Origin of the sequence: Xanthomonas sp. MUS 060 (genome assembly GCF_000963215.1) — a bacterium.
GTDB lineage: Bacteria > Pseudomonadota > Gammaproteobacteria > Xanthomonadales > Xanthomonadaceae > Xanthomonas_A.
This window is the reverse complement of sequence record NZ_JZIM01000001.1, coordinates 285,065-342,084: the sequence shown is the minus strand read 5'-3', so window position 1 is coordinate 342,084 and position 57,020 is coordinate 285,065. Positions and strand designations below refer to the sequence as shown.

52 protein-coding genes and 4 pseudogenes (1 of these 56 cut by a window edge) are annotated in these 57,020 nt (G+C 63.0%); 9 read left to right on the top strand and 47 right to left on the bottom strand.

The window, feature by feature from the left end; genetic code table 11:
- Positions 1 to 634: 634 nt before the first annotated feature.
- Together XANALMUS060_RS20445 and XANALMUS060_RS01575 are read right to left on the bottom strand one after the other, a co-directional pair.
- The gene (locus XANALMUS060_RS20445; RefSeq protein ID WP_161795340.1) at positions 635 to 784 is read right to left on the bottom strand and encodes a hypothetical protein; all 150 of its coding nucleotides are present in this window, start codon (positions 782 to 784) and stop codon (positions 635 to 637) included.
- Positions 762 to 1,607: a TrmH family RNA methyltransferase gene (locus tag XANALMUS060_RS01575; RefSeq protein ID WP_045728107.1), complete on the bottom strand. Its 846-nt coding sequence runs from the start codon at positions 1,605 to 1,607 to the stop codon at positions 762 to 764. The genes XANALMUS060_RS20445 and XANALMUS060_RS01575 overlap by 23 nt, the downstream gene beginning before the upstream one ends.
- Positions 1,608 to 2,181: 574 nt before the next feature.
- Here XANALMUS060_RS01575 and XANALMUS060_RS01570 point away from each other — a divergent pair.
- From XANALMUS060_RS01570 to XANALMUS060_RS01560, 3 genes are all read left to right on the top strand, one after another.
- Positions 2,182 to 3,222 (top strand): hypothetical protein, encoded by a 1,041-nt coding sequence (locus tag XANALMUS060_RS01570; RefSeq protein ID WP_045737082.1) that lies wholly within the window; start codon positions 2,182 to 2,184, stop codon positions 3,220 to 3,222.
- A gap of 256 nt (positions 3,223 to 3,478) precedes the next feature.
- Positions 3,479 to 4,222, top strand: coding sequence for a polysaccharide deacetylase family protein (locus XANALMUS060_RS01565; RefSeq protein WP_045736848.1), 744 nt, complete (start codon positions 3,479 to 3,481; stop codon positions 4,220 to 4,222).
- Positions 4,219 to 5,319 carry a glycosyltransferase family 4 protein gene (locus XANALMUS060_RS01560; RefSeq protein WP_045736847.1) on the top strand — a complete coding sequence of 367 codons (1,101 nt, stop codon included), beginning with the start codon at positions 4,219 to 4,221 and terminating at the stop codon, positions 5,317 to 5,319. Before XANALMUS060_RS01565 ends, XANALMUS060_RS01560 begins: the two co-directional genes overlap by 4 nt.
- Before the next feature lie 574 nt (positions 5,320 to 5,893).
- Here XANALMUS060_RS01560 and XANALMUS060_RS01555 read toward each other — a convergent pair.
- The 4 genes from XANALMUS060_RS01555 to XANALMUS060_RS01540 form a co-directional block, all read right to left on the bottom strand.
- Positions 5,894 to 6,172, bottom strand: coding sequence for a hypothetical protein (locus XANALMUS060_RS01555; protein WP_045736846.1), 279 nt, complete (start codon positions 6,170 to 6,172; stop codon positions 5,894 to 5,896).
- 281 nt (positions 6,173 to 6,453) lie between these two features.
- Positions 6,454 to 8,364 carry a sulfate adenylyltransferase subunit CysN gene (gene cysN, locus XANALMUS060_RS01550; protein ID WP_045737081.1) on the bottom strand — a complete coding sequence of 637 codons (1,911 nt, stop codon included), beginning with the start codon at positions 8,362 to 8,364 and terminating at the stop codon, positions 6,454 to 6,456.
- Positions 8,365 to 8,369: 5 nt separating this feature from the next.
- Positions 8,370 to 9,389, bottom strand: coding sequence for a sulfate adenylyltransferase subunit CysD (gene cysD / locus XANALMUS060_RS01545; RefSeq protein WP_255352337.1), 1,020 nt, complete (start codon positions 9,387 to 9,389; stop codon positions 8,370 to 8,372).
- Between the two features lie 156 nt (positions 9,390 to 9,545).
- Positions 9,546 to 10,016 (bottom strand): hypothetical protein, encoded by a 471-nt coding sequence (locus XANALMUS060_RS01540; RefSeq protein WP_235430297.1) that lies wholly within the window; start codon positions 10,014 to 10,016, stop codon positions 9,546 to 9,548.
- Positions 10,017 to 10,171: 155 nt separating this feature from the next.
- Between XANALMUS060_RS01540 and XANALMUS060_RS01535 the strand changes: the two genes are divergently transcribed.
- Entirely contained in the window at positions 10,172 to 10,729 is a 558-nt protein-coding gene (locus tag XANALMUS060_RS01535) for an O-acetyl-ADP-ribose deacetylase (protein WP_045736844.1), read from the top strand.
- 174 nt (positions 10,730 to 10,903) lie between these two features.
- Here the strand turns inward: XANALMUS060_RS01535 and XANALMUS060_RS01530 are convergent, their stop codons facing one another.
- The 5 genes from XANALMUS060_RS01530 to XANALMUS060_RS20920 all read right to left on the bottom strand — a co-directional run bounded on the left by XANALMUS060_RS01530 (position 10,904) and on the right by XANALMUS060_RS20920 (position 15,883).
- The gene (locus XANALMUS060_RS01530; RefSeq protein WP_045728114.1) at positions 10,904 to 11,908 is read right to left on the bottom strand and encodes a class I fructose-bisphosphate aldolase; all 1,005 of its coding nucleotides are present in this window, start codon (positions 11,906 to 11,908) and stop codon (positions 10,904 to 10,906) included.
- A 259-nt stretch (positions 11,909 to 12,167) separates the two neighbouring features.
- Positions 12,168 to 12,476, bottom strand: a complete 309-nt coding sequence (locus XANALMUS060_RS20440; protein ID WP_161795367.1) for a hypothetical protein — start codon at positions 12,474 to 12,476, stop codon at positions 12,168 to 12,170.
- 70 nt (positions 12,477 to 12,546) lie between these two features.
- The gene (locus XANALMUS060_RS01520; protein WP_045737079.1) at positions 12,547 to 13,167 is read right to left on the bottom strand and encodes a hypothetical protein; all 621 of its coding nucleotides are present in this window, start codon (positions 13,165 to 13,167) and stop codon (positions 12,547 to 12,549) included.
- Positions 13,168 to 13,856: 689 nt separating this feature from the next.
- Positions 13,857 to 15,323 carry a pyruvate kinase gene (pyk, locus tag XANALMUS060_RS01515; RefSeq protein WP_045728116.1) on the bottom strand — a complete coding sequence of 489 codons (1,467 nt, stop codon included), beginning with the start codon at positions 15,321 to 15,323 and terminating at the stop codon, positions 13,857 to 13,859.
- A gap of 410 nt (positions 15,324 to 15,733) precedes the next feature.
- On the bottom strand, positions 15,734 to 15,883 hold the full coding sequence (locus tag XANALMUS060_RS20920) for a hypothetical protein (RefSeq protein ID WP_162484716.1): 150 nt from the start codon (positions 15,881 to 15,883) through the stop codon (positions 15,734 to 15,736).
- Between XANALMUS060_RS20920 and XANALMUS060_RS19470 the strand changes: the two are divergent.
- Positions 15,870 to 15,997: pseudogene (locus XANALMUS060_RS19470) on the top strand (IS5/IS1182 family transposase); the annotation flags it as partial. The gene XANALMUS060_RS20920 and the pseudogene XANALMUS060_RS19470 sit on opposite strands and share 14 nt — an antisense overlap.
- 250 nt (positions 15,998 to 16,247) lie before the next feature.
- Here the strand turns inward: XANALMUS060_RS19470 and nagA are convergent.
- The 8 genes and pseudogenes from nagA to XANALMUS060_RS01470 all read right to left on the bottom strand — a co-directional run bounded on the left by nagA (position 16,248) and on the right by XANALMUS060_RS01470 (position 24,729).
- Positions 16,248 to 17,393, bottom strand: coding sequence for an N-acetylglucosamine-6-phosphate deacetylase (gene nagA, locus XANALMUS060_RS01505; protein ID WP_045736842.1), 1,146 nt, complete (start codon positions 17,391 to 17,393; stop codon positions 16,248 to 16,250).
- Entirely contained in the window at positions 17,393 to 18,421 is a 1,029-nt protein-coding gene (locus tag XANALMUS060_RS01500) for an SIS domain-containing protein (protein WP_045736841.1), read from the bottom strand. The genes nagA and XANALMUS060_RS01500 overlap by 1 nt, the downstream gene beginning before the upstream one ends.
- An 8-nt stretch (positions 18,422 to 18,429) precedes the next feature.
- Entirely contained in the window at positions 18,430 to 19,497 is a 1,068-nt protein-coding gene (locus tag XANALMUS060_RS01495) for a LacI family DNA-binding transcriptional regulator (protein ID WP_045737078.1), read from the bottom strand.
- A gap of 42 nt (positions 19,498 to 19,539) precedes the next feature.
- The gene (locus XANALMUS060_RS01490; RefSeq protein ID WP_045736840.1) at positions 19,540 to 20,820 is read right to left on the bottom strand and encodes a sugar MFS transporter; all 1,281 of its coding nucleotides are present in this window, start codon (positions 20,818 to 20,820) and stop codon (positions 19,540 to 19,542) included.
- Between the two features lie 35 nt (positions 20,821 to 20,855).
- A complete protein-coding gene (locus tag XANALMUS060_RS01485) occupies positions 20,856 to 21,611 on the bottom strand; it encodes a GntR family transcriptional regulator (protein WP_045737077.1) in 756 nt (251 codons plus the stop codon).
- A 551-nt stretch (positions 21,612 to 22,162) separates the two neighbouring features.
- Positions 22,163 to 22,783: pseudogene (locus tag XANALMUS060_RS01480) on the bottom strand (expansin EXLX1 family cellulose-binding protein); the annotation flags it as partial.
- Between the two features lie 363 nt (positions 22,784 to 23,146).
- The gene (locus XANALMUS060_RS01475; RefSeq protein ID WP_200893989.1) at positions 23,147 to 23,557 is read right to left on the bottom strand and encodes a VanZ family protein; all 411 of its coding nucleotides are present in this window, start codon (positions 23,555 to 23,557) and stop codon (positions 23,147 to 23,149) included.
- Positions 23,545 to 24,729, bottom strand: a complete 1,185-nt coding sequence (locus XANALMUS060_RS01470; protein ID WP_045737076.1) for an SAM-dependent methyltransferase — start codon at positions 24,727 to 24,729, stop codon at positions 23,545 to 23,547. Before XANALMUS060_RS01470 ends, XANALMUS060_RS01475 begins: the two co-directional genes overlap by 13 nt.
- A gap of 54 nt (positions 24,730 to 24,783) precedes the next feature.
- Between XANALMUS060_RS01470 and XANALMUS060_RS01465 the strand changes: the two genes are divergently transcribed.
- The gene (locus XANALMUS060_RS01465; RefSeq protein WP_045736837.1) at positions 24,784 to 25,518 is read left to right on the top strand and encodes a pteridine reductase; all 735 of its coding nucleotides are present in this window, start codon (positions 24,784 to 24,786) and stop codon (positions 25,516 to 25,518) included.
- 206 nt (positions 25,519 to 25,724) lie between these two features.
- Here XANALMUS060_RS01465 and folK read toward each other — a convergent pair whose 3' ends face one another.
- The 6 genes from folK to XANALMUS060_RS01435 all read right to left on the bottom strand — a co-directional run bounded on the left by folK (position 25,725) and on the right by XANALMUS060_RS01435 (position 31,558).
- Positions 25,725 to 26,246: a 2-amino-4-hydroxy-6-hydroxymethyldihydropteridine diphosphokinase gene (folK, locus tag XANALMUS060_RS01460; protein WP_045737075.1), complete on the bottom strand. Its 522-nt coding sequence runs from the start codon at positions 26,244 to 26,246 to the stop codon at positions 25,725 to 25,727.
- 511 nt (positions 26,247 to 26,757) lie between these two features.
- A complete protein-coding gene (locus tag XANALMUS060_RS01455) occupies positions 26,758 to 28,272 on the bottom strand; it encodes a hybrid sensor histidine kinase/response regulator (protein WP_045736836.1) in 1,515 nt (504 codons plus the stop codon).
- 6 nt (positions 28,273 to 28,278) lie between these two features.
- Complete coding sequence (locus tag XANALMUS060_RS01450) at positions 28,279 to 28,719, bottom strand: response regulator (protein WP_045736835.1); 441 nt, start codon at positions 28,717 to 28,719, stop codon at positions 28,279 to 28,281.
- Positions 28,716 to 30,527 (bottom strand): ATP-binding protein, encoded by a 1,812-nt coding sequence (locus tag XANALMUS060_RS01445; protein WP_045737074.1) that lies wholly within the window; start codon positions 30,525 to 30,527, stop codon positions 28,716 to 28,718. Before XANALMUS060_RS01445 ends, XANALMUS060_RS01450 begins: the two co-directional genes overlap by 4 nt.
- 217 nt (positions 30,528 to 30,744) lie before the next feature.
- Positions 30,745 to 31,071: a hypothetical protein gene (locus tag XANALMUS060_RS01440; RefSeq protein WP_045736834.1), complete on the bottom strand. Its 327-nt coding sequence runs from the start codon at positions 31,069 to 31,071 to the stop codon at positions 30,745 to 30,747.
- 160 nt (positions 31,072 to 31,231) lie between these two features.
- Complete coding sequence (locus tag XANALMUS060_RS01435) at positions 31,232 to 31,558, bottom strand: hypothetical protein (RefSeq protein WP_045736834.1); 327 nt, start codon at positions 31,556 to 31,558, stop codon at positions 31,232 to 31,234.
- 705 nt (positions 31,559 to 32,263) lie between these two features.
- On the opposite strand from XANALMUS060_RS01435, the gene XANALMUS060_RS01430 reads away from it, so the two are divergent.
- Positions 32,264 to 33,307 carry an oxidoreductase gene (locus XANALMUS060_RS01430; RefSeq protein WP_045736833.1) on the top strand — a complete coding sequence of 348 codons (1,044 nt, stop codon included), beginning with the start codon at positions 32,264 to 32,266 and terminating at the stop codon, positions 33,305 to 33,307.
- Positions 33,308 to 33,354: 47 nt separating this feature from the next.
- On the opposite strand, the gene gnd is transcribed toward XANALMUS060_RS01430, so the two are convergent.
- Positions 33,355 to 34,263, bottom strand: a complete 909-nt coding sequence (gene gnd, locus XANALMUS060_RS01425; protein ID WP_045736832.1) for a phosphogluconate dehydrogenase (NAD(+)-dependent, decarboxylating) — start codon at positions 34,261 to 34,263, stop codon at positions 33,355 to 33,357.
- A gap of 128 nt (positions 34,264 to 34,391) precedes the next feature.
- A complete protein-coding gene (locus XANALMUS060_RS01420; protein WP_235430296.1) occupies positions 34,392 to 35,690 on the bottom strand; it encodes a hypothetical protein in 1,299 nt (432 codons plus the stop codon).
- Between the two features lie 185 nt (positions 35,691 to 35,875).
- On the opposite strand from XANALMUS060_RS01420, the gene XANALMUS060_RS01415 reads away from it, so the two are divergent.
- Positions 35,876 to 36,763 carry a TIGR01777 family oxidoreductase gene (locus XANALMUS060_RS01415; RefSeq protein ID WP_045736830.1) on the top strand — a complete coding sequence of 296 codons (888 nt, stop codon included), beginning with the start codon at positions 35,876 to 35,878 and terminating at the stop codon, positions 36,761 to 36,763.
- Positions 36,764 to 36,872: 109 nt separating this feature from the next.
- Here the strand turns inward: XANALMUS060_RS01415 and XANALMUS060_RS21710 are convergent.
- The 5 genes and pseudogenes from XANALMUS060_RS21710 to XANALMUS060_RS01390 all read right to left on the bottom strand — a co-directional run.
- Positions 36,873 to 37,049, bottom strand: a pseudogene (locus tag XANALMUS060_RS21710) (glycine zipper 2TM domain-containing protein); the annotation flags it as partial.
- Between the two features lie 55 nt (positions 37,050 to 37,104).
- Positions 37,105 to 37,473, bottom strand: a complete 369-nt coding sequence (locus XANALMUS060_RS01405) for a glycine zipper 2TM domain-containing protein (protein ID WP_045728229.1) — start codon at positions 37,471 to 37,473, stop codon at positions 37,105 to 37,107.
- Between the two features lie 148 nt (positions 37,474 to 37,621).
- Positions 37,622 to 38,338, bottom strand: a complete 717-nt coding sequence (locus XANALMUS060_RS01400) for a DUF2242 domain-containing protein (RefSeq protein WP_045737072.1) — start codon at positions 38,336 to 38,338, stop codon at positions 37,622 to 37,624.
- A 231-nt stretch (positions 38,339 to 38,569) separates the two neighbouring features.
- Entirely contained in the window at positions 38,570 to 39,994 is a 1,425-nt protein-coding gene (locus XANALMUS060_RS01395; protein WP_045736829.1) for a nicotinate phosphoribosyltransferase, read from the bottom strand.
- 61 nt (positions 39,995 to 40,055) lie between these two features.
- Complete coding sequence (locus XANALMUS060_RS01390) at positions 40,056 to 41,114, bottom strand: bifunctional nicotinamide-nucleotide adenylyltransferase/Nudix hydroxylase (protein WP_045736828.1); 1,059 nt, start codon at positions 41,112 to 41,114, stop codon at positions 40,056 to 40,058.
- 229 nt (positions 41,115 to 41,343) lie between these two features.
- Between XANALMUS060_RS01390 and XANALMUS060_RS01385 the strand changes: the two genes are divergently transcribed.
- A complete protein-coding gene (locus XANALMUS060_RS01385; protein ID WP_152640356.1) occupies positions 41,344 to 42,219 on the top strand; it encodes an endonuclease/exonuclease/phosphatase family protein in 876 nt (291 codons plus the stop codon).
- Positions 42,220 to 42,353: 134 nt separating this feature from the next.
- On the opposite strand, the gene XANALMUS060_RS01380 is transcribed toward XANALMUS060_RS01385, so the two are convergent.
- The 15 genes and pseudogenes from XANALMUS060_RS01380 to mrdA all read right to left on the bottom strand — a co-directional run.
- Positions 42,354 to 44,531 (bottom strand): carboxy terminal-processing peptidase, encoded by a 2,178-nt coding sequence (locus XANALMUS060_RS01380; RefSeq protein WP_045736826.1) that lies wholly within the window; start codon positions 44,529 to 44,531, stop codon positions 42,354 to 42,356.
- A 244-nt stretch (positions 44,532 to 44,775) separates the two neighbouring features.
- On the bottom strand, positions 44,776 to 45,786 hold the full coding sequence (gene lipA, locus XANALMUS060_RS01375) for a lipoyl synthase (RefSeq protein WP_045736825.1): 1,011 nt from the start codon (positions 45,784 to 45,786) through the stop codon (positions 44,776 to 44,778).
- Positions 45,787 to 45,800: 14 nt separating this feature from the next.
- Positions 45,801 to 46,493: a lipoyl(octanoyl) transferase LipB gene (gene lipB / locus XANALMUS060_RS01370; RefSeq protein ID WP_045736824.1), complete on the bottom strand. Its 693-nt coding sequence runs from the start codon at positions 46,491 to 46,493 to the stop codon at positions 45,801 to 45,803.
- Positions 46,481 to 46,756, bottom strand: coding sequence for a DUF493 family protein (locus tag XANALMUS060_RS21100; RefSeq protein ID WP_045737070.1), 276 nt, complete (start codon positions 46,754 to 46,756; stop codon positions 46,481 to 46,483). The genes lipB (XANALMUS060_RS01370) and XANALMUS060_RS21100 overlap by 13 nt, the downstream gene beginning before the upstream one ends.
- A gap of 174 nt (positions 46,757 to 46,930) precedes the next feature.
- Positions 46,931 to 47,476 (bottom strand): annotated as a pseudogene (locus tag XANALMUS060_RS21095) (lipoyl synthase); the annotation flags it as partial.
- Between the two features lie 14 nt (positions 47,477 to 47,490).
- The gene (gene lipB / locus XANALMUS060_RS01360; RefSeq protein WP_045736824.1) at positions 47,491 to 48,183 is read right to left on the bottom strand and encodes a lipoyl(octanoyl) transferase LipB; all 693 of its coding nucleotides are present in this window, start codon (positions 48,181 to 48,183) and stop codon (positions 47,491 to 47,493) included.
- Positions 48,171 to 48,446, bottom strand: coding sequence for a DUF493 family protein (locus XANALMUS060_RS01355; RefSeq protein ID WP_045737070.1), 276 nt, complete (start codon positions 48,444 to 48,446; stop codon positions 48,171 to 48,173). Before XANALMUS060_RS01355 ends, lipB (XANALMUS060_RS01360) begins: the two co-directional genes overlap by 13 nt.
- A gap of 276 nt (positions 48,447 to 48,722) precedes the next feature.
- Positions 48,723 to 49,931: a D-alanyl-D-alanine carboxypeptidase family protein gene (locus tag XANALMUS060_RS01350; RefSeq protein WP_045736823.1), complete on the bottom strand. Its 1,209-nt coding sequence runs from the start codon at positions 49,929 to 49,931 to the stop codon at positions 48,723 to 48,725.
- Positions 49,932 to 50,096: 165 nt separating this feature from the next.
- On the bottom strand, positions 50,097 to 51,524 hold the full coding sequence (locus tag XANALMUS060_RS01345; RefSeq protein WP_045736822.1) for a septal ring lytic transglycosylase RlpA family protein: 1,428 nt from the start codon (positions 51,522 to 51,524) through the stop codon (positions 50,097 to 50,099).
- Positions 51,521 to 52,651 carry a lytic murein transglycosylase B gene (mltB, locus tag XANALMUS060_RS01340; RefSeq protein WP_045736821.1) on the bottom strand — a complete coding sequence of 377 codons (1,131 nt, stop codon included), beginning with the start codon at positions 52,649 to 52,651 and terminating at the stop codon, positions 51,521 to 51,523. The genes XANALMUS060_RS01345 and mltB overlap by 4 nt, the downstream gene beginning before the upstream one ends.
- A gap of 178 nt (positions 52,652 to 52,829) precedes the next feature.
- A complete protein-coding gene (locus tag XANALMUS060_RS21090; RefSeq protein WP_045736820.1) occupies positions 52,830 to 53,012 on the bottom strand; it encodes a hypothetical protein in 183 nt (60 codons plus the stop codon).
- Entirely contained in the window at positions 53,009 to 53,266 is a 258-nt protein-coding gene (locus XANALMUS060_RS21085; protein ID WP_235430295.1) for a hypothetical protein, read from the bottom strand. Before XANALMUS060_RS21085 ends, XANALMUS060_RS21090 begins: the two co-directional genes overlap by 4 nt.
- 224 nt (positions 53,267 to 53,490) lie before the next feature.
- Positions 53,491 to 54,825, bottom strand: coding sequence for an AcvB/VirJ family lysyl-phosphatidylglycerol hydrolase (locus XANALMUS060_RS01325; RefSeq protein WP_082064840.1), 1,335 nt, complete (start codon positions 54,823 to 54,825; stop codon positions 53,491 to 53,493).
- Between the two features lie 327 nt (positions 54,826 to 55,152).
- A complete protein-coding gene (rodA, locus tag XANALMUS060_RS01320; RefSeq protein WP_045736818.1) occupies positions 55,153 to 56,259 on the bottom strand; it encodes a rod shape-determining protein RodA in 1,107 nt (368 codons plus the stop codon).
- Positions 56,256 to 57,020, bottom strand: the end of a protein-coding gene (gene mrdA / locus XANALMUS060_RS01315) for a penicillin-binding protein 2 (RefSeq protein ID WP_045736817.1). Its footprint extends 1,296 nt past the window's final position; only the last 765 of its 2,061 coding nucleotides appear in the window; its start codon lies beyond the right edge, outside the window — the gene reads right to left on this strand; it ends in the stop codon at positions 56,256 to 56,258. The genes rodA and mrdA overlap by 4 nt, the downstream gene beginning before the upstream one ends.

Below are 57,020 nucleotides of genomic sequence, written 5' to 3'. Positions count from 1 at the left end.
TGCTTCAGATTTCAGGAGCAATGGAGCACCTGACGCACACGTCTCGCAATGGTCACAACCAAAATACACAATGCCATGCAGGGTGAGTAGATAAACTCGAACCCCACACCTAGCAACGTAGAGGCATCGTGCCAAGTACCACTGCGGAACGCAGTGGATGGGACGGTTAGTAGGAGATGTATCCCTCCCAAGCGGAGGACTTCAGGCTCTTCTTGGAGGAGAGTAGGTTTTTGATGGAAAAAAGCAGCTTCATGGAGATATCCTCGGTTTGAATGAAGAATTACCTTTACGGCGGCGTGATTGCATCGTTGATTTATATCCGCTGTAAAAATACAGCGGATATGTCAATCAGTACCAGTGCGGCCAAGAGTAGGACTTCAGGCTCTTCTTGGAAGAAATCAGACCTTTGATGGTAAGCATTAGCTTCATAAGCGATATCCTCGTAGCAATAATGGATGACCCTTTCGGGCAAGCGATTACATCGTTTACAACCATATTGACACTGCGCGGGAATCCACTATGTGGCGAAGCCCGCGCTTGAAGCCTACCCCGCCATCGCAGGATGCGCAAACACGAAATCATGCACCTGCGCACAAAATTGCATCGCCATATGCAATCTATTCATGCAATACGCTCAGCGCATGATGAGATGCCGCGCGCGACCGCTGCGGCGAGGAAGTTGAAAAACATCAGATGACGTCAACACCCGCATCGACAACATCGCGACAACATCACAGTCCGCATGTTGCGTGCAGCGCAGCTCAATCGCCTTGTCGTCGATCATTCGGCAACGGGTGACGGCAGCGCCATGCCCCCAGCAACACGGCGGTCGCCGCAGCGACATTGAGACTTTCCACCGCGCCGCTGCCGGGAATCGACAGACGCAGGTCGCAGGCCTGCGCGAAATCGCGATCCATACCATCACGCTCGGCGCCCATCACGTAGATAAGGCGTTGCGGTAACGCGGTGGCGAACAACGCGTCGCCGCCCTCGACCAGCGTCGCCGCCAAAGCAAAATCGGCGTTGCGCAGTTGCGCCGATGCCTGAGTGGGCGCAGGCAAGCGCACCAGCGGCACCGCCTCGGCACCACCCTCGGCGACCCGCGCGGCGGCACCGGACAAGGCCAACATCGCCCCTTCCGGCAACAGAATCGCGGCCGCGCCGAAGTGTGCAGCCGAACGCAGGATGGCACCGAAGTTGTGCGGGTTGCCGACCCCATCCAGCCACAGCGCCAACACTGGACCTGGCGCCAGCGTCTGCAACCAATCTTCCAGGCGCAACGGCGCTTCGCGCAGCACATCGGCAACCACGCCTTCATGGTGCGCACTGGCGGCGAGCTTATTCAGATCGGCCTCGTCCACTACCCGGTAACCGACGCGATGCGCCACGCACCATTTGAGCAACGGCTGCAAGGCGGGAATCCGCGCCTGAGCCAAATACAACTTGCGGATCGCCTCGGGCCGCCGCGCATACACCGCGCGCACGGCATTCAGCCCGTACAAACGCAACTCGTCGCGATGGGCATCGGCCACAGGCTCGGACGCACTGCGCTGCCTCGGTGCAGGTGTCCGCGTGCCACGCGGACGATCACCCCAAGGCGAGCTCATCGGTCAGCACCCGCACGCAACAGCACTCCGACAAAGCAGAGACAACGCCTAAGTAAGCGCATGGCAGCTTCCTGAAAGCACACGGGTCACGCGTCGGATCGACGCCATTGAGTGATTTTCGCGCATCCAGGGCCAGCGGGTCGCATCGGCACGTTCTCGAATCTGGACACTGCGGAAATGGTTGCATCGACCTACGCATTTGTCCACAAATTAGACCAAAAAATAAAAAAAGATCCACAGTCGTGACCGTGATGCAACTCCAACCTTCGCCAACGATACCGAATTCACTAATTTATCTGCTGAATTTTGACAAGAACGCCACATCGGCACAACGCCACATCGGCACAATTCATCTTCCCCCGCCCCCCCCCATCGACTAGACAGGCATTTATCGAACCGATCTACACCGCTCAGCACACTCGTTTTCTCGCACGGCAATTCCGCATCGACGATCCAGCTTGCGCGTGTCGACGCGTCAGCCTAGACCACGAATGCGTGAACTACCGGGAACGCACTTGCAGGCATTCAATACAAGGCGATTACAATGACACTCAACACACATTCCACACACTCCGTGGCAGGACGCCATCGTCGTCATCCCAGCCTCGCACTGACGCTTTTACTCGCGCTGCTAGGCCTCAGCAGCGCTAACGCGCTGGCTCAGGATGTGCCCGACGCACGCCTGATACGGGTAGGCGACATGCAAGCCAAGCACAAACCCGCCGGCGTCCCCGACGATTACGTGCAGACCCCGTTCGGCTACTTTCCACCTGCCTGCGTCCACCACGTCGGCAGCGACGAACGGATCCTGAAGGACGGTAGCGTGCAACACGCCAATGGCGTGCAGGAACACGTCCAGGCATGCACCCAGGACAACTTCACAGCCAAGGGCATCCGGGTACATCCGGACGGTCGTGGCGTGGATGGCCTGCAGGTTCGCGGCGGCACCGCACTGACCGCCTCCAAATCGCGCGGCTCGGTACCGCCACCGATCACCCACGACTGGGTCCAGTGGGCCATTGACGTGACCAGCACCAAGATGGGCCGCATCGTCGCGCGTTGGAAAGTACCGCAGAACCCGACCAACGCCGCCAACCAGACGGTGTATTTCTTCCCCGGTCTGCAAAGCGACGATCCGACCATCCTGCAACCGGTGCTGGGCTACCGCGGCTACAACGACTCCTGGGATCTCAGCAGTTGGAACTGCTGCCAAAAAGGCACCGTGTGGTCCAGCGATTACATCCCGGCCAATGCCGGCGATCAAATCGTGGGCGATACCTATGCCACCTGTAACAAACACATTCCCTGCTCGAACTGGAACGTCGACACACGCAACCTGACCAGCGGCCAGAGCGTGCGGCTCAGCACCAATTACGACATCGATTCGGACACGCACCTGGTGGTGGGCGGCGCGCTGGAAGTGTATTCGGTGGACAGTTGCGACCAGTATCCACCGGACGGCAGCATCACCTTCAATAAAATCGCGGTGTACGACTACAAGCTACGCCATGTGCGGTCGCCAGACTGGACTTCCAATAGCGACAGCTCCAGTCTCGACGTGCAATGCAACTACGATGTGGAAACCACCGCCACCTCGGCCACGATCTCTTACTGAGATCGCGTCTACCCCGCGCCGCCGCTGCCTGGCGGCGGCGCGGCAGCGGAACCACCCACACCCGTCGGACTGCGGCGCTACGGGGCATGCGGACTCTGCCCTGATGTCGGCGAGCGCCCCCATCACCACGCACGCCCGACCCAGTCCGGCAACAACGCGCGCCATGCTCCATGCATCTGCGGCAACAGACCAGCATGCGCGAGCTGCGCTAAGATTCCCTATTGCCCATCGCGCCCCTGTCACCGAGCCGTTCCCGATGCTTTCCCAGACCACCGCCACGGCCCGCATTCCGATTTTCATGTACCACAACATCGCCGAAGCGCCGCGCCACCTGCGGGTTTACCGCAGCCTGTACGTGACACCCGCGCGCTTCGCCCGGCAGATGCGCCTGCTGCAACGGCTGGGCTACCGTGGTGTCTCCATGTCCGATGCCATGCCTTATCTGCGTGGCGAGCGCCAAGGCAAGATCGCCGTCATCACCCTGGACGATGGCTATCTCGACAACCTGCACGCGGCGCTACCGGTGCTGCAACGGCTGGGCTTCACCGCCACCGTGTACATGGTCAGCGGCTGCATCGGCCGGTACAACGTCTGGGACGCGCAGAAACTCGGCATCGAAAAGCCACTGATGAACCTGGACGAACTGCGCCGCTGGCGCGCTGGCGGCATGGAGATCGGCGCGCACACCCGCTCGCACCCACACCTGACCAGCTGCAACGATCCCATGCTGCGCGAGGAGATCGGCGGCTGCAAACGCGAGCTGGAAGATCTGCTCGGCGAAGCCGTGCCGCAATTCTGTTATCCCTATGGCGACGTGGACGAGCGCGTCGCCGAAGCCGTGCGTACCGCCGGCTATACCGCCGCGACCAGCACCCGCCGCGGCCGCGCCGTGGCCGGTTCCGATCCATGGCGCTACCCGCGCATCCAGGTCGCACGCCACCATCTACTGCCGCACTTCGCGCTGCGTGCCCTGACCGCCTACGAGGATCGCCGCGCATGAAATTCCTGTTCGTCGGCACCAACGCGGAGGCCACTGGCGCGGCCACGCATTTCGTGGCCCTGGCGCAGGCGCTGGACAGCGTCGGCCACGATGTGGAAGTGATCGCCTGCGCGGGTGGACTGATCGCCGAGGAACTGCAGCGCAGCGGCATCACCGTGCATCTGGGGCATTTCCGCAACGTGCTGGACCCGGCCGGCTACGCACCGCTGCTGCGCGCGGCCCAGCGCAGCAAACCGGATTGGCTGGTCGGCAACTTCGGCAAGGAATACTGGCCGCTGCTGCTGGCTGGGCGCACTCTCGGCATCCGCGTGGCGCTGTTCCGCCATCGCACACCGGCGATGAGCGCGCTGTCCGGCTACGCGATCCCGCGTCTGGCCGCACGCTTCTTCGCGGTATCGCACTACGCACGGCAGGCGTATCTACAGCGTGGCGTACCGGAGGCGCTGGTGCAGGTGCTGTACAACCCGGTGAACATGGAGCGGCTGCGTCCGGATCCAGCGCGGGGCCAGGCCATCCGCCGCGCGCAGCAACTGCCGGAGGATGCAATCGTGCTCGGCTACAGCGGACGCATGCACGCCGGCAAGGGCATCTTCCCGCTCTTGCAGGCCGCGTCGGCGGCGATGGCACTGGAACCACGGCTGCATTGCCTGTGGCTTGGCGATGGACCGGACGCGGCGCAGTTGCAGGCGCAGGCCGCCACTCAGGACAATGGCGCGCGCCATCGCTTCGTCGGCTGGGTCAACGACACCACGCCCTACTACAACGCGATGTCGATGCTGGCGTTTCCGTCGCTGGCACCGGAAACCTTCGGCCGGGTCTCGGTGGAAGCGCAAGCCAGCGAAGTGCCGGTGCTGGCCAGCGACGTCGGCGGGGTGGCCGAAACACTGGATGCGGGCATCAGCGGCGAACTGCTGCCGCCCGGCGACGTGGACGCTTGGCGCGATGCCATCGTGCGTCTATGCGATACGGCGCGGCGCCAACGCATGGGTCAGGCCGGACGTGCGTTCGTCCAGCGCCACTTCGGCGGCGCGGTGATCGCCGCGCAATTCGTCCAGTTGCTGGAACAGCCGCGCTGCGCTCCGCCACCGCGAGCATAGACACAAACGGGCGTAGTTGCGGTGATGCAAATGCCAGCGATTGGAACGCGCGCCGTCTCGTTTGCGATGGTCTACAGGTCGCTCGCACGAGGCGACGATTCTCGCTCATCCAGCACCATCGCCGACATCTCCGCGCTCGAATCGGGGCAGCACAAAATGGTTGCATCGACCCGCGCATGCATCTACAAATAAATCCAAGAAAGAAAGCAGCCAACAAGATTCAACTGTACCGCACTTCCAATGTTTAACGGCCATGCCGGATTCGCAAATGCATTTGCTGAATTTTTACAAGAATGCCACATCAAAGCGGCCCACCGTCGCCACTCCTACAGCCAGCATGCAGGTCACTATTGAGCCAACCTAGATCACTCAATACCCTCATTTCGCACACGGGAATTCCGCATCCGCGACCCAGCTTGCGCGTGTCGACAGCAATCCAGCACCCGAATACCGGGCCTGCCAAGGACACGCTCGCATTCACTCACGACAAAGCGATTCCAATGAATCTCAACGCAGATCATCCAACATCCGTGGTCCGCCGCTGTCGCCACCATATCGACAGCGCATTGATTTTTTACTTGTACTGCTCGGCATTGGCAGCGCCACCAGCACCGCCCTGGCCCAGGAGCATGCACCAGACACACGCCTGATGCGTGTTGCCGACATGCAAGCCAAGCACAAACCCGCCGGCGTCACCGACGACGACGTGCAGACCCCATTCGGCTACTTCCCACCCGCCCGCGTCCACCACATCAGCAAAGACGAGCGCATCCTCGAAGACGGCAGCATGCAACACGCCAATGGCATGCGCGAACAGACAAAGCGTGCACTCTCCGCCATGGAAATCCAACAACTACAGTCCCGATCTCGACGTGCAATGCAACTACGATGTTGAGACACCCCCCACTTCGGCCAATATCTACGACTGAGTTGAGCCATCCGTCGCGCCGCAGCTGCATGGCGGCGCGCCTTTTATGACGATGGCAAGGCGCAAGTGCAAGCTGGCATTAGCCGATCACTCGCGTGCGTGGCCGACACACACCCGACTTGCGCGAAGCAACAGGCTGGATTAAGCCCGCGTTATCGCCTGGTCGAACACCGGAACGCATGGGCCATCATCCCGCACCTGCGCCCTCAATCGTGCGCCTCCAGCCAAGCGAGCACCTGCGCCGCGAGCGCGGGCACATCTTCGCCATCGGCGCGCAAGTGCAGATCCGGCTGCGTCGGCGGTTCATAGGGGGAATCGATCCCTGTGAAGTTGGGAATCTTGCCGGCGCGTGCCTTGGCGTACAGCCCTTTGACGTCCCGCGCCTCGGCCACCTGTAACGGCACATCGACGAATACTTCGACGAACTCGCCAGGCGCAAAACCTGCCCGCGCCATCTCGCGCTCAGCGCGAAACGGCGAGATGAAACTGACCAACACGATCAGCCCGGCGTCGACCATCAGCCGCGCCACCTCGGCGACGCGACGGATATTCTCCACACGATCCTCGTCAGTGAAACCCAAATCGCGATTGAGCCGATGGCGCACATTGTCGCCATCGAGCAGAAACGTATGCCGGCCCTGCGCATGCAAGCGTTTTTCGACCAGATTGGCGATCGTGGATTTGCCGGCACCGGACAGGCCGGTGAACCACAGCACGCGCGGCGTCTGCCCCTTGATCCGCGCACGCGCCGACTTGTCCACGTCCAGATGCTGCCAGTGCAGGTTGCCGGCGCGGCGCAGCGCGAAGTCCAGAGTGCCTGCGGCGACGGTGGCATTGCTGTGCCGATCAATAAGGATGAAACCGCCGAGCGTACGATTGCGCTTATACGGGGCGAACGCGACCGGTTGATCCAGCGCCAGATTGCAGTAGCCGACCTCGTTGAGTTCCAAACGCTTGGCGGCGAGCCGTTCCTGCGTGTTCACATCGATCCGGTATTTGATCTCGCTGACACTGGCCGACACCGTGCGCGTGCCGATCTTCAGCCAGTACGGGCGACCGGGCAGCAATGCGGCATCGTCCATCCACAGCACATGCGCGGCGAACTGATCGGCCACCTCCGGCGGATCCGCCGCCGCGGCAATGACGTCGCCACGGCTGATGTCGATCTCCTCGACCAGGGTCAGCGTGACCGCCTGCCCGGCCACTGCGCACGCCACCTCAGCCGCACCGATCAACACCTGCGCAACATGGGAACGACGCCCCGACGGCACCACGACCACCGCATCGCCCGGCTTCACCTCGCCCGCTGCCAAGGTGCCGGCGAAGCCACGGAACTGGTCGTGTGGACGGTTGACCCACTGCACCGGCAGGCGTAACGCGCAATCGGGCTGTTGCGTTTCCAGCTCCAGGCTTTGCAAATGTTCCAGCAACGCCGGGCCGGCATACCACGGCATGCGTGCCGAACGCTGCAACAGATTGTCGCCCTCCAGTGCGGACAGCGGAATGCACTGGACTTGATCGATGCCCAGTTGCGCGGCCAACGCCCGGTATTCCACGGCGATGGCCTCGAAAGTCTCGCGCGCGAAATCGACCAGATCCATTTTATTGACCGCCAGCACCACATGCCGCAGCCCCAGCAGCGCCACGATATAGCTATGCCGACGGGTCTGGGTCAGCAGCCCCTTGCGCGCATCCACCAGCACCACCGCCACGTCGGCAGTGGAAGCGCCAGTGGCCATGTTGCGGGTGTACTGCGCATGCCCTGGACAATCGGCAACGATGAACTTGCGCGTATCGGTATCGAAGTAACGGTAAGCCACATCGATGGTGATGCCCTGCTCACGCTCGGCGGCCAGACCGTCCAGTAACAGCGCATAGTCGATGGCCCCGCCGCGCGTGCCATGGCGCTTGCTGTCGGCACCGAGCGCGGCAAGTTGATCGTCGAACACTTGCTTGCTGTCGTACAACAGTCGCCCGATCAACGTACTCTTGCCGTCATCGACACTGCCGCAGGTGATGAAGCGCAACAGTGGCTTGCATTCGTGTCGATGCAGATAGCGCGCGATGTCGGATGCTCCGCCGCCCTCCTCCGGCTCTGTCGCCTGCCCACGCTTCATGCCCATCAGAAATACCCCTCGATCTTCTTCTGCTCCATCGATGCGCCCGGATCCCGATCGATCATGCGTCCCTGGCGTTCGGAGGTGGTGGTCTGCAGCATCTCGGCGATGATCTTTTCCAAGGTATCGGCCTGCGACGCGATGGCGCCCGTCAGCGGATAGCAACCAAGCGTGCGAAAACGCACCCGACGTTGCTGCGGCACTTCGCCCTCGCGCAGCGGCAGGCGCGCATCGTCCACCATGATCAGCGCACCGTCGCGTTCCACCACTGGACGCTCGGCAGCGAAATACAGCGGCACCACCGGAATCGCTTCGCGATAGATGTACAGCCAGATATCCAACTCGGTCCAATTGGACAGCGGAAACACGCGCACGCTCTCGCCCGGATGGATGCGCGGGTTGTACAGAGTCCATAACTCCGGGCGCTGCTGCTTGGGATCCCAACGTTGGCGCTCGTTGCGAAACGAGAACACACGCTCCTTGGCCCGCGCTTTTTCCTCGTCGCGGCGCGCACCGCCAATGGCGGCATCGCACTGCCACAACGCCAGCGCCTGCTTCAACGCCTGCGTCTTCATCACCTCGATGTGCACACGGGCACCATGCGTAAACGGGCCGATGTTCTGCGCCACCCCATCGGGATTGATATAGACACGCAGATCCACTCCGGTCTCGGCGGCACGGCGATCACGAAAGGCGATCATCTCGCGGAATTTCCAGCGCGTATCCACGTGCAGCAATGGAATCGGTGGCGACGCTGGCGCGAACGCCTTCAACAGCAGGTGCAACAGCACCGAACTGTCCTTGCCCACCGAATACAGCAGCAGCGGGTTACGGAATTCGGCCGCCACCTCGCGCAGGATGTGGAGACTCTCGGCCTCGAGCCGGTCGAGGTGGGACAGGACGCAAGCGCTCATCGCAACGAAGTCACATGCAGTGGAAGGCCGAAGCGCAGAGTAACAGCGTGGACGATGCGTGGGGCTGGACAGGGTTTTGACCCGCCCGCTCAACCCAACCGCTAGGGACATCGATATCTCAAGGCAGGCACGACTATGTGAGCTTACCCAGCATACCGAATCGGCTCATCAGGGCCGGCTCCAATACCGCTGCCGACCTTGCTCGCCTTGTCACTGGACTCGGCAGCACCCAGGCACGCCAGGCGCGTCATACCTGATGCAGTCTCACTAGCGATACAGCCACCAGGCCGCGCCGGCAACTGCACATAGCAACCCCAGCATGGCCCAGCACCAGACACTGACACGATTGCCAGCAACCCCCGTGCCCCCGGCGCCCACTGACAACTCCAGACGATGATAACGTTCGACCCTTGTGATCGCCTCGCGCAGCGGCATCTGCGGATAGTGATCGAAAATTAGCCTGGCCACTTTATGCCGCTCGCCACAGTGCAACGCCATTTCACTCGTCGGTGGCAGGCGCGGCGCGGTCGCACTCTTCATCGGGTGTTCGCTCGCATGCTTGTTTTTGTCGACAACCACGGACACATCGGCCCTGGCATAACGAGCGAGCAGTTGCGTGACCAACTGCTCCGCATCAGCATGCAACCATGACTCGACCTGCAACTTCGCACTGTGCAGATCCATGTTGCGGTGGGTACGCAATAGCTTGATCGCCTGAATGATCTTGCCACGCGCCAAGGCATCGGCGACAAGTGGCGGCGGCAGGTTTCGGTTCATGTCGCAGATGTTGAGATGGCGATGCGACAGTCTTGCCATTGGCAAGTTAAGCGGCCGTGGCAACGGAAGATCGCAGCCTCACACTTCCATCATTCGACCCCCATAAAGATTCCTGCATGAAGATCGATATTTGGCAAGGCGACATCACCCATCTCGACGTGGACGCTATCGTCAACGCCACCAACGAATCACTGCTCGGCGGCGACGCAGTGGACGATGCGATTCACCGCGCCGCAGGCGCGGAGCTGCTGGAGGAATGTCGGCGACTACCGGAACTCAAGCCAGGCATACGCTGCCCGGCCGGTGAAGTACACGCCACGTCCGGCTACCGGCTCAAAGCGCGGTATGTGCTGCATACGGTCGGCCCAGTCTGGCGAGATGGCCAGCACGACGAACCAGCGTTGCTCGCCAACTGCTACTGGCGTGCTCTGCGCCTAGCCGAGCAGATGGGCCTGGAGTCGGTCGCGTTCCCCCCGATCAGTTGCGGCACCGCTGGCTACCCGCTGCACCAAGCAGCACGCATCGCGGCGACCGAGACCGACGCCTGGCGGCGCACGCATGCCTCGCCCAAGCGCATCATCCTGGTGACCTACGATGCGACAACCTACAAGGCCTATCAGCAAGCCATGGCCCAGATCACGATGCAGCAAACAGGTCAGGCGCAGGTCGCCTGAACCCACGCCATAGCGAGAAATGCCGCAACCCATCGCACAGCAAACCGACACCGCAACGACTCAGTGTCCGTACCGAACGGCCAATGCCAAAGTGCACAGCACAGAGGCATCGCACACACCGATCAAAAAGAACGCCGGCCAGCGCCGTCCGATGCGAACTGGCCGAACGACACCTCAGCCGCGCCACTTACCCAGTGCGGCCAAGCTGTTTTCCTTGGCCCGTTCGTACACCACCTGCTGTGCCTTGGCGACATTGCCCTTGATGTCACGCGACCACAGCTTCAACGCGGCCTGCTGCATCGCACGACCATAAGAGAAACTCAACGGCCACGGCAGGGATCCAAGCTGATTCATGGCATTGAGATGTGCGGTGGATTGCTCGTCGGTTTGCCCGCCAGAGAGAAACACGATGCCCGGCAGAATCGCCGGCACGGTGCTCTTGAGGCACATCACCGTGGACTCGGCTACTTCCTCGACGTCGGCCTGCTCTTCGCAGCCCTTGCCCGCGATCACCATCGACGCTTTCAGAATCGTGCCTTCCAGGACCACGTTCTGCTCGTACAGCGCACCGAACAGCGCGCGCAGCGTGGCCTCGGTGACTTCGTAGCAAGTTTCGATGTCGTGGTCGCCGTCCATCAGCACTTCCGGCTCCACCATCGGCACCAGACCCTGCTCCTGGCACAGCGCCGCATAGCGCGCCAGCGCATGCGCGTTGGTTTCGATGCACACGCCGGACGGGATGTCCTCGCCGATGGTGATGACCGCCCGCCACTTGGCGAAGCGCGCACCGAGCGCGTAGTACTCCTGCAGGCGCGCACGCAGGCCATCCAGACCTTCCGTGATCAGCTCGCCAGGCATGCCGGCCAGCGGATACGTGCCATTGTCGACCTTGATACCCGGGATCAGGCCGTGCTCGGCCATGTACTTGGGAAACGGCACGCCGGCCTTGGTCTTTTGACGGATCGTCTCGTCGTACAGGATGGCGCCGGAAATGTGCTCGCTCAGTTTCGGCGTGGTCAGCAACAGTTCGCGATAGGCCCGGCGATTTTCCTCGACATTCTCGATGCCAACGCTGGCAAAGCGCTTGGCGATGGTGCTGGTGGATTCGTCGATCGCGATGATGCCCTTACCCTGGGCAACCATCGCCTGAGCGGTTTCGGCAAGCTGTTCGATGCTCATGGGATTCCTGCGATACGGGGGAAGGCCCAGTATATCCCGGTCACTCGCAGCGATTCGGCACTGACGCACTGGCACTGGCAAAGCTCGACCGCAGCATCGCGCCGTTTCTCGACAGACGCCACATCCATCAGCGCGATACGCTCACCCAGTACGTCGCATCGGCCATAGACGCCAGATCGATCGTAGTCCGCATGCTCGATCTCGTCGGCGCAATGGCCTGGCTTTTTGTTGCTCAATCCTGGGGCGCAAGCGCCCAGCTTCACCGCGTCGCAGCAGGTGTCGGCGGAGACAGCTGTTTCGATGGGCCGCCCGCGCCCAATCCATTAGGAAACGCCAGCGGGCAGACCTTCGCATACAACGCCGAGGAGACCGCGTTGTAACATTCAGGATCGGTGACGACGAATGCGCCAGTCGCGGGATTGACCGGCGCCCAGCAATCCGTGGGTACACCGATGGTGCAAAACAGGAAGGGATTGTTGTCGTAGTACGGAATGAAGACGTACTGGGCCGAGGCGTGCATGGAAACCGCACACAAGCACAATGCTGCAAACCATCCATATGATTTCATCACGCGCTCTCCTCGGTTGGGGCCATTTACTTCTGCGTATGAAAGGAGCGAGACGCCAACAGGTTCGTCATCACTGCGACAACGCCGCTGCAAGCGTGCCGGCCTGGACCACCTGCCCGATCAATTTGTTATCGTCGGCGCCATTCATTGCCTTGCGCGACAGCCGCGCCTGATCGTCCTTGAGCGCAAGGATGTAGGTGTCGTATGCCTTCATTTCGGCCTGCCAATAGTTCAGGTCCATGGCGTTCTGCGCGACGAAGCGCTGGGTCTCGTTGTCATTGGCCGCAAGGGCGCCCTGACCAGTCCCTACACTGTCGCGCTGGAACTGCACCCACTTGAACTGCTCGTTGCGCTGCATCAGGCGCTTGAGCATACGCACGGTTTCGTTGTATTGGGCGTTCTGCGCCAACACGATGCGTCCGCACACCTTGGTCTGCTCGTCCACCACGCCGCCCTGCATGTCGGGCGCGATCGAAGTGAACTTCTGCAGCAGACCCGATATCCCGCTCTGGCTGGCACCGGGGCAGCTATCGGCAAGACCGTAGTTCGACGGACGCTCGGGGAAGCTGTCTGGCATTATGGAGTCGCCAAAATTCAGCCGCGGCAAGTTGATGAGCTGCTGCCGGTACTGCTCGGCCGTCTGCGTCCAGCGGTTGGCCTGATTGAGATATTCTTCAGCGGCTTTCTCCAGGGATGCCGGGTCATGGACGATCCACTGGGCATTGGCCGGCCCGGCGATCAGTCCAAGGGCAAGCAACACCCAAGCAAACGAACGCACTGGACGGACTGAAAAGACGGAAAGAAGCGTTCATGACGAATCTCGGCAAGTCTTGTTCGGTAATAAAGGCACGCGGAACAGATGACAGCCGGATCCGATGCGCAGGGAAAACCGGCGACAAAGCCCCCTATTGTGCGCAACGAAAACGCCGGAAACCTCCCAGGGTTCGTGAGAACCGCGGGAAAGCGACCGACCGTGTGATCCGCTGGGCGCATCGTCCCTGATCTGCGTATGAGGCAGCGTGAAAGAACTTTGGCATAGCCCTTGCTGAATTTCCACTGCACGGCACGACAGCGCAGCGGCTACGCGCACGCCCCGCCTTAATTCACCTAGTTCTAGAGCGCGTGGTAGGAAAATCCCTACCCTCTATCGCGGGGTTTCCCGATCAGCCCGCCCATTGTTGGCGTCCGCTCCCGCGCGACAGCATCGCCCGTCCAGCGCCGGAGGAATCCTCGGCTCGACTACCGTTACCCGCATCCGCCCCGCACAGAGACTCGCGTCGGCACTCGGGAAAGCAACGCGCTACAGGCGTGCAGGGAAGAAACCGCGCGACGCTGGAGACGTCGCGCGGGCGGACCGCGCCCGTAGGCGCGGCGGCGCGATTACAGATCGCCCAGACCAGTGGCGTTGCCGTCCGCACCGACTTCGAGCAGGCGCAGCGTATTGGTCGCGCCATGGGTTTCCATGTGCTCGCCGCTGGTGAACACCACACGGTCACCCGGCGCCAACAGGCCGGCATCGACCAGCAGGCGGATGGCGCCGCGTGCCGCTTCGCGCGGGGTCAGGCCACGGCTGTCGAAGTTGATCGGGAATACGTCACGCATCATTGACATGTGCCGCCGCGCGCCATCGTGGCGGGTGACCGCGAAAATCGGCGCCTTGGCGCGGAAGCGCGACAGATAGCGCGGCGTTCCGCCAGACTCGGTCATCGCCACGATGGCGCGCACGCCCACGTGCTGGGACAGGAACATCGTCGCCATCGCGATGGCCTGGTCGGCGCGCTCCAGATTGCGCGGCGCCATGCCGAAGTCGGTCTCGGTCTCGAACTGGCGCTCGGCGCCCAGGCAGATGCGCGCCATCGCCTCGACCGCGCGGATCGGATAGGCACCGGCGGCGCTTTCGGCCGAGAGCATCACCGCATCGGTACCGTCGATCACCGAGTTGGCGACGTCCAGCACTTCGGCGCGGGTCGGGATCGGGCTTTCCACCATCGACTGCAACATCTGCGTGGCGGTGATCACCACTTTGTTCTGCGCCAACGATTCACGGATGATCTTCTTCTGCAGACCGGGCAACTCGGCGTCGCCGATCTCCACGCCCAGGTCGCCGCGCGCGACCATCACCACGTCCGAGGCCTCGACGATCTCGGTCAGGTTCTCGATCGCTTCGGTGCGCTCGATCTTGGACACCAGCAGCGCATCGCAACCGTGGGCGCGGGCGATCCGCCGGGCATCGTTCATGTCTTCGGCATTCCGGCAGAACGACACCGCGATGAAATCCACGCCGATCTTGGCGACGATAGCGATCAGTTCCTTGTCGCGCTCGGTCAACGCGCCCAGCGACAGCCCGCCGCCCTGCTTGTTCAGCCCCTTGCGGTCGGACAGCACGCCATCGTTGAGGACGCTGGTGACGATGCGCTCGCCCTGCACGTCAGTCACCTGCAACTGCACCAGACCATCGTCCAGCAGCAGCACATCGCCCGGGGCCACGTCCTGCGGCAGGCCGAGGTAGCTCACGCCCACCTGGGTGGCGTCGCCCGGCGCGGCATTGGGGTTGGCGATCAGGTCGAAGCGCGCGCCAAGCTTGAGCGAGACCTTGCCTTCGGCGAAGCGCTCGATGCGGATCTTCGGGCCGGGCAAATCGGCGAGGATGCCGATCTCGGCACCGACGCGCGCGGCGGCGGCACGCACCGCGTCGGCGCGCTTGGCCTGACCGGAAGGGTCGCCGTGGCTGAAATTCAACCGCACCACGTTGACCCCGGCGCGGAACAGATCCTCGAGCACGCCGGGCGGGTCGGTGGCCGGGCCAAGGGTGGCGAGAATTCTGGTACGGCGCTGGCGTTCGGTCATGACGGCATCCTTCGGAAAAGCATTCAAAGCTAGCACACACACTCATCACACAGAATGTCATTGTGTCATGGTCGCCCGTACACCCCGGCATGACGTGCACACCATGCGCAGCAGTATGCAGCCGCGCATGCGCCGAACGGCTTAGCCAGCGCGCTGCAAACAGGCCGGCGGAGGCCCTTCCCCAGGCCGCATCCATCGCGATGTCCCGACCCACTCCGTCCTTCCTGGATATAAACACTCTTGGCACTTTAGCTTGGCGAACTGCAACTGCGACACACCGTGCGCCAGCCCGGCCTGACAGGCCAGCATCGTGGGCAAGTCGTTGCGCCCAAAGCCCCGCGGAGGGGGGATGCCCAAACATCCAGTTGCGCGATCCGACGCGCCTTCCTGGAACCGAAGAGCGCCATGGGTTATCGCCCACCGAGCGTCGGCGGCCCGCCCATGACCGGCCCCTGCTGTGCGGCTTGTGCGTTGATCTGCGCGTTCTGCGCTTGAAGCGGCGCATTGACCTGCGCCTGTTGCTGCTCGAACTGCTGCACCTGCTGCATCGACAGCACCATCGTCCGGGCGCATCAGCACAGCGCCGGGGCAAAAGGGGTCAGCCGCACGCCATCGGACGCAGCCGCGGCGGACTGAGCAGCAAGATCCACGCAGTGGTCGATGCCCTGGGCAATCCGGTAGCGTTTCATCTGACCGCAAGCCAGGCGTCGGATCTGGAAGGTGCTGATGTCTTGTTGCCCCATTTGTCGCGCTCGGCGCCTTGCTTGCTGACCGAGCCTACGACGCCGGCGCACGGGTCATCGAGCCGATTATGCGCCAGCGATGTACGAACGCGCATCGCGTCGCACACCCGGGCACGGGTACCGCAACCGCAATGGCATCCTGGCAAAGCACCCATCGCCTCGACGATGTGGCTTGACCGAACTATTCCATCTCCCCACCGATCCAGGTATGCCGCACCTGCAACGCGGCATCGAGCAGGACCAAGTCCGCCTGGTAACCGGGTGCGATGTGGCCGTAACGATGATCCAGGCCCAGGCATTGCGCCGGATACAGCGACGCCATCCGCGCAGCTTCCTCCAGCGGCAGACCAAGCCAGCGCACGGTATTGCGCACCGCGCTGACCATGTCCAAGGCTGAACCGGCCAGGGCACCGGCAGCATTACGTACCACGCCATCGATCGCGGTGATGGTCTCGCCATACAAGTCGAACGCCGGGCTGTCCGCGCCCACCATCGGCATCGCGTCGGTCACCAGGAACAGCGAGCCGCGCGGCTTGGCCGCCAGCGCCACGCGCAGGCTGGCCGGATGCACATGGACGCCGTCGACGATCACCCCGCACCAAGCGTCACGGTCTTCCAATGCGGCGCCAACCGCTCCAGGATCACGCCCCTGCAGCGGCGACATCGCGTTGTACAGATGGGTGAAACCACACACACCCGCGTCCAAGCCCGCACGGATTTCTTCATAGCTGCCGGCGGTGTGCCCAGCGAACACGCGCGCACCGGTCGCGACCAAGCTACGGATGCTCTCGGTCGGCAAACGCTCCGGCGCCAAGGTGATGAGAGTGACGCCGTTATCCAGCGAACTCACCAGGGCCAGCTCCTCGGCGTCGGGCACGCGGAACTTGTCGGCATTGTGGGTTCCCTTGCGCGCCGGGGCCAGATACGGGCCTTCCAGATGGATACCGAGCACGCCCGGCACGCCATCGGCGATGGCCTGGCGAGTGGCGGCGATGGCCGCGCGCATCACCTCCACATCGTCGCTGATCAAGGTCGGTAGATAGCCGGTGGTACCGTAACGGCGGTGCGCCTGGCCGATGCGGCGCAGCGCGTCCACGTCGGTGCGGTTATTGAACAACACCCCGCCGCCGCCATTGACTTGCAGATCGATAAAGCCAGGCAGCAGAGTGCCGCCGCCCAAATCGTGCTGCACCGGCGCCGCCGCAATACGCGGATCGGCATCGTCGAGCAGTGCGAGGATGCGTTCGCCATCGAGCAGCACACTGAGGCCGTCGAGGAAACCATCTTCGCCAAGCACGCGCGCGTTGCGCAGCGCCGTTTTGGTCATCACACCGTCTCCGTCACTTTGTTCAGATGCGGCGGCAGATCCGGGTTGTAGCCGCGGCGCAGCGCCAGTGCATTGATCGCACGGTAAAAACTCTGGATCGCCAGCAACGGCGCACAGGCAGGATGCGGGGCCGCGACCAACGGCAGATCGCCGGCGGCGCTGGCAAGCCAAACCTGCGCGCCACGGCTACGGAATTCCCCAGCCAGGCGCCTGGTTCCCTCGCCCGCCTCGTCGGGTTGATCGAACGCCAGCACTGGAAAACCCGGGCCGACCAGAGCCATCGGGCCGTGCTTGACTTCCGCCGAACTGTACGCCTCGGCGTGCAAACCGCAAGTTTCCTTGAATTTCAGCGCGGCCTCCTGCGCCGCCGCCAGACCCAGGCCGCGATCGATCACGAACAAATTGCGGGCATCGACCAAGCCATCGGTGAGCGGACGCCAATCGGCCTGCCAGGCCGAACCCAGCGCCTGCGGCAGCGCCTGCAGCGCCGCCAACAACGTCGGATCGTTTTTCCAGTGCGCGCCGAGTTGCAGAATCGCCGCCAGCGAGGCCAGATAGCTCTTGGTCGCCGCCACGCTCTTCTCCGGGCCGGCGCATAGCGGCAGGACGGTATCGGCCAGTTGCGCCAGCGGCGAATCTTCGACGTTGACCAACGCCACCACTCGCGCACCGGCCGCCTTCGCCGCTTCGGCGTTGCGCAACAGATCCGGGCTCTTGCCCGATTGCGAGATCACCAGGTACAGCGCGCCGCGCAAGCGCAGCGGCGCAGCATAGACCGAGCCGACCGACGGCGACGCCGAGGCGGTCACCGCGCCGAGCTGGGTCTCGAACAGATATTTGGCATAGGTCGCGGCGTGATCGGAGCTGCCACGCGCACAGGTCACCACGAACGGTGGCGGATCGGCACGCAGTGCAGCGGCGAGCGCGCTCACCGTGGCCTGGTTACGCTCGAACTGGGCGGCGATCACCGCAGCGGCTTCGGCAGCTTCGCGGAACATCAAGGTTTCGGTTTCGGAGGGCAGCACCATGGGCAAAGTCACATCGGGTCGGGAGAGGAAGAAGGGCGGACATGGGGTTGCATCGGCGCGGTCGAGCCACGCACCACCAGTTGCGGCACGAACCCCTGGTTATGCAACGCCGCTGGATGATCTTCGTAGGCATCGCTGCGCAACTGGCCAATCAGCAGCCGCGCGGCATGGCGGGCGATGTCTTCGGTCGCTTGTTTGGCGGTCGTCAGCGCCGGCCACGACTGGCGCGAGAACGGGCTGTCCTCGAAGCCGGCAATGGACAGATCGTAGGGCACGTTCACCGAAGCCGACTTGGCCGCAGCCAGCACGCCAGCGGCGATTTCGTCGTTGGAACCGAAGATCGCAGTCGGCGGCTCGCGCAACGCCAGCAAGCGCCGCGCGCCACGAAAACCATCGTCGAAGGTGTAGTCGCCCGGCACAATCAGGTGCTTGTCCAACGCAATACCGTAGTCCTTCAGTGCGGCCTCGTAGCCGGCGTAGCGCTCGCCGCTGGAGCGATGCGCGATGCCTCCCCAGAGGAAACCGATGCGCTGATGACCGAGCTGGATCAGGTGTTCGGTGATCTCGTAGGCCGCCGCACGGTCGTCGACATAAACGCATCCACCGTCCTTCGGGTCCTCGGTGGCGGCGATGATGCGCACGCTCTTGATGCCGCGCGCGGCCAACGCCGCGACCAGTTCCTTGCGCTCGGAGATCGGCGCAGTGAGAACCAGCCCGGCTAGACGCGAGCGTTGGGTCCATTCGGCCAGTTCCTCGGCCAACATCGGCGCGGTCGAGTCGCAGGGATGGATCTGCACACCAAAGCCGGTCTCGCGACAGGCGGCAAGTACTCCATTCTGCAAGCCGATGATGTGATACGGATTGGGGTTGTCGTATACCAGCCCGATCACGAACGGGGTGATGCTGCGCAGGTTGCGTGCCGAGGGATCCGGCTCGTAGTCCAGTTCGGCGATGGCATGCAGAACGCGCGAACGCGTGGCCTGCATCACCGACGGTTCGTTGTTGATGACCCGCGAGACGGTTTTCAACGACACCAGCGCGCGTTCGGCGACGTCTTTGATGGTCGGTCTACGCATACTGCGTTCCTGTGCGCCGGGAAGTGCGCTCATGATGCGCAATCATGTGCGGGCGATGGCCTGACCGACGCGGTGGCCAACCAGCGAATAGAACAGGATGTACAGATAGCAGGGCAGCATCAACAGCAAAAACACCAACTGAAAATCGACATGTTGCTTCAGCACCGCGAACAACTGCGGAATGACCGCACCACCGGCGATGCCCATCACCAACAATGCCGAGCCGATTTCGGTGCAACGACCCAGGCCCTTGATCGCCAGCGGAAAGATTGCCGGCCACATCATCGCATTGGCGAAGCCGAGCGCAGCGACGAACCCCACCGACACATAGCCGTGGGTGAGATACGCGCCAACCGAGAACAGCATGCCAAGCAGCGCCGACACGCTGAGGTAACGTGACTGCGAAATCAACGTCGGGATCACCACCAGGCCGACCACATACCCCGCAAGCATCAACGCCAAGGTAAAGGAGGTAAACAACTTGGTCTGGTCCAGTGGCAGGTGGAAGCCATTGCCGTAGGTACCGATCGCGTCGCCAGCCATCACCTCCACACCCACATACACGAACAGGCACAGTACGCCCAACCACAGATGCGGGAACTGGAAGATGCTGTGCCTCTGCGCGGCGCCACCAACCGCCACCGGCGTGGCATTGGCTTGCTCGGCCTGCAACTCCGGCAACGGCGAAAACAACACGCCAATCGCCACCACCACCAGCACACAGGCCATCACCATATACGGCATATGGATTTTGGCAGCGAAGGTGGCAAGCAGCATTTCCTTGGTCGCCGGATCGGCTGCCTGCACCTGCGCGGCCAAATCGCCGATGCCGTGCAACACCAGCGTGCCGATCAGGAACGGCGCCATGATGCCGGCAATTTTGTTGCAAATACCCATCACCGCGATGCGCCGCGCCGCGCTCTCGATCGGGCCAAGAATGCTGATGTAGGGATTGACCGCGGTCTGCAACAACGCCAGACCACTGCCGATCACGAACAGCCCAACCAACGCACCCGCATAGAAACGCTGCGTGGCGAACTGCCCGAATAGCGCCGCGCCAAGCGCCATGACCAACAGACTCAAGGCCAGGCCCTTCTTCATACCAGTGCGTTTGAGAATCCACGACGATGGCAACGCCAGGAAAAAGTACGACAGGTAGAACACCATCAACACCAGGAAGGCGTTGACCTCGTTGAGATCGAACGCCAAGCGCACGAAGGTGATCAACGGCCCATTGATCCAGGTAAAAAAGCCGATGATGAAGAACAACAGGCCGACGATGGCAATCGAAACCAAAGGATTGTTAGGCCGAGCGTTGGTCATGGGCGGGGGCTCCGTGGTGGCGCGAGGATCGGCGATCAGCGTCGCAGTTCGGCGACGAAATCGTAGTAGTCGTTATGGCAATACGTGTCGGTCAGTTCGATCGCGCTGCCGTCGCGGGCATAGCCGACCCGCACCACGTGCAGGATCGCCTCGCCTTCCTTCATGGCCAGGTGTCCGGCCAACCGCGCCGGCAGATTGATGGCACGGAAATGCTGCAGTGCGCGCACCACCGGGGTGCCGCGCTCGTCCAGGTAGGCATAGAGCGAATCGACGATCGCCTTGGGATCGGGCACGACATACTGCGGCAGCACCGCTTCCTCGTAGGCCATGACCCGGCCATCGGCACTGCGCAAACGGGTCAGCTCCGTCACGGCGGTGTCCGGCGACAACCCCAGGCGCAGGATCTCCTCGCCGTGGGCCGGACGGGTACGCCGCTCCAGCCAGCGCGTCCCTGGCTCCAGCCCTTCCATGCGCACGGTCTCGGTGAAACTGGCCAGGCCGCTAAGTTGATGCTGGATGTGCGAGGTGACGAACGTACCGGCACCTTGCCGGCGCGACACCAGGCCTTGCTCGACCAGGGCATCCACAGCCTGGCGCAGGGTCACACGCGATATCTGCAGGTGTTCGCACAGTTGGCGCTCGGCGGGCAAAGCCTCGCCCGGTTTCCACTGGCCAGCCTTGATCGCCCCCACCAGCTTGCTCGCCAATTGCAAGTACAAGGGCGTCGGCGCATCCGAATCCACAGCCAGCCCCCGCAACCTAGGGTCGGCAGGCGGCTTGGACTTGGTCATCGTGCTCTCCAGACCGCATGGATAGATCATATCCAATATAGTACCAATCCATGCGATGTGCACGCTGCGTGACGAATCGGTACCGGACACCAGGGCAATGCCGCGCCGTTAGCCAGCATCGCAGGACGTATGGCGGCATGGTCGGCGGTGCCGCCCTGCCCCGACCATCGGTTTCGGGCATGCGGCGACCCGGACGGGCCGCTACCGCTAGCAGATGCGCCAGGGGTCATCGCCCTGGCAGAGGTCATCGACGCCCCCCAGAGCAGACGCGATGCGACGGATCTCTCAACCCGACAGCGGGTTTATCTACAACGAATAAGAGGAGCTAACAAGACCACTGTGTCGCCGCCAGAGGGGCGTGGGCAGTGCTCGGAACTCACATACCGCCTCGGACCCTGTGTGCCGTCCGCGCCCACCCGAGAGCCACTGGCGACGTTTTGTTAGCCACTCCAAGACCAATCCACGCCGCATCATCACTCGCCGCAAACGGACTGCTGGCACGAGCAAGCCCCGGCGTCACAACACCGGGGCCTGGCTCACATCACATTCTCTCAATGACGCGACCGGATATCCTGATCCCGCGGAAACTGGACATGCCCATCAACGAGATAAGCTCCCCGGTTCCCATAGGTAGGCATGGGCGGAATCGTATCGGTCACCACCATGCCGCGAATATCGGTGATGCGTACCTCGAGCATCTGCGCTCCAACATTTTCGCCGACGAAATGGTTGTAGTCCATCTTCGGCAAACTGATCCAGTCGCCGCCCTTCTTGTACTCGAACTTGACCACCGGGTAGAGATGGTTGCGTACCTGGATTGCGGCCCAATACGGCGAACTTCCCTCTTTGATTCGATACACTAGGTTACCGGTGATCGGTGCTTGCACCACTTTCCAACTGATCGGGATGCGACCGGCGCTGGTATCGCCAATGGAAGAAAACGCATTGGGCGACAGATCCAAATAGCAATTGTGGCCTTCCGGATATATGTCGGTGACATACACGGTGGCGGTGCCCTTGGGACCTTGCACCTGCAGATACGCACCGGCCAACGCAGCCTTGACCCCGCCATAATTGAGCTGTGTCGGGTTGAGCGCAGTGATCATTGCATCCGGCGGAATCGGATCAAGCAACAGGGCGCCACCAGAGTATCCAGAGTAGGTATAGGTCGCAGCGCCATTACAGACCCCGCTCCAGTCATCGGCAGAAGCGGGTGGGACGATGGCAATCAGACTCAGCACGGCGAACAAACCGGCACTGCGTAGGACGGCGCGAATATGTCGTGCTTGCATAATGGTTTCCTAGTCAATGGGCGCGGTGCGCCACGCGGCGACAGGGCGGTTGCCCTGCAAGACGAATGTGGAAGATGCACGTATGCAGCAACTTTGCGCGCGTCTGGAGAATACACTCTTGTTCGATTATGCAGACACGATCTGTGCGTTCCCGCAAACATTTCGGGTCCACTCAGGCATCTATGCAGCAAGGCATTTAATGCGGGTTATGTGAATTCGCCTACACATTGCAAAACGATTGATTCAGCGGCTCAGCAAACTACGCTCCAGATGCCAAAGCACGTCACGCAGCGGAGTGAACAGCGTCACCATACCGACTGCGACACCCAGCGCGTCGGCCAACGCATCGAATGGATCGGCCGAACGTGTACTGGTCCAGGCTCCCTGCGCGAACTCGATCCCCACACCCAACGCCAACAGGCCCAGCGCGGCCCCGGTCCAGGCACGCGGACCGGCATAAAGCTGCACGGCGCCGGCAGCCAGCAACAGATAAGCGAGAAAATGCTCGACCTTGTCGCCCTCGGGCATGTCCAACAATTGCGGCGGACGGGGAATCATGCAGAGGTAAATCAGCACGATAATGGCCAGCCACCACAACCCCTGCCATAACCAGGGCCAGCGGAACGGGCGCACCATTGCCCTCACAGGCGCCAACTCAGGTCACCAGCCAAAAAGGCAGGCGCCAGCGCGACATCCCGCTCGAACCCCATCACCTGGAAACGCTCGCCCATCTCGCTGGGCAGGGTCAGCCGCTTCACTTGCTGACGCAGACGCAGCCGGCCGGCGTCGTCGGTGCGTGCTTCGGCCTCGGCCAGCAACGTGTCCAGGCCATTGCCCAGCAGGAAACTGGCTTGGTTGCAGTAACCCGCCAGATCGAAACCGGCACCGGTACCGGCCTCGGCCAACGCGGTGAAGTCCACCGATGCGGTCAGGTCCTGCAATCCCGGCCAGCGATACACATCGGCATGGCTGCGATGCCGGTAGAACGCGCGCAAGGTACCTTCATTGCGCTCGGGCAGATAGAACTCGCGACGCGGATAACCGTAATCCACGAACAGCATCGCGCCGCTGCGCAAGCCACCGGCCACCGCCTGAATCCAATACGGCAACTGCGGCAGCAGTTCGGAGCGGTAGCCATCGGCCAGTGACCGCTGCAGATCGCGTTCCACATGCCGCACGGCCGCCGTCAGCAGCGCATCGGCGGGCTGCTCGCCACGCTGGAAGCCGCCATCGCGATCCAGCGTCACCGTCTCCTCGAAGACCTCGCCATCACGCAGCATAAAGCGCGGCGTCGGCAATGCGTCGATCACTTCGTTGGCGAACAGCACGCCGTTCCAGTCGTCGTCGAACGGACGCTCCAACCATTCCAGCAGATCGAACACCGGCGGGATCAACACCCGCGCCAGACGCGCGCGCTGGCGCGCGCGCAGGTCCGCGCTGGGCTCCAGGATGGCATAGCGTTGAGGCAACGCATCCAGCGCCGACAAGCGCTTGAGCATCACCTCGGCGAAAGCGCCACTGCCGCCGCCCACTTCCAACATGCGCGCCTGCGGACCCAGTTGCCGCAACACCGGAGCCAGCGCGTTGGACACCGTGGCGGCAAACAACGAACCCAGCTCCGGCGCGGTCACGAAATCGCCCGCCTCGCCGAACTTGCTACTGCCGGCGCTGTAGTAACCGAGTCCCGGCGCGTACAAAACCAGCTCCATGAAGCGCGAAAACGCAATGGCGCCACCATTGGCGGCGATTTCGTCGCGCAGATGCGCGACCAGACGATGACTGTGCGCCAGCGCATCGGCATCGGGCAAGGGAAGATCGGTCGGCATGCGGTGCTGAATTGCGTGGACAATGCACAGCATAGCCGAGTACGGAATCTGCACATGTCTCACCTCAAAGTCGCCCTGATCACCGGCAGCGCACGCCGCATCGGCGCCGGCATCGCCCGGCATCTGCACGCTGCGGGCTATCGCGTGGCGCTGCATGCGCACACCTCGCAAACCGAACTGCAGGCGCTGGCGCAGGAACTGGAGACCATGCGCGCGGACAGCACCCTGACCCTGCACGCCGACTTGCGCGATACCACGCAATTGCCGGGATTGGTGAGGCAGTGCGTACAGCGCTTCGGCCGGCTCGACGCGCTGATCAACAACGCCTCCAACTTCTATCCCACCCCCTTGCACGAAGCCACACCGGCGCAATGGGACGACCTGTTCGCAGTCAACGCGCGTGCGCCGCTGTTCCTCGCCCAGGCCGCTACCGAGCAACTACGCGAACACGGTGGCGCCATCGTCAACCTCACCGACCTGCATGCGGAGCAACCCTTGCGCGCGCATCCGCTGTACGGCGCCGCCAAAGCCGCCCTGGCGATGCTGACTCGCTCACTGGCGTTGGAGTTGGCACCGCGGGTGCGGGTCAACGCCATCGCCCCCGGCGCGATCCTGTGGCCGGACGCCGGCAAGGATCCCGCCGCGCAGCAGGCGCTGCTGGCGCGCACCCCGCTGGCACGCACCGGCGACGTCGCCGACATCGCCGAAGCGGTACGCTGGCTGCTCGACGACGCCCACTTCGTCACCGGTCAGACTTTGCGAGTGGATGGTGGCCGAGGACTGTCCTGAGGCCGGGACGATGCGTTCGAGACAGCCGATGATGGCGGGACATCGCCACCACAACACCGCGTCTGTGGCATCGACATGGATCACACGCAGCAACCGCGTCAGTCGCGAACACACAGCAACGCGCGCGCCCTTGCCCGATTCGATTTGCAGACAGCCGCTGCTCGGCGAGGACATCGGGCGCTCCCGCCTCCACACGAGTGCCGACCTTACCGAGCCGCGCGCTCCTGCCCCAGGGTCTCGCCCCCATCCAGCGCCACCACCTCGAACACCGCTCCGTGCTCGGCATGCGCACGCCACAATGCCTCCAACGTCAGGCCGCTGATCGGGTCGACGAAATCGGCGGCGATGTCGGCCAGCGGTTTCAGCACGAAGGCATGGCGCAACTCGGGACGCGGGAGACGCAAATTACCTGGACCTTCAGCGATGCGGTCGCCATAGAACACGATATCGATGTCCAAGGTGCGGTCGCCAAAGCGTGGACCACTGCGGTCGCGCCCGTGCGCGTCTTCCAGCGCATGCAACCAGGCGTCTAGCGGCATCAGCTCCCAATCCGTCTGCAACGCCACCGCGTTGTTGAGGAATGCCGGTCCGTCGAAGCCCACCGCCACGGTCCGATAGGTGGGCGACACCACGATCGGACCGAAGCGCTTACGCAATGCGTCGAGCGCAACGGCAAGGTGATGCTGCGGGCGCAGGTTGCTGCCCAGGCTCAGGAGCACGGTGGTCATGCGATATTCGCGCATGCTGCGGCCACCAGCGTCAACCAGCTAGCCAAGTCGGTGCCGCACCGCATAGAATCCGGGCGCGCCGGGCTTGCGGCAGTGTCATACCCTCCTGTGTCTGCCGGCCGGAAAACGCGGCCAGCACGTTTGCGCATCTCCCCTGGAGCCGGCAATCGCGAGCGCGACCGAACCCAATCCCGTGCGTCCCTCTCCCTCGCCCCACCCTGGAAGCGCAATCGCCCTAGGGTAGCCAACACAACGACTGCATCGCTGTCAGACGGTTGTGGACAGTCCACGGAATCCTCTCGTATCACTTGCACACGGCGGTTCCTGCGCAACTCCCCGCGTCTACCGGACAGGGACTGGTGACGCCGTGTTCGCCACGCTTGGCTACGACCAGCACAGACGCTAGATCCGCAAGAACGAAAACACATGGTTTACCCGCTCAAACCGCAACGCAATCTTATCTGTGTGCGTTGTTGCAGATCGGTTGACTCGCTTCCCGGGGAGCGGATTCTCAGCCACTCTCCAACGCATGTGCCACAGCGCGAAACACGCGTTGCATTTCCAACGGCTTGCGCAACACGTGCACGGCGATATCGCTGGGAAAATGATCGCGTTCCAACACCGCGCCAGCGTCCTCGAGCACGATCGCCGGGCCCTGATAACGCATTTCCTGCAGCGCCATCAGCAGGCTGACCGCCGACAGCAGAATGATATCGCTGTCCACGATCACCAGGTCCGGCAGACCGTGTTCCTGCACGTCGCGCAGCGCTGCCGCGCCATCGGACGCCAATTGCGGGCGGTAGCCCTGGCTGGACAGCGCGTTACCGAGCAGCGACAACCGCGTCGCCTCGCCATCCACCAACATCACGCTCTGGCCCTTGCCCATCGGCAACGACAACTCTGGCTCGACCGAAGGCGTCTGACCGCGCAATGGCAGCATCAATTCGAAACAGGTGCCCTCGCCCGGCGTACTGTCCACGCCGATGCTGCCACCGTAGCCTTCGACGATGCGCTTGCACGAAATCAGGCCAAGACCTGTGCCATCCGGCTTGGTGGTGAAGAAGGGACTGAACAGACGCGCCTGTGTCTGCGCATCCATCCCCATACCACTGTCGCGGACCAGGATACGCACCTGATCGCGACCGTTTGTGCCGATCGCCTGGATGGCCGAGAAGGTCAGCCGCCCTCCATCGGGCATCGCCTGAATCGCATTCAATCCCAGGTTGAGCAGACACTGCTGCAATTCGGTGTAATTGGCCTCGATCGACAAGGACGCATCGGGCGCATCCACCTGCAAGGCCACGCCCTCTGGCAGGCTGCTCTTGAGCAACATCTGCACGGCCTGGAACAGTTCGGCGATACAAACCCGCTGGCTGGGCGTGCGCGAACCACGCACGAACGACAGCATCGACTCGGCCATCTCGTGACCACGCCGACCACACTCGGCAATGACATCGGCAAGATGCCGCAGTTGCGGATCGTCGCTGCGTCCGATCATCAGTTCCGGCACGATCAGTAACGGCTGCAGAATATTCCGCAAATCGTGACTGAGGCCGGCAGCGAGCAGGGCCAGACTCTCCAGCCTCTGCGCGCGCATCAACTCTCGCTCAACCCGCTGCCGCTCGCGTTCGGAGCGCGCCTCACGGATCGCACGTGTCACCGCCGACGGCAAGCGAGTGGGGTTGTGCTTGATGATGTAGTCGTTGGCGCCATCGCGCAGCGCCTCGACCGCAGTCTCTTCGCCAATGGTGCCGGAGACGAATATGAAGGGCATGACGCTGTCATGTTCGCGCAACACCCGCAGCGCCCGATGTCCGGAAAACCCCGGCATACTGAGGTCGGACAACACGATGTCGGGAGCGAACTCGCGCAACGCCTCGCGCAGCGCTGGTTCGCTTTGCACACGATGGAACGTCGCCTCCAGACCGGCGTCCAGCAATTGGTCGGACAGCAACTCGGCATCCTCTGGCGAGTCCTCCACCATCAGGATCCGGATTGGGCCGAACTTGGGGCCGGTCATGGGCATGCCTGCTTACTCTTCGTCCGGAGCCTGATTGATCAGCGCCCAGAACGTCCCCAAGGTCTTTACCGCAGTGAAGAACTGATCCACGTCCACCGGTTTGACCACATAGGCGTTGACACCAAGGTCCCAACTACGGGCCAGATCGCTTTCCTCGCGCGAGGACGACAGAATCACCACCGGCAGACGCTTGAGCGACTCATCGCTGCGCACCAGCCTGAGCACTTCCAGGCCATCCAGTCGCGGCATCTTGATGTCCAACAGCAGTACCGCGGGCATCCCCTCCTCGCGCTTGGCGTAGGCACCGCGACGCAGCAGGTAATCCATCGCTTCCACACCGTCCTCGACGTGCACGATCGGATTGGCCAAGCGAGCATCGCGTAATGCGTCCATCGCCATTTCAGCATCGGCGGGACTATCTTCGGCCAGCAAAATGGTGCGAATGGCAGTCATGCGATCAACTCGGTGGTGGGCGCTTCGAGCGCCGGTGGCAAAACGAAGTGGAAGCTGGCGCCCTCGTCCGGCGCGGACTCGGCCCAGATATGCCCACCATGACGGGCGAGGACGCGACGCACGCTGGCTAGGCCAATGCCGGTACCGGAGTATTCGCTCGCCTTGTGCAGCCGCTGAAATACGCCGAATAATTTGGCCGCATAGGTCATGTCGAAACCGGCACCGTTGTCGCGCACAGTGAAGTGATGGCTACCGTCCGGCTCCATTTGGTAGTGGACCTCAATCTGCGCGACCTCGCGTTTGGCACTGTACTTGACCGCGTTATCGAGCAAATTCAACCACAACTGGCGCATCATGTTCTCGTCGACGACCAGAATCGGCAGCGGCGCAACGCGCCATTCGATGCGATGGCCGTTACCGGCATGGTCGGACTGATAATTGGCGTCCAGCACCGAGCGCGTCTCCGCCACCAGCGACTGCATATCCACCGACTGCAAGCGCATCGCGCTACGGCCCAGACGCGAATACACCAGTAGATCGTCGATCAACGAGGCCATGCGCCGCGCCGAAGTCCCGATCACCTCCAGGTAATGCCGGCTCTTTTCGTCGGCGGCTGCGTCCAGATGGCGCACCAGCTTGTCGGCGAACCCGGCGACATGGCGCAGTGGCGCACGCAAGTCATGCGAGACCGAGTAACTGAAAGCTTCCAGTTCGCGGTTGACCTCCGACACCTGCTCCACCTTGCCCTCCAACTGCCGATTCAATTCCTGAATCCGCTGTTGCGCAGACTTCTGCAGGGTGATGTCGCTGACCGTCATCAGCACCACCTCATCCTCGCTATCGGGCAAGGGCATGCGCCGCGCGTTCAACAGCATGATCCGCGACACACCGTCCGCGCCGACTTGTTCGTGCTCGAAATCCCAAAGTTCGCGTCCGCGCAGCAAGACATCGGCAAGACGCTGACCGATGACAGGATCCCGCCAGACGCCATCGCCCACCTCGGCCAACATCTTCGACGCATCGTCCGGTTGCAGTCCGTACAGTTCGGCGAACGCGGTGTTATGCATCAACATCCGCTGCGAGCCGTCGAGCAACACGATCGGCTCGCGCACGGTTTGCAGCACCGCTGCTGCACGCCCATTGGCGCGCAGCATGTCACGCTCGGCATGCAGGCGCCGGCCGATCTGGCGCTGCAACAGCCAGATCACCAGACCCAGCAACAACAACTGCACCGCCAGGGACACCCAGCTCACTCGCGAAGCCAGCGCACGGCGTCGCTCGGCATCGGTAATTCGGCGCATCAGCAGTTCGTCCTCGCGCTGCCGCAACTCATTGGTCAAACCGCCGACCGGATTGTCTGCGCTCATCTCCTGGATCAAAGGACCAATCCGCTTCGGATCGCGGTTCTGCGCGATACGTTCGGCCAGCAGGCTGCGCCGTTCCAGCGTGCTTTGCAGTCGCCCGATGCGCATTTGCTGCTCCGGGTTGTCACGGGTCAATTGGGCCAGGCGTGCGATGTTGGACACCAGTGATGCACGTGTCTGCTTAAGGCGCGCCTTGAGCGACGGCGAGTCGGTGTCGTGCGACATCGCCATCGCCGCGGACTCCATATCGCGCACATCCGCTTGCAACTCGCTCAAGGCCGCCGTGACTTCCCGGCTATGACTCATCCAGTCGGCGGCACGCAGGGTCGCAGCGTTCATCTGCCGCAGCAGCAACGACGGCAGAATCACGATCAACACGACAGCCAGCGCCAGCACCGGCAGTCGCCAGCGATCCCAGACGTCGTGTTTGGCGATGATCTGCATACTCAAATACATATGAAGAGAGAACAGTGACGGCATCGCAGGCGCGCATTGTCGCCCATCTCCCCCGACCGATGATGAATTATTCAGATATGCAGCAACACCCCGGTCGCGGCACCTTGAGGCACTTTATCCCAAGCACTGGACACAAAGAAATGGGCGGCTTGCACACCGCCCAGATAATGGATCCAATATTTCACACGCAGTTAAGCGGATCGCTCTACAGAACGGCGTCGGCTTGAACCACGTTCATGGCCTGAGACGTCCTCCCGGCACGCACCAGCAAGAAATCGGCATGGCCACGCAAACGCCGACATTCGGAGTAGCTCAAGTCTCGATCCAACTCCATCATCAACGCGGAGAAAGACGGCCAGAAGATGGCGTCTTCATGGACGCTGGCCAATAGCATGCACAGCTGCGCTTCGAGCTTGCGTACCGCCGCAAGCAGAGGGGACGGCCGCGCGCCCTGGCCGGAAAGTGCAGCATCTAACGCCGCCGCCGCAGCAGCCGCATGGCTTGCCCCCGGATGAGTATTAGTGTCCAGCATCTTGCTTTATCGGTTAACAAACGTAACCCTATGATGTCTGAGCGGATGTCAATGCCGCGCGAAATGTGACAATCATCGCAACGTGCGCCTTGCAAATGGGCGGCTTGCACACCGCCCAGATAATGGATCCAATATTTCACACGCAGTTAAGCGGATCGCTCTACAGAACGGCGTCGGCTTGAACCACGTTCATGGCCTGAGACGTCCTCCCGGCACGCACCAGCAAGAAATCGGCATGGCCACGCAAACGCCGACATTCGGAGTAGCTCAAGTCTCGATCCAACTCCATCATCAACGCGGAGAAAGACGGCCAGAAGATGGCGTCTTCATGGACGCTGGCCAATAGCATGCACAGCTGCGCTTCGAGCTTGCGTACCGCCGCAAGCAGAGGGGACGGCCGCGCGCCCTGGCCGGAAAGTGCAGCATCTAACGCCGCCGCCGCAGCAGCCGCATGGCTTGCCCCCGGATGAGTATTAGTGTCCAGCATCTTGCTTTATCGGTTAACAAACGTAACCCTATGATGTCTGAGCGGATGTCAATGCCGCGCGAAATGTGACAATCATCGCAACGTGCGCCTTGCAAAAATCGGAGATAACGTATATGGAACGATGCGTTACATAAACAACCATTATCCGCGAACGGCGTCACTGCGCATGTTGCGGCCAGACCGTACTGGATCAGGTCATGGCGGCACCGATCTTGAGCCCGGAGGCGCTCACTGTTTTGCCTGCGCCGATCCTCTTGGCCTCCCACACAGCCTGATTGCCTTGCCTTTTGGCCTTGACCGGGCCAAAACACTTGACAGCCGCGTTGACGCTATCGACCTTGAGCTAGTCGCACACGCCTGCCTGGTGGCGAGCCAATCCGCCTTCGCCTGAGTATCGTGCTCGGCCGCACCGACGTGCCGCATGCTGTCGCACTCGTCAATGCCGCCATGGTTCTGCCAGCACTGATCGGGGGATCGGCGGCGAACACATGGGCCGCGCCCATGGCAACGCATCGACCGGCACAGGATTGCGCCGAGTGCGTGCGTGCAATGAACGTTGCCATGGGACATGGCGTCATTGACGAGATAGCTAGTTTCCATAGCGGCTCGTCCATACAGCGTGACCGGCGCATCCAGAGAGCGTGAGTACGCCCGCGAAATGAGGTCGGCGATACTGTCGGCATCGAATCCCGCGATGCTGATCCCATGCCCAAGACCGTCAATCTCGCCCTGATCGGCTATGGCTATGCCGGCCGCGTCTTCCACGCGCCGTTGATCGCACACACGCCTGGGCTCTGCCTGCATACGGTCGTTTCCCGCCACGCCGACGCCGTGACCGCGACCTACCCGCACACACGCATCGTCGCCGACTCCGCGCAGGCATTCGCCGACCCGCAGATCGATGCGGTGGTGATCGCCACACCGAACCAGACACATGCAGCGCTGGCACTGGCAGCGCTAGCGCAAGGCAAGCATGTCCTGGTGGACAAGCCGTTCACCTTGAATGCACACCAGGCGCAGCAGGTGATCGCGCAGGCACAGCGTGCCGACTGCATCGTCAGCGTGTTCCAGAACCGGCGTTGGGACGGCGATTTCCTCGGCGTGCGCGCGGTGCTGGAAACCGGTGCCTTGGGCGACATCGCCGAATTCCATTCGCACTTCGACCGCCATCGCCCGCACGTCGGCGACCGCTGGCGCGAACATGCACTGCCTGGGTCGGGACTGTGGTTCGACCTGGGACCACACCTGCTCGACCAAGCACTGCAACTGTTCGGCATGCCACAGACGATCCAGGCCGATCTCGCACTGCAACGCGCCGAGGCGCAAACCGTGGATTATTTCCATGCGCTGCTGCGCTATCCACGGCTGCGTGTCGTGCTGCATGCTGGCTCGTTGGTCGCGGCGAACAGCTTGCGCTTCGCACTCCACGGCACCGGCGGCAGTTATCTGAAACATGGCCTGGATACCCAGGAAGCACAGTTGCGCGCTGGCCTGACACCGGCCGCGCCGCACTGGGGCGAGGATCCGCTACCCGGCCAGATGCATCTGATCGACGCGGCCGGCACGATCTCCACACACATCGTGCCGCCGCATCGGGGCGACTATCGCCACTGCTACGCCGGCTTCCGCGACGCGATGATCGGTCACGCGCCCGCACCGGTGGATGCGGCGCAGGCGCTGGCAGTCATGCGCCTGCTCGATGCCGGCATGCGCAGCGCCGACTCCGGCAACACCGTCGCCCTGGACTGAACGCTATCGACCATCAAACAAGTCGTGCGCCGCACCGGGCAACCGCGTCAGCCCTCGTGTTTCATCGCATGACCGCCGAACTGATTGCGCATGGCCGCCAACAGCTTGTCGGCGAACGAATCGTCCTCGCGAGAACGCAACCGTTCCAACAGCGACAGGGTGATGACCGGAGCCGACACATTCAGGTCGATCGCCTCGGCCACGGTCCAGCGCCCCTCGCCAGAGTCCTGCACGAACGGCGCGATCCCATCCAAGCGCGGATTGTTGCCAAGCGCATCCGCGCACAGATCCAGCAGCCAGGAACGCACCACGCTGCCCTGACGCCAGACCTCGGCGACCTGATGCAGATCCAGCTCGAACGCCTGCTTGCGCGCCATCAACGCAAAACCTTCGGCATACGCCTGCATCATTCCGTACTCGATGCCGTTGTGGACCATCTTGGTGAAGTGGCCGGCACCACTCGGCCCGACCCGTCCCCAACCGGCATCGGCCGCTGGCGCCAACGTGGCGAACACCGGATGCAGGCGCTGCACCGCCGCAGCGTCGCCACCGATCATCAGGCTATACCCCTCGCGCAGCCCCCACACCCCGCCACTGGTGCCGCAATCGACATAGGCGATGCCATGCGTCGCCACCGCCTCGGCGCGACGCATCGAATCTTTGTAATAAGAATTTCCACCATCGACGATCACGTCGCCCTTTTGTAGGAGCGGCATCAGCACGGCCAAGGTCTCGTCGACGACTTGCCCAGCCGGCACCATCAGCCATATCGCGCGCGGCGCAGGCAATGCCGCGATCAGCGCGGCCATGGTCTCCACGGTCTCCACCGCGCGCTGCTGCGCTGCGCTACGCGCCGCTTCGCCCAGATCGAAACCGACCACACGGTGCCCGCCGCGCACCAGGCGTTCGGCCATGTTCGCCCCCATCCGCCCCAGACCCACAAGTCCAAGTTCCATGCGTCGCTCCCATTTGGAAAAAAGGAATGCTTAGGATCGCACGAAGCAGCAGCGCCGAGATGAGCGTTATGATCGCCGGTGATGGTGAGTGCGCTGATTTACCGGCAAAGCCGCAGCGAAGCAGGCAACTACTCGGCGACACGTACAGATGACGCCTGCACGCAATCTTGCAACTGCTGCGCGCGCCAACGGCGATACAGCGTGGTGTGCAGGTTGTGCAGGGTCAACTCGATCGCAAACGGAGTGCGCGGATTGCGATCCAGCAAACGCACCACGTGGTAGCCGATCGGCTTGACACCCTTCGGATGCACATAAATGTCCAAGCCACGGTAGACAGGATCGTCGAGTAACGCGTCGAGCTGCGCCAACACCTGGCGTTGCGCCAACGACAGCCCACTGCGCAAACGCGCATCGCGCATCACCAGCAAACGTTCGAAACGCGCACGACCCGGGCCACGCAACGCCTGTGCCAACTCCCAGATACGCCGGTTGCTGCGGTCGTAATAGGCGAAGCCGCCATGCCGACGCAACGCCTGCGCCGCATCGGCACTGATCGCGACGACAACGAAGTTTTCGGCCTGATTGTTGATGTCGTCCAAGTAACCAGACTCGAACACATGCACCAGATAACCCGGCACACCCAGGAACGCCGCACGGCCACGCTGCGCGGTTTTTTCCGCTTTGCCATCGGCGAAGAGGGAGCCGGCATGCGCGCCGAGCAGAATGCTGTCGGTGCGATGCAAGGTGAGGAACGTGCCAATCGAAAGTTCGTCGGCACTGAACGCGCGATCAAACCCGGCATCGCCATACAGCTCGCGTTGCGCCGCCAATTGCGCAATCTGTCGGCCGACGCCGCATTCCGAGCGCACATAGCCTCTGTAAAACGCGTCCAACGCATGCGCATTGCCTTGCACCGGGCGGTATCCGCGACCGAAACTGCGGAAACCCTGCCACCCCTGCGCTCGTGCGCCGCGCGGGCCAAATCCGATCCATCCTAGTTGCAAGGCCGAGAACCGATAACCGGGATTCCCCTGCAAACGCGCGACGGCACGCTCGGTCGCCGCACCGAGCCGTAGCAAATAGCCGCACTGCGTCGCCGAGGTCTCCAGCAAATGGCGCAGCGCCTGACGCCGCTGCATCTGGCCCCATGTGTCCGGCAATGCCACTTGTAGATCGCCATGTGCCTGCGCCTCGGCGAGCGATCCGCGCTCGCACGGCATGCCGGGCGAAACCTGCGACTGTGCGGCAACGGTACTGGTGACGTGCCAGCCAAGTTGACCAAGGACATTCGTCAGACACGCCGCACTGGCGCTGTCCGCAGGATCTGGCACAGCCGCTGACGCGGCGCTCGTCAGCAGCGACACAATCAGCAAGCTGGCACGGCCACGACGCCACCACAGACATGTAGGTGCAAGGGATCGCATCATGGTGCAGACATGGCAGGCAGCGAACGTCCGGACACCGCCAAGACGCGGCACTCATGCAAGCGTGCCGCCCAGGCCGTGCATGCTGCGCGAAGCCACTGCGCCCGGCACATACTCGTTGGATTCACTCCTGCGCAATGTATTGCCCGCCTACACTGCCTGTTCCATTGACCGAACTGAGCACTCTCATGCACGTACTCGTTACCGGAGGCACCGGATTCATTGGCCGCGCGCTCTGTCCTGCGCTGGTGCAGGCAGGACACCGGGTCAGCGTGCTGAGCCGCGACCTTTTGCGTGCTAAGCGTTTGCTGCCAGAGGTACACGCACTGGACGCGCTGCATCGCATCGCGTCGGCAGAGGCAGTGATCAATCTGGCTGGCGAACCGCTGAGCGAGGGCCGCTGGAACGCCACCCGCAAACGCCGCTTCCGCACCTCGCGCATCGGCACCACGCGCGCGCTGGTCGACTGGATGGAGCAGCTCGACCCGACGCAACGCCCGAGCTGCCTGATCTCAGGCTCGGCAATCGGCTACTACGGCGATCGCCGCGACGATGTGCTCGACGAGCAGGCCACACCTGGAGATGACTTTTCCGCGCAGCTATGCCGCGATTGGGAAGCCGAAGCACTGCGTGCGCAGACGCTGGGCGTGCGAACCAGTCTGGTGCGCACCGGCGTGGTCCTGGGTCGCGATGGCGGCGCACTGGCCAGGATGCTACCGCCGTTCAAGCTCGGGCTGGGCGGGCGCATGGGCGAGGGACGACAATGGATGAGTTGGATCCATCGCGACGACCATGTCGCACTGTTGCTATGGCTGTTGCAACACGGCGGCGAAGGTGCCTACAACGCCAGCGCGCCGACACCGGCAACCAATGCCGATTTCGCCAGACAACTCGCCGCAGCGCTACACCGGCCGACGCTGTTGCCGATGCCGGCCAGCGCCCTGCGCCTGGCCTTCGGCGAGATGGCCGAGCTACTGCTGAGCAGCCAACGCGTCGTGCCCTCGCGCGCGCAACAGGAAGGCTACGTATTTCGTTATCCGCAACTGGATGCCGCCTTGCGCGCCCTGCTCGCCTGAGTGCCACAAGACGCCCACACCAAACAACGCATCGCCACAGGCACTAAAGAAAACGCCCCGGCGGAAACAGTGTCCGCCGAGGCGCAGGGCGCATCCTGGAAGCAGTGGATCAATAGCGCTTGCAGACGGTCTCGACTTCGCGATTGCCGTTGGCTTCCTGGCGCTTGCCCTGGATGTAACGACCGGCGGCACCACCTGCCACCGCGCCACCGACCGTCGCCAGCGTGTTGCCCTTGCCCTTGCCGATTTCGTGACCGATCAAGCCACCGATTGCGGCACCGGAAACGCCCCGGCGGAAACAGTGTCCGCCGAGGCGCAGGGCGCATCCTGGAAGCAGTGGATCAATAGCGCTTGCAGACGGTCTCGACTTCGCGATTGCCGTTGGCTTCCTGGCGCTTGCCCTGGATGTAACGACCGGCGGCACCACCTGCCACCGCGCCACCGACCGTCGCCAGCGTGTTGCCCTTGCCCTTGCCGATTTCGTGACCGATCAAGCCACCGATTGCGGCACCGGCCAGGGTGCCGCCAATGCGATCGGGATCGGTGCTGTTCTCGCGCACCGCGACCTTATTGCAGTGCACGCGGGTGCCATCGTTGAAACGGCGGCCATCGTCCTCGGGACCGTAGTGGCGATACGCCTGCGCTAACGGCACCACAGCCGTGGCAAGGCCGAGCACGGCGAGACAGAAGGCGGATTTGACGGTGTTCATGCTGATTGCTCCTGGATGGTCGAGCCGATGCACACACGACCGCACATCGCGCTCTCGATGGCGGCCAGCTTCGCATCGGATTTGCGAATGCTTGGTGAAACTCAGTCGACTTGGCTCGCCGCCAATCAACGTCCTGCCGAGGGTGCCATCAATTGCCACCGTTTTTGCCGGATTGGCTGGCAGGCTGCGAGGCCACGGGCACGGGCACGGGTGCCGATGCCGGCGCAGCGACCGCAGGAGCTGGCGGGGCAGGCGCCGCAGATGGCGTCGAGTCAGGCACCGGAGCAGGCGCGGGAGACGCGGCTGGCGGATGCGCGGGCGCGGCTGACGCGGCAGGTTTGCCCTTTGGCAAGTACTCGTTCATCAGCTGGAAGAAATGCTTGTAGAAATCGCTGTCCTGCACCGTATTGCTGGCGACACGCACCATCGAATCGTCGCTGCTGCCGATCGGCAACGACACCGAGCCCAGCAAGCCGACACCGACACTGGCCGAGGTCGGGCTTTTTTTCAGCGCATAGCGGTCCTGCAACGCGCTGACGAATACCCAGGATTCGTCCTGCCCATGCGGCACACAGGACACGCGCAATTCCAGTTGCTCGTGCAAGTCTTCGCTGGGCTGGAAATTCTTGGTGCCTTCGACCGCATCGGCGCTGGCCTTGGCAACCACATAACCCTGACTCAACAACGCACGACGCGCCGATTCGCATGCCTGTGCCGGCTGCACCTGATAGTTGCGCGAATAGGTGTTATCGGAATTGAAGCTCTCTTTCACCAGCCCGTCCTGCTTGGAGCCGAAACAGCCACTCAGGCCGATCGCGACCAGCACGAGCGCAGAAAGGACGAGAACCTTGGAAGAATCGGACATGGCCATTGACCGAGAGGGAACACCGCGCCACAGGATAGCGGCAAGCATGTCGGTGCGGCAGTGATCTCGTCGTCGTCGCTCATCCCGCGGTTAGCGAACCCGGCGGCAAGCGCCGCTGGCGAGCACCGCACTGCGGCGATGCCCGTCTCGAGCGGGTCGGCCCGCCCTGCCTGTGCGAGAAGGGCGGGCGCCATGGCGGCCACTGCGCGGGCGCCACGCTGCCCACAGCTGCTACAGACGCGCCGCGTTGGCGCGTTCGCGCACCTGCGCGAAGGTCCAGTCCTGCAGCAAGTGTCCGTTCTCCCACACGGTCACCATTGCGTCTTCGTCGCCCTCCCGGCCCACAACAGCCTGCGCCGAGGCCGCCGTGGCCGGGACCGATTCGGTCCGATATCCACCGTGTTCGAGCTGACGCAGCAGACGCACGCGGCCACGCTTGCTGAGCTTGCCCTTGTCGGTGACCGGATCTTTGTAGACATCGATCCAGGTGCCGTTCACGCGTGCGGCCGAGCACTTGAGCGCGAACTTCTGGGTATCGCGGTCCAGCCGTTGCAGCAATGCGCCGCCCATGCCGAAGGCGAGATTGTCGGTGGCGTAGCCGGCACTGGTGATGCGCTCCAGAATGGCACGGATGCTGACCGGGTTGACGCCATCGCCCTGAATCACCCGCACATGGTTGAGCACTTTATAGCCCTTGCCGTTGACGCGATGACCGAAGGCTTCGTCGAGCAACTCCAGACATTGGTGCACCACCGCGACAGGATCGCCGGAGTCGGGACGGATCACCACTGTCGCCCCGCAGGCGATCACCTGCTCGCGCAAGGCCCCGCCCCAATACGCACGGATGGCATGGAAAATGTCGTAGCTGTCCGACACCACCGCGACCACCGCACCCGGCTTGCCGAACTGGGCGAGCATATTGCGGTAGGCATCGACCTCGTGCGCGCGCCCCCAACTGGTAATCGTGCTGTGTTCGGCGGCGGGAATCGAATAACCGGCCATTGGCTCGTGATAATGCGCGCGGGCCAGCAACAGCCCAGAGACGGTATCGGTACCGAGGAAATTGACCAAATGCGCGGCACCGCCGATCGCCGCCGACTCCAGGCTGGACACGCCGCGCGCGCCGAAATCGTGCAATTTGAATAGCAATTGCCCATCCGGATCGTCGCTGGTGCGCTCCAGGAATTGACGGATCGTCTGCTTGGCGTGCCAACTCACCGTTGCCACGGTGACCGGATACCAGATGCGCAACAGCAGGGTTTCCAGGTACGAGGGCAACCAGTAGGCCCGCGCATCGGTGGACTCGATGGTCATCAACGCGTTGTGCGTGGGCACCACACTGCCCTCGGGCACGGCGCGAATCCGGATCGGCAAGTGGCCGCCGAGACGGTCGACGATATCGCGCCAGCCGGCCTCGTTGAACGGCTCGCCGTGCACGGCGAACAGATCACGCGCCTCGTCGATATCGGCATGGGTGATGGCGCGGCCCAGCGCCTCTTTGAGAATCGACTGCAGACCGAAAAACACGGTGCGATCGTAGACACCACCGCGCGATTCCACGTAGAAGAATGTCGCGTCGGTTCCAGGGGGATACTGCAACCAGTGGCTGGCCTTGTAACTATCGGTGTTGAGCAGCAGGTTATTCAGGCATTGCATGACGGAAGCTCCTTCGCGTCCAAGAAGGCCGGCAGTCTGTCCGCCGACCAGAAAAACCGCGTCAGCCGCGGCCCACAAAGAATTCGAGCAGGTGCAGGTGATCTTCGAACAGTTTCTGCCCCATGCCGAGCACCTCGCTGACCGGCACCCAACGCGCCTTGTCGGCATCGTCGCCGCCACGCACCTCGGGCAGTTCGCCTAATACGAACTCGAAGTGGAAAGCGTGGGTGATGGTGCGTCCACGCAGGCTACGCTCGGGATGGTCGAAGACGTGGCGATTTTTCAGCGACCCCTTCAAGACCGGGACCGGAATCTTGAGCCGGGTTTCTTCGCGTAGTTCGCGCAGACAGGCATCGAGAATACTCTCGTGCTGGCCGACGAAACCGCCGGGCAACGCCCACAGCCCCTTACCCGGCGCGGCACGACGACGCACCAGCAGCACATGCCCGGAATGCACCACCACTGCGTCGGCTGTGACGAAGGTGGGCGGATACGGCGCCTCTTTCCAAGCGGCACGGTATTGTTCGATAAACTGATACTCGGCAAGCAATTCCGCGTAGGACGGCGAGTTCTTACGGAACGCCTCAAGCATTTCGAACACCGGCGCTGGCACATTACCGCGTAGCATCAACAAGGCACCGTGGAAATCGATGCTGCCGGCTTGGAACAAATAACGGCGCAGCTCAGTCGCCGACAAGGTCTCGGTGTGCTGCACATCGACCAGCGGCCACTGCGGGAACTCGCGCAGGTAATCGCTGCTGGCATCCTTGTCCATGCCAATCAAACCAATCCGCGCATCGGTGCCACCGCCATCGTGGCCCACCGCATCGGCCACCGCCGACTGCACTGCGACGATCCATTGGCTTTCGTTATAGAGGTGATCGCGCAGCGCACGCAGGATCAAGCGCTCACCGCCGACACCCTCGAGCGCAGCCTGGATCATCACGCTACGCTCGGCCACGGTCCAGGGATTACGAATGGTGCGGGGCGTCTCGGCCGAGCCGATCAGGAAAATAAGCTTGCGCGAGCGCGCCAATGCGTGGCGGGCGACGGCCGCATGACCGTTGTGGAAGGGCTCGAAGCGCCCGATAAAAACGAGGTAGTCGTAGTCCATGAGCATCCCTCACGGGTGAAGTAGCGTGCCGCAGGTCTGTCCTTTGGCTGACGTGCATGCTACGCCAATGCACTGGAGCGTCAAACCTCATATCGCCAAGTCTGCACTGGGCAGCAACGGACAACGGACCTGGGTGTTACCAACTTTCGGCGGATCGATTTACAGCACCACGCGGTGACGACCGTCATCATCGCCATGCCACCCTCGCGCTCGCCTTTCCCTGTCGAGATCCTTCATGTCAATGCCCCGACGATTCGCGCATTCGTGCAGGTTGTTGCTGTTACTGATTGCGGCCATCGCTCCGGCGCAGGCACATCGGCCAGCCACAACGTCCACGCCGATGCCGCTCGAGGTCATGAGCTTCAATGTCCGCGTGCCGATCGATAGCGAGGGCGACAAGCGCTGGGAAGTCCGCCGCAGCGCGATGGCCGCACTGATCCGTGCGCAGCATCCGGATGTGGTCGGCACCCAGGAGCTGGTCAAGCGCCAAGCCGACTATCTGGCCGCACAATTACCGAACTATCGCTGGTTCGGCCGCAGCCGCGACGGTCACGAAGACGGCGAACGCATGGGTGTGTTCTACGACCGCCATCGGCTGAAACTGCTCGCATCCGGCGACTTCTGGCTGTCAGACACACCGGAAATCGCAGGCAGCATCAGTTGGGGGCATCCACTGCCACGCATGGTGAACTGGGGACTGTTCGAGCGCATCGCCGATGGCCGCCGTTTTTATCTATTCGATACTCACCTGCCCTACCGCGAGGAAGACGAGTCGGCGCGTACCAAGGGAGCGGCCCTGATCGTGTCGCGCCTGCGGGCCTTGCCGGCGAACGTGCCCGTCGTGCTGACCGGTGATTTCAACACGGTGCAGGATTCGCCGACCTACCGCACCCTGACCCAAGCGCTGACCGACGCACGGACGCAGGTAGCGCAGCCGCTGGGGCCGGAAGCCACGTTCCATGATTTCAGCGGACACCCGGATCGCCGCATCGACTGGATTTTCACCCGCGGACTGCATGCCACCCACTACGCCACGCTGGATGCGCGACCGCAGGGACATTGGCCGTCGGATCATTTTCCTGTCATCGCCGAGTTCGCCTGGACGCCCTGATCCAGGTCACTGGCGCGCCAGCGCGCATCGCATCGGATTGCAAGCGCATCCATCCGCGCCAGCACACAAAGACAAAAAACGCGCCACCGCTGAGCAATGGCGCGTTTGTGCCGACGTGGCGATGAAGCCTCGCGTCAGTCGGCCCAGCGTCCCGGGCCGGTGGATTGCGGCAGCACCTGCGCCGACAACGGATGATCCTTTTCCAGCAGGTTCACCGCATCGGCCAGGATCGATGCCGATTCGCGCAGCAACGGATCTGGACGCTTGTCGACCAGCTTCTCGCGCGCGGCGTCCTTGACGATGTCGCGCTCGTTGCCGGTCAAGCCGTCGTCGCTGCTATCGTCGGCCAGAGGATCCAGCGGCAGACCGAGCTGCTTGCGGATCTGCTGGCGCTGCTTGCGCTGCACGTCCTGCTTCTCGCGTTCGGCGCGGCGCTCGGCTTCGTTGAGCACGACGTACTTTTTGGCGGCCTCGGCACGGAACTGGCGCACGTCCTCTTCCCACCACTGGAATTCCTTTTCATTGGCGATGCGACTGGTGTGCAACGCCTCCAGCTTCGGCAACAACGCAGCGAAATTGCCGTACTGCGTGTGCGGCACCGCAGCGATGCGACTCCACGGCAAGGCGTTGTCGTAGGTGCTCTCGCCGAACTCGGTGGCATCGACGCTGGCCGGGAAGGCGATATCCGGCACCACGCCCTTATGCTGAGTACTGCTGCCACTGATACGGAAGAACTGGGCGATGGTCAATTTGACCTGACCGAAGCGGTCGGTCTGGTTGGCTGGCCAGCGATCCAGATCGACAATATTCTGCACCGTGCCCTTGCCGAAGCTGGTCTCGCCAATCACCAGGCCACGCCCATAATCCTGGATGGCACCAGCGAAGATCTCCGATGCCGAAGCCGAACCGCGGTTGATGAGGACCGCCAGCGGACCATCCCAGGCCACGGCAGGATTCTGATCGCTGTTGACGGTGACGCGGCCACCGGATTCGCGCACCTGCACCACCGGGCCTTGCTCGATGAACAAGCCGGTCAGTTCGATCGCCTCATCCAGCGAACCGCCGCCGTTATTGCGTAAATCCAGCACCACCCCATCGAGCTTGTCGGCCTTGAAGCCGGCCAACAGCTTGGCCACATCGCGGGTCGCCGAAGCGTAGTCCTTGGCATTGCGACGGCGGCCTTCGAAGTCCTGGTAGAACGCCGGCAGCTTGATGACACCGATACGCCGCGCCGGCTCGCCATCCTTCGCCGGCAGGGTCATGGTCTCGCCCTTGGCGGCTTGCTCGGCCAAACGCACCTTCCGCCGAGTCAGCACGACCTGACGATGCTTGCCGTCCACCCCGGCCTCGGCCGGAATGTATTCCAGGCGCACCTGCGTGTCTTTGTTGCCACGGATCTTGGCCACGACATCATCGATGCGCCAACCGATCACGTCCTCGATCGGGCCAGTCTTGCCTTGACCAACGCCGACGATGCGATCACCCGGCTTGAGCGTGCCATCCAGCGCCACCGGACCACCCGGGATGACCTCGCGGATCACCACCAGGTCGTCCTGCTTCTGCAACTGCGCGCCGATGCCTTCCAGCGACAACGACATCTGCTGATTGAAATTCTCGGCGGTACGCGGAGTGAAGTAGTCGGTGTGCGGATCGACGGTGTTGGTATAAGCGTTCATGAAGAGCTGGAACACGTCCTCGCTTTTCAGTTCCTTGACCGAATCGGCGAGGTTCGCGTAGCGCTTGTCCAGGGTCTTGCGGATGTCCTCGGACTTCTTGCCGGCAAGTTTGAGCCGCAACCAGTCGTTCATCACCGATTTGCGCCACAGCGCATCCAGTTCTTGATCGTCCTTGGCCCACGGCGCGTTCTTGCGGTCGTAATCGAATTTCTCGTTGCCGTCGAAATTGAAATCCTGTTTGAGCAACTTGCGCGCGTAGGCAATGCGCTGGTCCACGCGCTGCCGGTAGACGGCGAAGATATCGAACGCCGGTTCGAGCTCGCCGGAAGCGATGCTGGTACCTAGGTTGTCCTGGAACCCGGCGAACTTATCGACGTCGGCCTGGGTGAAGAACTGCTTGCTGCCGTCCAGGGACTCCAGGTATTTCTTGAAGACTTCCTTCGACGTCGCCTCGTCGAGCGCGCGTGGTCGATAGGCATAGCGACTATCGGACAGCAAACCATAGACCAACTTGGACGTGGTGGACTGGGCGGCAGTGGCGGCGGCCGGCAAGGCCGGTGCCTCGGTACGGGCGAACAACGCCAGCGGTGCGGTCAGCGCAAACGCCAGCAGGAAGGCGGGAGCTTTGAATTTCATCTAGGGACTCTCGGCACCAGGCCGTCAGGAGGGGCAGCACATCGCGTCAGACAACACGACAGTGGAGCAAGTTGCAGGCCGTGTCACCTATTCCTGAACCAGACTAGCCGCCTGTGCGCGCAGAAATGTGAACGGCACCGGTGCGAGACGTGCGGATGCGGATGTCGGAACGGGAAACAAAAGGACACGGCGACAACGCGCGCCGCTTCACCGACACGCCAAGAGAGAAAGCAGGTCGCCGTGCTCAAGCGGCGACGCCGGCACCGGCAGCCTGACGATCGGCATGGTAAGAGGAGCGCACCATCGGACCAGACGCCACGTGACTGAAACCCAGCGCGTTGCCGTAGTCCTCCAACGCCTTGTACTCCTCCGGCGTCCAGTAACGCATGACCGGATGGTGATGGGCGGTCGGTTGCAGATACTGGCCGATGGTGACCATGTCCACGTCGTGCGCGCGCAAGTCGCGCAGCGTGGCCTGGACCTGCTCCAGGGTTTCGCCCAGGCCGAGCATGATGCCGGATTTGGTGGCGATGGCCGGGTGTTGCGCTTTGAACTTCTGCAACAAGGTCAGCGACCACTGGTAATCGGCACCGGGGCGCACATTCGGATACAGCTCCGGCACCGTCTCGATGTTGTGGTTGAACACATCCGGCGGATGCGTCGCCAGGATCTCCAGCGCACGTTCCATCCGGCCTTTGCCACGAAAATCCGGGGTAAGGATTTCGATACGAGTGGCCGGCGCTGCGACGCGGATCGCGCCAATGCAGTCGGCAAAGTGCTGGGCACCACCATCACGCAGGTCGTCGCGATCCACGCTGGTCACCACCACGTACTTCAACCCCATATCGGCCACGGTCTGCGCCAGACTCGCCGGCTCGCCGGCATCCGGCGGCTTGGGTCGGCCGTGGGCGACGTCGCAGAACGAGCATCGGCGCGTGCACACCTCGCCCAGGATCATGAACGTGGCAGTGCCGTGACTGAAGCATTCGTGGATGTTCGGACAACTGGCTTCTTCGCAGACGGTGACCAGACGGTTCTCGCGCAGCTTGGCCTTGAGCGTCTGCACCGCATTGCCGGAAGGCAGGCGCACGCGAATCCACGACGGCTTGCGCAACACCGGCGCATCGGCGAATTGCACTGGCGAACGGGCGATCTTGTCTTCGCCCAATTGCTTGACTCCGGCCTGCAACGGCGCAGATGCGCTATCGCCGGAGAGAACCTGCAAGGGAATGCTGCGTGCGCTGGGCTGGGTCATGGCGTGGTCGGCGATCAGGGCGCGTGCGTGAGCGTGAGGTCGGGCAAGGCGTCGAGCGGTTGCAGCATCAGTCCGAATTGGCGAGCCAAGTGAGCTAGCAGAACCGGGGTGACCGCCTGCATGCCAGAAGGACCGCCCAAGTCTAACACCGCAGTCACCTGCAGGCCTTGATAGCCACAGGGATTGATCCGGCGGAACGGCTCCAGGTCCATCGCCACATTGAACGACAGGCCGTGGAAGCTGCAGCCGCGGCGCACGCGGATGCCGAGCGCGGCGACCTTGGCGTCACCGACGTAGACGCCCGGAGCACCGTCGCGGCGTTCGCCCAGAATGTTCCATGTGTCCAGCGTATCGATGATGGCCTGCTCGATCCGGCACACATACTCGCGCACGCCAAGCCCCAGGCGGCGCAGGTCGAGCAGCGGGTACACCACCAACTGGCCGGGGCCGTGATAGGTGACCTGGCCACCGCGATCCACGTGCAACACCGGGATATCGCCCGGCGCCAGCACGTGTTCGGGCTTGCCGGCCTGGCCGAGCGTGAACACCGGCTCGTGTTCGACCACCCATAATTCATCGCTGCTGGACGCGTCGCGGGCATCGGTGAAGCGCTGCATCGCCCGCCACACCGGTTCGTAGGGCTGACGACCGAGGTCGCGCACCGCACATGGCAGCAGCGCGGGCGCGTGGGCGGTTACAGCGTCCACTTCACTTCCGGATGCCCGCGCAGCACCGCGTGTGCCGCGTCGTATTGGGCACGATCCATGGCGCGGAACGCGATCCGCACCGAGACGTACTTGCCATTGGAGGAATACTGCCAACTGATGCGTTCGTCCAGCACCTCCACACCGGCAGTGGCCAGCAGGCGCGGCAGCTCCGATTCCAAGCCAGCGCTGGCGGCTCCCATCGCGCTTAATTCGAAGACGCCAGGAAACTGGAAGCCATGAGTTTGATCGGAAACGGTGTCCATCTGCGCATTATCGGGCCGGGCGCTGGCAAACCCAAGGCCACGCCGCGCAATGACCAGGGTCAGGATGAGATTCAATCGACCATCAGAGCCGCACCAAGGCACTTTCGCCCTGTGAAGACGCATGTCAACACGGGCATGGCACTGCGCGTGCGGATTGGAAACGGCAACGATTTCCGGGGTAAGGATTTCGATACGAGTGGCCGGCGCTGCGACGCGGATCGCGCCAATGCAGTCGGCAAAGTGCTGGGCACCACCATCACGCAGGTCGTCGCGATCCACGCTGGTCACCACCACGTACTTCAACCCCATATCGGCCACGGTCTGCGCCAGACTCGCCGGCTCGCCGGCATCCGGCGGCTTGGGTCGGCCGTGGGCGACGTCGCAGAACGAGCATCGGCGCGTGCACACCTCGCCCAGGATCATGAACGTGGCAGTGCCGTGACTGAAGCATTCGTGGATGTTCGGACAACTGGCTTCTTCGCAGACGGTGACCAGACGGTTCTCGCGCAGCTTGGCCTTGAGCGTCTGCACCGCATTGCCGGAAGGCAGGCGCACGCGAATCCACGACGGCTTGCGCAACACCGGCGCATCGGCGAATTGCACTGGCGAACGGGCGATCTTGTCTTCGCCCAATTGCTTGACTCCGGCCTGCAACGGCGCAGATGCGCTATCGCCGGAGAGAACCTGCAAGGGAATGCTGCGTGCGCTGGGCTGGGTCATGGCGTGGTCGGCGATCAGGGCGCGTGCGTGAGCGTGAGGTCGGGCAAGGCGTCGAGCGGTTGCAGCATCAGTCCGAATTGGCGAGCCAAGTGAGCTAGCAGAACCGGGGTGACCGCCTGCATGCCAGAAGGACCGCCCAAGTCTAACACCGCAGTCACCTGCAGGCCTTGATAGCCACAGGGATTGATCCGGCGGAACGGCTCCAGGTCCATCGCCACATTGAACGACAGGCCGTGGAAGCTGCAGCCGCGGCGCACGCGGATGCCGAGCGCGGCGACCTTGGCGTCACCGACGTAGACGCCCGGAGCACCGTCGCGGCGTTCGCCCAGAATGTTCCATGTGTCCAGCGTATCGATGATGGCCTGCTCGATCCGGCACACATACTCGCGCACGCCAAGCCCCAGGCGGCGCAGGTCGAGCAGCGGGTACACCACCAACTGGCCGGGGCCGTGATAGGTGACCTGGCCACCGCGATCCACGTGCAACACCGGGATATCGCCCGGCGCCAGCACGTGTTCGGGCTTGCCGGCCTGGCCGAGCGTGAACACCGGCTCGTGTTCGACCACCCATAATTCATCGCTGCTGGACGCGTCGCGGGCATCGGTGAAGCGCTGCATCGCCCGCCACACCGGTTCGTAGGGCTGACGACCGAGGTCGCGCACCGCACATGGCAGCAGCGCGGGCGCGTGGGCGGTTACAGCGTCCACTTCACTTCCGGATGCCCGCGCAGCACCGCGTGTGCCGCGTCGTATTGGGCACGATCCATGGCGCGGAACGCGATCCGCACCGAGACGTACTTGCCATTGGAGGAATACTGCCAACTGATGCGTTCGTCCAGCACCTCCACACCGGCAGTGGCCAGCAGGCGCGGCAGCTCCGATTCCAAGCCAGCGCTGGCGGCTCCCATCGCGCTTAATTCGAAGACGCCAGGAAACTGGAAGCCATGAGTTTGATCGGAAACGGTGTCCATCTGCGCATTATCGGGCCGGGCGCTGGCAAACCCAAGGCCACGCCGCGCAATGACCAGGGTCAGGATGAGATTCAATCGACCATCAGAGCCGCACCAAGGCACTTTCGCCCTGTGAAGACGCATGTCAACACGGGCATGGCACTGCGCGTGCGGATTGGAAACGGCAACGATTTCCGTTGCAAAAGCGGCTTGCGCCACGCGAACGCTCAAATCAGACGCCTATTTGGCACCCAGGCCATCACGAAAAAGCCGGCGTCACCGCCGGCTTTTTCCCATTCAGGCCGATTCCCACCACATCCAGAAGCTGTCCCACAGACGCTTGAAGAAACCCGCCTCGTCGACCGCTTTCAGCGCCACCAGTGGCGCCTGTACGATCACCTTGCCGTCCAACGTCACCCTGACCGTACCGATCGCCTGACCTTGCTTGATCGGCGCCGTCAGGGTCTTGGGCACATCGATCGACGGTTTCAACTCGCTGTAGCGGCCACGCGGCACACTGACCAACAGCGGCTGCGCCACACCCAACAGCACCTGTTTTTCGGTCCCCTTCCACACCCGCTGCTGCGCAACCTGCTTGCCCGGTTCGTATAGACGGTGCGTTTCGAAGAAACGGAAACCCCAGTTCAACAACGCCAGACTGTCATCGGCACGTTGCTTCTCGGAGCTGTCGCCCATCACCACCGCGACCAGACGCTGGTCGCCACGCTGGGCAGAGCTGAGCAGGCAATAGCCGGCTTCGGAGGTGTGACCGGTCTTGATACCGTCCACGCTGGGGTCGCGCCACAACAGCAGGTTGCGGTTGGGCTGGGTGATGTCGCCGACACGGAATTCCTTGATCTTGTTGTAGGCGTAGGTTTCCGGGTAATCGCGCACCATTGCACGCCCCAGCAAGGCCAGATCGTAGGCGGTGGTGTAGTGGCCCTCGGCCGATAAGCCGTGCGCATTGACGAAGTGCGAACCGGTCATGCCGATCTTCGCGGCATAGTTGTTCATCAGATTGGCGAACGCCTCTTCGCTGCCAGCGGTATGTTCGGCCAACGCGATCGCCGCGTCGTTACCGGACTGCACCGCCATGCCCTTTTCCATGTCTTCCAGGCGCGCGGTCTGGTTGACCGGGAAGCCGCTGTAGCTGCCGTCGGTACCGGCGCCGCCCTCGCGCCAGGCGCGCTCGCTGAGCATGACCTGATCGTCGCGCTTGATCTTGCCCTGCTTCAATTCGGCTGCCACCACATAGGAGGTCATCACCTTGGTGATGCTGGCCGGGGCCACGCGCAGGTGTTCGTTTTCGCCGGCCAGGACCTGGCCGGTGGCGTAGTCCATCAATACCCAGGCTTTGGACACGGCAGGTTTGGGCGCGGGCGGGATCGCCACAGTGGCAGGCGCAATGGCGGCGGCCGGCGGCGCGGGCACCGGGCCTGGGGTCTGCGCGGAAACCATGCCAACGGCGAAGGTCGCCAGGGCGGCGACGGCGAAGCGGAATTTCATCTAGAACGACTCCTGGCAGGCCTGAAGGCCGATAGTTAACGGTGCATTGTAGGACGAGGCACCGCCTTGGCAGCCGCCGTGGCGGCACGGACACGAGGCGGCGTTAAGCCATTGGCAATGGCAACAGCCACCAAGATGCCGCGCCCGATGTCACAGCGCGGCACCTCAGTCTTTCACGATCTGGGGCCGCTCGAAGCCGAGTCCGGCGATACGCGCGGCCAGCTCGGCAGCACTGCTGTGATCCCCGGCCGCGACCCGCAGACGCCACAATGTCCGCCCGCCGGAAACGATGTCGCTGATGCTGCCACCGACGATGCCCGCAGACACCAACTGCGACAGCGCGCGATTGGCATTCTCCCGGCTGGCGAAGCTGGCGACCTGCAGCAGGATGCCGAGCGGCACGCGCGAGGATGTCGTTTCGGCAGACGGATGCGACTCGGGGGCATGGACCGGCGCGGCCACGGCAGGCGTTGCGATGGCGGCGCCGGTCCTGGTGCTGGACACTGCGGCCACAACTGCGGGCGCACTGGCAGTGGTCACGGCTGGAGCCCTACGTGCCGGGTCCGGAGCGGCGACAGCCACGCTGGATTGTTGGAGCGTGGTCGACTTACCGGTGGCGACATGCACGCCGTGCGACTTCATCCACTCATCGAAATGATCGGCATTGGCGGGGATGTTGGCGTCGGCCTTGACCCGGTAACGCCAACGTTCGCCCTCTGGCAACGCGGCGCCTGCCGCAGCGGTGGCCGCCGCGGCAGGCGGGGCCGCAACCACGCTCGACCTGGACGGCAGGGTCTTGACTAGATTGTCCATGTCCGCCGCACGTCGCACCGCAGCGGCCTCGGCAGGGCGGGCGCTAGCCAACACGGTGGCGGCCGGCCGATCACTGTGACGTCTGGCAAGCAGGTCGCCGTTGTCGGCCGGAGTCAGTCCACGTACCTCCACCCGACCAGTGCCCTTGCCGGTGATACCGAGCTTGACCGCCGCCGCATAGCTCAGATCGATGAGACGGTCATCGTGGAAGGGGCCGCGGTCGTTGATCCGCACCACCACCGATGCACCGTTGTCGATATTGGTGACCAGAGCGAAGCTGGGCAATGGCAGGGTCTTGTGCGCGGCGGTGAAGGCATACATGTCGTAGACCTCCCGATTCGAGGTCAACCGGCCATGGAATTTGTTGCCGTAATACGAGGCGGTGCCGCGTTCGACATAACTGTGCGGATCGTCGATGACGGTGTACGCGCGGCCCAGCACCATGTAGGGGGAGCGGTTGCCGATCACCGAGCGTGGCTCGTCGGTGACCAGCGGCTCGGGAATACAGGCGACGTTGGGCACCTCATCGGGCGTGCTATCGCGTACACCGGGCGCGTACAGTCCGCCAGCGGTATAGTTGCCGCGTTTGGATAGGTCTTCCTTGGCCGGCGCGTAGGGCGAGGTCACGGGACAGCCAGTGGCGATATGCACCGGCCCGCGACCTTCGACTTTGATCCCGGGAGCCTTGCTGCCTACGGTCTTCTTCGGGGCGCTACTGCAAGCGGCCAACGCCAGGAAAGCGACGACAGGGGCGATGCGGAGCAGCGCGTGCGGATTCATGCCGGCGGTAATTCCTTCCCGGCGATGGCCTGGGACAGTTGGTAAACCGCCATCGCATACATTTTGGAGGCGTTGTAGCGGGTGATCGCGTAATAATTCTGGAAGCCCAACCAGTACTGCTTGCCGGTACTACCGTCGAGTGTGATCGGGGTAGCGGTGGTACCGGCGGGGACTGGCGCATTCGGCGTGTAGCCACGCGCGGCCAAGTCGGCCATGGTGTATATCGGTTTCCAATCGCTCGGATTGAATTCCTCGGCGCCAGCGCGCAGCGTGGCCGGCACGGCGACCAGCCCACCGCGCACCCAGCCACCTTTCTTGACGAAGTAGTTGGCAATGGAGGCGAACGCGTCGCTGTAGCTGGTGAACAAATTGCGCTGGCCATCGCCATCGCCATCGACCGCGTACTGGCGGTAGCTGGAGGGCATGAACTGACCAAAACCCATGGCACCTGCGTAGCTACCGATCAGCGTGGTGATATCAAGGTGTTCCTCGTGGGCCAGCGCGAACAATTGGCCGAGTTCATCGCGGAAATACAGTTCGCGGCGTACCTCGCGTTCGAGATTGGCCGGGTCGCCGCTGCGCGGATAGCGGAAGGCTAATGTGTACAAAGCATCCAGCACGCGGTACTTGCCGACGTTCTTACCGTAGCTGGTCTCCACGCCAATGATCGCAACGATGATCTCGGCCGGCACGCCGGTACGCGCCTGGACACGCAGCAGTGCGTCGCGATGGTCGGCCAGGAAGGCACGACCGCCATCGATCCGCGCCTGGGTGATGAACATCGGCCGGTACTCGCTCCACGGCTTGACCCGCTCGGCCGGGCGCGACATCGCCGCCACGATCGCATCCTTGAACTGCGCCTGCGCCAGAGTCGCCTCGATCTGCGCAGGATTCAGGCCGTACTTGGCTGCGGTATCGCGCACGAAGTTCGCGCGGGCAGTCTCGAATGGCACCGGGGTCAGGTCCACTGGCGGCGCCTGCACCACTTCGGGTGCGGCCTCAGAGGGCGGTGCCGGACGCAGGGCCTGCGGCGCGCTGGCCTGTGGCGGGGACGGTGACGACTTGGGCTGGGTCGCGCATGCGACCAAGCCGAGCGTCAGCAGGCACATCAGCGAGCTTCGAATCATCGCGGAAGACTACCAGACTCAAGATGAATTTTTGCCAATAATGCTATGAAACAAAAGAACTTTACCCCAGGTCAAGTGCGTCCGCAGCATTCATGCCGGTGACGCTCGGGCGCGATCCTGGAGCAAGGCACTACGCGCGACGCGCGCGGCGCAAATGCGCGTGAACGCGGTTACAACGCTAGGAACACCGGCGCGGACGCGCAGACCGGCACCACCCGGCCACCGAGGTCGCATCCGTGATGGCGTTGCTGTCGGTGGTCAGTTGCAGATTGGAGTGGCCCACACCGATCCGCGCATTGTTGGCCTTGAGCGCGGTGACGTCGGCCGCGCCGCTGGTCAGCACCAAGTCCAGCGGCGTCACCGCGTGTAGCCCTGCACCGCACTGCCCTTGCCCTTCGGCGCGCCTTGCGCATTGCGTCCGTTGACCACGATCTTGCTGAAGGTCGGCACCGTCGCACTACGGTCGCCACCGCCGCACAGCGGATTGATCACCAACGGTTTGGCGACACCGAACAGACAGGTATTGCGATAAGTGACGTCGCGCACCGGGTAGCCCTTGGCCGGACCCGTCTTGATGCGCAGGCCGTGCCACATCAGTGTCCAAAGGACGCGCAACGATCCAATGCGGCCTGGATATGCTTGGTATCCGGCTGATGCCCATCCAACACATCGGCAAAGACGCGCTGCTCCGGCTGCAGTGTGGCCAACAGCGGCTGCCCGCAGGTCTCGGGAGGATGGCTCGACAACCGTGCGCCTATCGCCTGCGGCCGCGCATGCCGGGCGTGCGGCCAGCAGCGCCATCCTGATCAGGCACAGTGCCTGCAGGTGTGACCATCACATCACTCCGTGGCTACGACTGGCACATGCAATGGCGCAACGGATCTCGCCAAAGACGGCGACACCGACGCATCGAGTTCGACCGAGGCAACCTCCTCATCAACGGACAGTTGCCACCAGCGGTTCTCGACAATGCTGGCCAAGCCCGCAGGACTCTCATCGAAATGGTGGCCACCATGCAACTCCACGACCTGCGCACCACGCGCGCGCAGGGACGGACACAATGTCCGCTTTTCCTTGTCGCCGTAGACGCACAGCAACTGCGACGGAGCGATGCGTGCCACTTCAGGCAACACCGCTAGCGCGTCGTCGGTTTCGCCCAACTGCAGCCAGCCGCGCACGCGAATCTGAAAATCGGCCTTGTGCGCAAGACCCAGCAATGCCAACAACCCGACCTTGGACTGCTGCGACGGTGGCAGACGGTTGTACATGAAGGGCAACGTCGCCGCGCCGAAGGAATAACCGACCAACAAAATCTTCTGCGGACGCCACCGCTGCTGATAATCGGCGATGACCCGGCCAAGGTCGGCGCTAGCCCGCGCGGGCGACTTGACCCGCCAAAAATAGCGCAGGCTATCCCAGCCGACCACGGCGATGCCGCGATCTTGAAGGGCCTCGGCAATCCCCTTGTCGATATCGCGCCAGCCGCCATCACCGGACAACACGATGGCCAGCGGCGCACCCGCCTTTGGAGCAGACAATTCGATCAGCGGCAGATCATCCAGCGCACCGCCACGCCCAGAGGCATGCAAGTGCGCGGCCACACGCGTGGCCAGGGCCGCCTCCGGAGTGCCGGTGGTCGGCGCGGCCACGGTATCGACGAAACTCTGCGCCGGGATGGCACCGCCGCGACCGGCACACACCTCGGTAGGCATCGGCGCCACGCCCACGGCACCACCCAGGGTCGCGCCGGGCGCGGCACCGACGATACGCTCGGCCAGCGTCGCCATGCTTCCAGTCCCGGCCAACATTGGCAAAAAATAACTGTCGCCGTGTAATTGACGCTGCAGGTGCCGGCTCAGGTGCTCCGCATCGCGCCAGGCTTTATCGCAACCATGTCCAGCACGCCTCAAGTGCTTGAGATAACGCTCGCCATCGACCAACGCGACCAACGCGCCAGTGGCGGCGATGCGCGTCGCCGCGTCATGGCGTTGCTCGGTACTGCCGTTGGCAAGCAGGATCACCAATCCTTGCGGCACTGCCGGCGGATACACCAGTGTCGTGCGGCCGTAACCCTTACTGTGCTGTGTGCCCGCTGGAAAATAATAGCGGAACAGTGCATAGCCACCCAGCACCAACACGATGCACGTCAACAACAAGATTCTTAGCAATTTCATCAACAGATAGCCATACCGGTGCAACAGAGCGAGTTGGGGGTAAGCGAGAGAAATCACGAGATCCGCGCAGTTGGCCTTCCCCGAAACTCAAATCGGCAGATGCGCTACGTCAACGTCATGCCACGGATGCGTGGAGTACAAAGCCAATCCGCGCCGCGCCGCCTGACAACACAACCTTTCTAAGCTAATGCGCAAATCAGCGGGAGGCGGCATCACCACATCGCACCGACACATAGCGTGACCGAAGCAGAAATGAGCTGCAATCGTTCAGCAGTACATAAACACGTCGATGATGAAAACTGATACGCAGAACACACTGAACGGCGTTCAGTAGCCATGCACTGGGCGGTAGGATTTCACCGCCATGACCAACCCTAGCCCGGCCAACAGCGACACCGCCGAGGTACCGCCGTAGCTCATCAATGGCATTGGCACGCCGACCACCGGCAACACCCCGGAAATCATGCCGCCGTTGACCAGGACATAGACGAAGAACGCCAGCCCGGTGGCACCGGCCAGCAGGCGCGAGAAAGTATCGCGGGCCTGCGCAGCGATCCACAAACAACGCCCGATCACCACCATGTACAAGGTCAGCACGGTGGCGACGCCGATCCAGCCGAATTCCTCGCTGAGCACGGAGAAGGCGAAATCGGTGGTCTGCTCCGGAATGAAGTTCAGATGCGACTGCGAGCCCAAGCCCCAGCCTTTGCCGTGCAGACCGCCGGAACCGATCGCGATCTTGGACTGGATGATGTTCCAGCCGGCACCGAGTGCATCGCTCTCCGGATTGAGGAACATCATGATGCGGTCTTTCTGGTAAGGCCGTAACAGCCAGTACCAGGCAACCGGTGCCACTGCGGCAACGCCGCTGACGGCGATGCCCACCCACCACCACGGCAGCCCCGCCAGCAACAGTACGAAACCGCCACTGGCGGCGATCAACACGCCCGTACCGAAATCCGGCTGCAGCATGATGAGCGCGGCCGGGATGCCGATGATGATCGCACTGACCAGTACAGTGGGAATCCGCGGCGGTAACGGCATGCGGTGCAGGTACCAGGCCACCATCATCGGCATGCTGATTTTCAACAGTTCGGCCGGCTGCAGATAGAACAGCTTCAAATTCAGCCACTGCCGACCGTACTTGCCAGTGCCCAGCACGAACACCGCCAGCAGCGGCAGCATCGAAAACGTATAGATCAGCGGCGTCCATGCGCGTAAACGCAACGTCGAGACCCGCGACAGAGCCCACATCGCCGCCGTTCCGATTGCAAAACGCGCCCCCTGCGCCATCACCAGATGGTTGCCGCCAGCGCTCTTGAGCACGGCCAGCCCCATCACCATCAGCGCCGCCAGGGCCAGACACAGCACCCAGTCCAGGGTGCGAGTGAAACGGCCACCGATCTCGACAAGCCAGCGCAGAAAATCCTTCATCGTTCGTCCGGGATCTCGTCGGGAATCGGTGGCGGCGCCGACGGCAACGGCACCGCCGCGGCATCCACCTCGGTCTGACCGATCAGCACCGGGCGCTCACCCACCGCCAACGCAACCGCATCGGCGGCGGCACGCGAACGCGGGTCTTCGGCATAGTAGAGCCGGCTGCCGAATGCGGTGGCACCGCGCAGACTATCCAACGGCTCGATACCGGCAGGCAAGCGCCCGAGTAGCCAAGCATCGAAGATCTTGCGCGCAATCGGCGCAGCGGTGCTGGCGCCGTAACCGCCGCCCTCCACCGCGATGGCCAGGGCGATGGTCGGATGGTCTGCCGGGGCAAAGCCCTCGAACAGCGAACGGTGACGCAGGTGCATCGGCAGGTTGCGCGGGTCCACCGCAGCCATCCCCTTGCGGCTGACCACCTGCGCAGTGCCGGTCTTGCCCGCCATCTGGTAGGGCGCACCGACGCTGATGGAATAACCACTACCACCTGGACGCATGGTGTCCATCATGCCTTCGCGCACCGCCTGCAGGTTGCCAGGATTGTCGCTGATCGGCTTGCCTGGCCCGATCGGTATCGGCTTCCATGGCTGATCGAACACCTCGCGCGTCGCCATCACCAGATGCGGCGCGCGCAACCGACCGTCGGCGATCCCTGCCACCCCGCGCGCCAATTGCAGCGGCGTTACCTTCCAGTCACCCTGGCCGATGGCGATGTTGACCGTATCACCCGGGTACCACGCTTCCTTGCGACTCTTCGC

What these genes read in the sequence shown, in the direction of transcription:
- XANALMUS060_RS20445 (WP_161795340.1), bottom strand. Translation starts at nt 784, where the DNA reads ATGATCGACGACAAGGCGATTGAGCTGCGCTGCACGCAACATGCGGAC.
- XANALMUS060_RS01575 (WP_045728107.1), bottom strand. Translation starts at nt 1,607, where the DNA reads ATGAGCTCGCCTTGGGGTGATCGTCCGCGTGGCACGCGGACACCTGCA.
- XANALMUS060_RS01565 (WP_045736848.1), top strand. Translation starts at nt 3,479, where the DNA reads ATGCTTTCCCAGACCACCGCCACGGCCCGCATTCCGATTTTCATGTAC.
- XANALMUS060_RS01560 (WP_045736847.1), top strand. Translation starts at nt 4,219, where the DNA reads ATGAAATTCCTGTTCGTCGGCACCAACGCGGAGGCCACTGGCGCGGCC.
- cysN (WP_045737081.1), bottom strand. Translation starts at nt 8,364, where the DNA reads ATGAAGCGTGGGCAGGCGACAGAGCCGGAGGAGGGCGGCGGAGCATCC.
- cysD (WP_255352337.1), bottom strand. Translation starts at nt 9,389, where the DNA reads ATGTCCCTAGCGGTTGGGTTGAGCGGGCGGGTCAAAACCCTGTCCAGC.
- XANALMUS060_RS01535 (WP_045736844.1), top strand. Translation starts at nt 10,172, where the DNA reads ATGAAGATCGATATTTGGCAAGGCGACATCACCCATCTCGACGTGGAC.
- XANALMUS060_RS01530 (WP_045728114.1), bottom strand. Translation starts at nt 11,908, where the DNA reads ATGAGCATCGAACAGCTTGCCGAAACCGCTCAGGCGATGGTTGCCCAG.
- XANALMUS060_RS20440 (WP_161795367.1), bottom strand. Translation starts at nt 12,476, where the DNA reads ATGAAATCATATGGATGGTTTGCAGCATTGTGCTTGTGTGCGGTTTCC.
- pyk (WP_045728116.1), bottom strand. Translation starts at nt 15,323, where the DNA reads ATGACCGAACGCCAGCGCCGTACCAGAATTCTCGCCACCCTTGGCCCG.
- XANALMUS060_RS20920 (WP_162484716.1), bottom strand. Translation starts at nt 15,883, where the DNA reads ATGGTGCTGTCGATGCAGCAGGTGCAGCAGTTCGAGCAGCAACAGGCG.
- nagA (WP_045736842.1), bottom strand. Translation starts at nt 17,393, where the DNA reads ATGACCAAAACGGCGCTGCGCAACGCGCGCGTGCTTGGCGAAGATGGT.
- XANALMUS060_RS01500 (WP_045736841.1), bottom strand. Translation starts at nt 18,421, where the DNA reads ATGGTGCTGCCCTCCGAAACCGAAACCTTGATGTTCCGCGAAGCTGCC.
- XANALMUS060_RS01495 (WP_045737078.1), bottom strand. Translation starts at nt 19,497, where the DNA reads ATGCGTAGACCGACCATCAAAGACGTCGCCGAACGCGCGCTGGTGTCG.
- XANALMUS060_RS01490 (WP_045736840.1), bottom strand. Translation starts at nt 20,820, where the DNA reads ATGACCAACGCTCGGCCTAACAATCCTTTGGTTTCGATTGCCATCGTC.
- XANALMUS060_RS01485 (WP_045737077.1), bottom strand. Translation starts at nt 21,611, where the DNA reads ATGACCAAGTCCAAGCCGCCTGCCGACCCTAGGTTGCGGGGGCTGGCT.
- XANALMUS060_RS01470 (WP_045737076.1), bottom strand. Translation starts at nt 24,729, where the DNA reads ATGCCGACCGATCTTCCCTTGCCCGATGCCGATGCGCTGGCGCACAGT.
- XANALMUS060_RS01465 (WP_045736837.1), top strand. Translation starts at nt 24,784, where the DNA reads ATGTCTCACCTCAAAGTCGCCCTGATCACCGGCAGCGCACGCCGCATC.
- folK (WP_045737075.1), bottom strand. Translation starts at nt 26,246, where the DNA reads ATGACCACCGTGCTCCTGAGCCTGGGCAGCAACCTGCGCCCGCAGCAT.
- XANALMUS060_RS01455 (WP_045736836.1), bottom strand. Translation starts at nt 28,272, where the DNA reads ATGCCCATGACCGGCCCCAAGTTCGGCCCAATCCGGATCCTGATGGTG.
- XANALMUS060_RS01450 (WP_045736835.1), bottom strand. Translation starts at nt 28,719, where the DNA reads ATGACTGCCATTCGCACCATTTTGCTGGCCGAAGATAGTCCCGCCGAT.
- XANALMUS060_RS01445 (WP_045737074.1), bottom strand. Translation starts at nt 30,527, where the DNA reads ATGCAGATCATCGCCAAACACGACGTCTGGGATCGCTGGCGACTGCCG.
- XANALMUS060_RS01440 (WP_045736834.1), bottom strand. Translation starts at nt 31,071, where the DNA reads ATGCTGGACACTAATACTCATCCGGGGGCAAGCCATGCGGCTGCTGCG.
- XANALMUS060_RS01435 (WP_045736834.1), bottom strand. Translation starts at nt 31,558, where the DNA reads ATGCTGGACACTAATACTCATCCGGGGGCAAGCCATGCGGCTGCTGCG.
- XANALMUS060_RS01430 (WP_045736833.1), top strand. Translation starts at nt 32,264, where the DNA reads ATGCCCAAGACCGTCAATCTCGCCCTGATCGGCTATGGCTATGCCGGC.
- gnd (WP_045736832.1), bottom strand. Translation starts at nt 34,263, where the DNA reads ATGGAACTTGGACTTGTGGGTCTGGGGCGGATGGGGGCGAACATGGCC.
- XANALMUS060_RS01420 (WP_235430296.1), bottom strand. Translation starts at nt 35,690, where the DNA reads ATGATGCGATCCCTTGCACCTACATGTCTGTGGTGGCGTCGTGGCCGT.
- XANALMUS060_RS01415 (WP_045736830.1), top strand. Translation starts at nt 35,876, where the DNA reads ATGCACGTACTCGTTACCGGAGGCACCGGATTCATTGGCCGCGCGCTC.
- XANALMUS060_RS01405 (WP_045728229.1), bottom strand. Translation starts at nt 37,473, where the DNA reads ATGAACACCGTCAAATCCGCCTTCTGTCTCGCCGTGCTCGGCCTTGCC.
- XANALMUS060_RS01400 (WP_045737072.1), bottom strand. Translation starts at nt 38,338, where the DNA reads ATGTCCGATTCTTCCAAGGTTCTCGTCCTTTCTGCGCTCGTGCTGGTC.
- XANALMUS060_RS01395 (WP_045736829.1), bottom strand. Translation starts at nt 39,994, where the DNA reads ATGCAATGCCTGAATAACCTGCTGCTCAACACCGATAGTTACAAGGCC.
- XANALMUS060_RS01390 (WP_045736828.1), bottom strand. Translation starts at nt 41,114, where the DNA reads ATGCTCATGGACTACGACTACCTCGTTTTTATCGGGCGCTTCGAGCCC.
- XANALMUS060_RS01385 (WP_152640356.1), top strand. Translation starts at nt 41,344, where the DNA reads ATGTCAATGCCCCGACGATTCGCGCATTCGTGCAGGTTGTTGCTGTTA.
- XANALMUS060_RS01380 (WP_045736826.1), bottom strand. Translation starts at nt 44,531, where the DNA reads ATGAAATTCAAAGCTCCCGCCTTCCTGCTGGCGTTTGCGCTGACCGCA.
- lipA (WP_045736825.1), bottom strand. Translation starts at nt 45,786, where the DNA reads ATGACCCAGCCCAGCGCACGCAGCATTCCCTTGCAGGTTCTCTCCGGC.
- XANALMUS060_RS21100 (WP_045737070.1), bottom strand. Translation starts at nt 46,756, where the DNA reads ATGGACACCGTTTCCGATCAAACTCATGGCTTCCAGTTTCCTGGCGTC.
- XANALMUS060_RS01355 (WP_045737070.1), bottom strand. Translation starts at nt 48,446, where the DNA reads ATGGACACCGTTTCCGATCAAACTCATGGCTTCCAGTTTCCTGGCGTC.
- XANALMUS060_RS01350 (WP_045736823.1), bottom strand. Translation starts at nt 49,931, where the DNA reads ATGAAATTCCGCTTCGCCGTCGCCGCCCTGGCGACCTTCGCCGTTGGC.
- XANALMUS060_RS01345 (WP_045736822.1), bottom strand. Translation starts at nt 51,524, where the DNA reads ATGAATCCGCACGCGCTGCTCCGCATCGCCCCTGTCGTCGCTTTCCTG.
- mltB (WP_045736821.1), bottom strand. Translation starts at nt 52,651, where the DNA reads ATGATTCGAAGCTCGCTGATGTGCCTGCTGACGCTCGGCTTGGTCGCA.
- XANALMUS060_RS01325 (WP_082064840.1), bottom strand. Translation starts at nt 54,825, where the DNA reads ATGAAATTGCTAAGAATCTTGTTGTTGACGTGCATCGTGTTGGTGCTG.
- rodA (WP_045736818.1), bottom strand. Translation starts at nt 56,259, where the DNA reads ATGAAGGATTTTCTGCGCTGGCTTGTCGAGATCGGTGGCCGTTTCACT.